This is a genomic window from Coriobacterium glomerans PW2 (genome assembly GCF_000195315.1).
GTDB classification, from domain to species: Bacteria; Actinomycetota; Coriobacteriia; order Coriobacteriales; family Coriobacteriaceae; genus Coriobacterium; species Coriobacterium glomerans.
Genome location: NC_015389.1, coordinates 115,344 through 173,014, shown reverse-complemented (window position 1 = coordinate 173,014; position 57,671 = coordinate 115,344). Strand labels below are relative to the sequence as shown.

Sequence of the window (57,671 nt, the reverse complement as noted above, 5' to 3'; positions counted from 1 at the left end):
GGATGACGGCTTCGAGAGGTGACGAGGCGACCGGCGGGCCGACGGCGTGCGAGCCGATCGGCCCTCTTCTCTTGGAGAGAGCGAGCCGTAGCGAGCGGTTCTCCCCTTCCTGCGCATTCGCGCAGGACAAGATTGATTCGTCCTCGCAAACCGGAGGAACGACGGTTTGTGAGGACGAATCCATATCTTGCAAGCACGGTGAGCGAGCGGCGCGAGGACGTCCCCGGCGGGGACTCCGAGCAGAGGGAGCGAGAGGGAGCGGGGACGGACATCCCCGGCGGGGATTCCGCCCCTGCGACCGGGCGCAGGTTCCGCGCAGCGGGACCGGAGCGTCGCGCTGCGAGGCGTGATGGCCATGGCGGCCATGGCGGGGGCGGGCGCTCCCGAGGGCTGATCGCCGGCCCGACGGGCCGGCGATCAGAGTCCAGCGGTTTCCAATGCTTTCCATAGCCGGAGGGTTCCGCTGCCTAGCCCGCAGGCTGTGGAAAGGGTTGAAAACCGCGATCTCACAAGTTCGGCGCATTCTCCATAGAAAATTCTTTCACCCCTATTTCACCCCATTTTGTTTCTTCGGCTTTTGAATAAGAAAAAGCAGGCCAATGAAACATATCATTTGACCTGCGTTTTTTCTGGTGCCCCCGGGCAGATTCGAACTGTCGACACCCGCTTTAGGAGAGCGGTGCTCTATCCCCTGAGCTACGGAGGCGATGACGCGCTACCCGTGTCAGCGCGCGTCAAATTGTAGCATACCCACTGGTCGATTCGTCGCACCGGGCGCGCTCTGGCATGGCGTCTGCAAGCCCTACCCGATGTGATCGGCACAGGGCTCAAACCCGTATAGCAGAATCACTATCTGCGACCTCAGATGATCCGGCAAGCCCTCCGGGGCGCTCATCGGGCACAGCGATCTCCTTGATGATGGTCTCATCGCCTTGCGCGAGCACCGTTCGTCCGCTTCCGCAGTACGGGCAGGTGCGACCGTGTTCGACGGTCGGATAGGTCCGCTCGCAGTCCTCGCAGTAGGTGATCGCCGGAACCTCTTCGACAACCAGATCGGCGCCCCGCATGAGCTCGCTTCTGTCGCACGCCCAACGCCAGCAGCTCTCGAGGTAACTCGGGATGATGCCCGAGACCTCGCCGAGCTCGAGCGTCACGGCCGAGACGCGCGCGATGTCGCGATCGGTCGCCACGCCCTCGACGGTGCGGATCATATGGAAGACGATGCCGAGTTCGTGCACGACCGGTCCCTACTTCGCCTTGGCACCGAAGCGAATCTTGATCTCGCGCTTGATCGCGTACTTCAGAAGCGTCGGCAGCTTCTTCTCGTACTTGACCATGCGGCTCGCCTCGGGGTGCTCGCGGTGCAGATGGATGGCATCGAAATCGCACTTCGTCGTGCACAGGCCGCAGCCGATGCACTTGTTCTCGTCGACAACGGACGCGCCGCAGCCCAAGCAGCGGGCGGTCTCGATGCGCACCTGCTCCTCGCTCAGGGTCCGCACGTACTCGCGAAACGGCTCGCTGCGTTCGCGCTCTCCATCGATCGCGGGCGCCTGACGCGTCGAGCGATCGTACTCCCCCACGTCGGCGCGCGCCTTGTCCAGCTCGCGATAGACGCGCGGATTGCGGCCGATCGTGAGCGTGGCGTGCTGCACGAAGCGATGGATCGAGATGGCCGCTTCGTGCCCCGCGGCGATGGCGTCGATCGCGAACTTCGGTCCCGTGTGAACGTCACCGCCGACAAAGATGTCCGGCTCATCGGTTTGATAGGTCTTCGGATCGCAAAGCGGCCCCTGGCCGCGTCCGAGCTTGACGGCGCTGTCCGCGAGCAGATCGCCCCATTCGATGGCCTGGCCGATGGAGAGCACGACCCGGTCGCATTCGAGTTCTTTGGTCTCGGCCTCGTCATAGACCGGCGCGAAGCGTCCCTCATCGTCGAAGACGCGCGTGCAGCGCTTGAAGCGAACACCGCGAACGCGGTCGCCATCCGTCAGAATCTCCGCGGGCCCCCAGCCGCAGGCGATCTCGACGCCGTCAGCGCGCGCGCAGGCGACCTCCTCATCGCTGGCCGGCATCTCCTCGGCGCTCTCCAGACACAGCATCGAGACGGACGCCGATCCCAGCCGCGCCGCGGAGCGGGCGACATCGATCGCGACGTTGCCGCCGCCGACCACGACCGTTCGACCCGAGAGCGCGTCGAGCTCCCCCGACGACACGGACCGCAGGAACGCGACGGCGGTCGAGACGCCCTCGGCGTCCTCACCGGCGATACCCGCCGAGCGACCGGCTTGGCAACCGATCGCCAGATAGAACGCCTTGAAGCCCTGTGCGCGCAGATCGGCGAGACTGACATCGCGCCCGACCTCGACGCCGCAGCGGATCTCGGCGCCCATCTCGCGGATGACGTCGACCTCGGCGGCGATGACATCTTTCTCGAGCTTGTAGGAGGGGACGCCGTAGGTGAGCATGCCTCCGGGCCGCTCGCTGCGCTCGAACACGACCGGGTGGTAGCCCTTCTCCGCCAGATAGTAGGCGCACGACAGCCCGGCCGGTCCGGCGCCCACGATGGCGACGCGCTCCTCGAAGCCCTCGCCGGTCGTAGGCGCGACCGTCGGCGGGATGAAGCGCGCGCAGGCATCGAGATCCTGCTGGGCGATGAACTTCTTGACCTCGTCGATCGCGATCGCCGCATCGACGCCGCCGCGCGTGCAGGCGTCCTCGCAGGCGCGGTTGCAGATGCGACCGCACACGGCCGGCAGCGGATTCTCGCGCTTGATGAGCGCGAGCGCCTCGCGGTATCTGCCCTGCGCGGCAAGCTTGAGATAGCCCTGCACGGCGATATGGGCCGGGCAGGCCGTCTTGCACGGCGCGGTTCCCGTGTCATAGGTCTCGATCCGGTTCCTGTTGCGGTAGTCGGGCGACCACCTCTCCGGGCCCCATTTCACCGCATCGGGCAGCTCTTGCTTGGGGTAGTCCGGTGCGGCGCCGGTCGACGCGAGACACAGCTTCTGGCCGAGCTTCACCGCACCGGCCGGACACACCTCGACGCAGCGCCCGCACGCGACGCAGTCTCTCGCGTCCACGCGGGCCACATAGGCCGATCGCGACAGGTTGGGCGTGTTGAACAGCTGCGAGGTGCGCAGCGCGTAGCAGACGTTGACGTTGCAGTTGCAGATCGCGAAGATCTTGTTCTCGCCGTCGATGTTGGTGATCTGATGCACGAAGCCGTTGTCCTCAGCGCGCTTCAAGATCGCCATGACCTCGTCGCGGTCTATGTAGCGGCCGCGGTCGGTCTCGACGATGTAGTCGGCCATGTCGCCGACCGCTATGCACCAGTCGCGCGGATCGTCGCCGCAACCCTCGCCGAGCTTGTTTCTGCTCATGCGGCAGCTGCAGGGGCTGGCGGCGTACTTGCCCTCGTACTTGTCGAGCCAGTGCTCGATGTGCTCGACCGACACGGAGCGATTCTCCGTCTCGATGGCGCGCTCCACGGGGATGACGTGCATGCCGATGCCCGCGCCGCCGGGCGGCACCATCGGCGTGGCGCGCGACAGCGGCCCCTTCGACGATTGCTCGAAGAACTTCGCGACGATGGGATGCTCGTCGATCTGGCTTAGCCGCATGTTGAGAAACTCCGCTGAGCCGGGCACGAGCATGGGCAGCACCCACTGCTTCGTACGGGTGGGATTCTCCCAGTTGTACTCGAGCAGCCCGATGTAGGACATCTCATCGAGCAGCCTCTCGAGGGGCTCTTCGTCGAGGCCGGTCTCGCGCACGGCTTCGGAAAGGGTGTAGGGATGGCGCATCTTCATCTGGAGCAGGACGTCGGCCATCTCATCGGTGGCGACGCTCGCGAACGACCAGTACTCGTAGGGCAGCAGGTTGCCGCGTCCGATCAGGCGGTTCGTGCAGTGCCGGCACAGCGCCACGATCCGCTCCCGGGGATGGGCGGGGATGGGCGGGACGAACTCGGCGCCGATGTCGGGCTCAAGATAGGACATGCCGGGTGCGTTGATATCCATACGATCCTCTCTCATGCGCGTTTGATCAACCGAACCCTCCGCGGGCGTTGCGGGCGGTTCCGATTCAGAAGGATGCCGCCAGGTCAGCTCGCTTGCGTCTCGCCGGACGAGGCCCTCCATGCTCTGAGGTGCTCACGCAGCCAGGCGCACCATTGGTCGATGCCCTCGCCGGTCTTCGCGCTCACCGGAATGACGGTCGCCCGCGGGTTGCGCATGCGGATGTTATCGATCGCGCGCTCCATGTCGAAGTCGAACATCGGCAGCGTGTCGATCTTGTTGATGAGCACGACGTCGCAGATGTTGAACATGAGCGGATACTTGAGCGGCTTGTCGTCACCCTCCGGCACCGACAGGATCATGGCGTTGCCGCTCGCCCCGGTGTCGAACTCGGCCGGGCACACGAGGTTGCCGACGTTCTCGAGGAACGCCAGATCGACCGGTTTCGCATGCGGCTCGTCCTCGTCCATGCCCTGGAGACCCTCCGCCGTCATGTACGCGTCCAGGTGGCACATGCCCCCCGTGTGGAGCTGGATGGCTCTGACGCCCGCGCGCGCGATCGCCTGAGCGTCGATGTCCGAATCGATATCCGCCTCCATCACCGCGATGGAGAGCTCATCTCTCAGGGCTCCGATGGTCCGCAGCAACGTCGTGGTCTTGCCGGAGCCCGGACTCGACATCAGGTTGAGCAGATAGGTCCCCCGCTGCCTGAGGCCGGCCCGAACCTCATCGGCTTTGCGGTCGTTATCCTCGAAGATGCTCTGCTTCACCTCAAGTATGCGCACATCGGACATATGGAACCTCCCGTTGGAACCGCTCGTCGAATGATGCGAGCGTTTTATCAAATTACATATTGACGAAATGTCAATAATAATCAAGACTGTAATCGCTCAGTTACGAAAATCGACAGGGAGACGGTCATGACAGGCGACAGATCAACTGCGCGTCCTCGCGAGCGCCACACGCGCGAGGATCGACGCGAGGAGATTCTGCACGCGGTCAGGCGAACGTGCTCGGAGCGGGGAATCAGCCGTCTGTCCGTCTCAGGCGTCGCCAAGCGCGTCGGCTGCACCCGTTCGCTGTTCTATCACTACTTTCCCACCAAAGAGGCGGCGCTCGAAGCGGCCCTCGAGGCGGCGATAGATGATTTCATCGAACAGGTGCGCATCTGGGATCACGACCGCGAACGCGGCGACATCGAGGGCGCTCTGAATGACGTCTCCGGACTGCTCAAATCCATGGTGCTCGGCGCCCGCGATCTGCCTCGGTCGATCTCGCTGACCGACGACGTGACCCTCTACACCGACTTCGTCGACCGCATCGCCGATCGCGTCGCGAGCTACATCTGCAGCTCGACGGTGGTCGATTTCTCCCGTTATCACGAGATTCGAATCGACCATATCCATGAGACGCTCTACGTGCTCATCGTCGGGCTCATCATGTACATACGCACGCATCCGGACGCATCCGAGGAGCTCATCAGAGATATCATCGCGAGCACCCTGCACATCGAGCGCTTCACCGCGAAGTACACCGGCAGTGCTCTCTCACACGGTGATGCAGGGGAACGGAGCGCTGAAGATAGGTCACTTGTTGGAATGCCTGTCGCCCATCCAAGAGACGGCGGGCTCGAGAAGGGAGTATGCGATGTTGTTCCAAGTCTACGGTGAACACGCCGCCTATCAGTGGATAGGCATGATCTCCGTGTTCATCGGCCTGATCGTCGCCAACGAGATCGCACGTCGATCGAAGGCCGGCGGCATCTTCTTCTTCATGATCGTCCCCGGGATTCTGACCGTCTACTTCATCGCCATCTACGCCGGTGTCGCGATGGGCGCGCCGTGGGCGCTCGCCAATCCCACCTACGTTCACATGAACAGCTGGTTCCACTACGCGAAGCTCTATGCATCGCTGGCCGGCTGTCTGGGCTTCATGGTTCTGAAGTACCACTGGGGCTCTCTGGGCAAGTCGACGTGGTTCAAGGCCTATCCATTCGCGATCGTGGCATTCAACATCCTGATCGCCGTCGTGTCCGATCTGCAGAGCGCCGTCATGGCATGGAATTCGACCTACGTCTCCACCGAGGGCATCACCCTGATGGGTGGCTGGTTCAACATTTTCAACGCTATGGCCGGCATCATCAACATCTTCTGCATGACGGGCTGGTGGGGCATCTTCTCCTCGAAGAAGCAGCAGGACATGCTGTGGCCCGACATGACCTGGGTCTACATCATCGCCTATGACATCTGGAACTTCTGCTACACCTACAACTGCCTGCCGACGCACGCCTGGTACTGCGGCATCGCGCTGCTGTTCGCGCCCACGGTGGCGGCGTTTTTCTGGAACAAGGGCGGCTGGATCCAGAACCGCGCCTTCACGCTGTGCACGTGGTGCATGTTCGCACAGGTGATTCCCTGGTTCATGGATTACAGCGTGTTCACGACCGACTCGGTGAACAGCGTCACCGTCAACACGGTGGTGTCGCTCGTGTCGCTCGGGGTGAACATCGCGGCGCTCGTCTACGTCGTCTACCGCGCGAAGAAGCTCGGGGTCAACCCGTATAAGCATCCCGTGTTCGAGGGAACGAACGACTACGAGAAGGCCATGGCGCGTCGAGAGGCGTAGAAAAGGTCTGAACTGTGTGCGCGACTGGAGCTGAATGCCCTCGACGCCACCTTGACTTCAGCGCTCCCGTCACATCGGACTGTGGCGGGAGTCTTTTTATTGTGTCGAACGCGGATGATAGCTCGCTGAACCGTAGCCCATCTCGCTGAGCCGCCGTTCATCCATGCCGAAATAGTGACCCACCTCGTGGACCACGGTCTGCCGCACTCGCTCGGCCAGAGCGCCGTAGCTGTCAGTCGCTCGCATGTGAGCGCCCTGAAATATCGTGATGGTGTCTGAGGGGTGCATCTGATAGGAGGTCGTGCGCCTGTTCAGGGGCACGCCGCTGTAGATGCCCAGCACATCGTAACCGCTGCCGACCGTGCCCTCCGCACTCGCGCTCCGCTGCTCTGCCGAGGGCTCATCCTCCACCAGAAACGCCAGATTCTCGATATCATCTCGAAATCGCTCGGGTAGGGTGGCGATTGCCGCATCGACCAGGAGCTCGAACACTCGACCGTCGACCTCATACATGCTCGAACCCCTCTCCGCACGGATTATGCGCTCGCCGACAGAGGACCGCCGGATCGGCGGTGGCTTCATCTATGCAGGATAGCAGAGCGCGCGCGGGATGCTGTTCGGTATACTGTGAGGCGGACAGCGGACCGATCGCAAGCAGGCGGTCCGGAAGGCAATTCGACACATGGAGATGTATATGTCTTTGAATCGCAAGATTTTGAAACTTCTGAGCTTCGCCCAGATCATCGTATCGATCGTGGCGATCGTGTTCGCGGTGATCTCATTCTCACGCGGCGGGGAATCCGCCGAGGCCGCGAGCAGCGTGTTCGGCATGCAGCTCGCGGCATCCGTCTGGGCGATGGTGCGTGACGCCTCACTGATATTGCTCGCCATCGTCACCATCGCGGCATCGGCGGCGGGAATTCGAGGAGCCAATCGTCCGAGTTCACTGGGATCTCATCGGCCGCTCTCGCTGATCGGCTTGATCTTGGGCCTCGTTTGCTGCGCTATCGCCTTCGGTCTCGAAACGATTCCCGCTCTGATCATCGCGGTGCTTTTGGCCCTCTATCATATCGCGTCGTTGATCGTGGGCGGTCGCGTGCGCAGGGAGCTCGACCGCTAGCTCACGGAACGCCGGTTTATCCCCAGGGATCCGGCTCAAACAGCGGCTCTGGTTCGGGACGGCGATCGGAATAGGGATCGTAGCCGTCGTCGTCCTCGTTCTCGGCTCGCACAAGCGGGTCCCGCGCCTCAGATCGCGGATCACAGGACGTCCTTTTCGCTTTTCTTTTCACCGCGTCGAGAGATTCGTCATCATGTACAGGGTTCGCACCCTGCGGTGCGGCAGCAACTGCGATCAAATCAGAGCCTCTTCTCTTGCGGTCTTCAAACAAGCTGTTCGGCTGAACCATGGCGTTCAGACAGATGCTCGCATTCGGCGCACCCCGAAGCCAAGGGAACCGAATCTTATCGATCGTCAGGATCGGGGAACAGCCATCTATCAAGTTTGTCGTAGTAGGTGATGTCCATGATCTTCCAGCTGTTATCAAAGATGCGCATATTCGAAAACACCCAGTAGATGGCAAAGGTCATCAGATACGTCAAGATCACATCCGCGATGGCATGCTGGTGCAGAAACAGCGTCGCTGCTGAAATGATGACTCCGAGCAGAATCGAGATCCATGTCCACGCCGTGCTTTTCCCACTGTGGTGATACGCGATGATGATCGGGATGAGCACGAGCTGCGCGCCCCAGAAATTGTGATATGACGGAAACGCGCCCCAGATATTCGCCACGTTATTGCAGGTCATCATTACAATTCCGTAAAAGAGATCAGACTTTGGCAACGTCGACCACGTGCCGTTGACAAAATCGGCAGGCGTGTAGGTCGTCGGCCACAGGGCATAGATAATGCCGCCCATGAGATACATCGCGACCGAGGTAACCACATACAGCGTGATCCCGCGTCGACCGCCCGCCTTCCAGACCACAAAAGGTATGATCACAAAGAATGCGACCGGCCAGATATAGTAATACGGATACAGCGCTGTGATCCAAGGGATGTGCGCGTCAATGGGCGGGAAGATCAAGTTGGTCGTATGCTCCTTTCCCCACCACATCCCACACATCGTGCCGACGATGAAATAAGATATGCACTCGAGCAAGAAGATGATGACGCAGACTGCCACCAATCTTCTGTGGTTCCTCACCAAAGAAGCCATGTCAATCCCTCCGATACGTGGTCTTCCAGACAAAGCATACATGACATACTCCGCCATCGCGCACCAGAGCACAAGTTGAAATCGCCCGATGTAAGGTTTGACCCTCTGGAAGCAACGCGCATCGAAGCAGCTTCTGCATCGCGATGCAAAAACGGGACGGCAGATGATCTGCCGTCCCGAAACGCATCTTGGATCCACGAGCTTCCACGCGATCAGAGCGCGATCAGGGCGCGCGCGCTCTTTGACATCCCTAATCCTCGGGCATCTCATAGGATGCCGTGGCATCCTGCACGACTGAGAAGTTACCACTCGTGTCCACATCAACGGTGACCTGATCGCCCTCATGCACCGCGCCATCGATGATGGCCCGAGCGATAGCATCGACCACATCGCTTTGAATGAGGCGCTTGAGCGGTCGCGCACCGTATACCGGATCGAGACCGCCGACAGCAAGCATCTGCTTTGCCGCTGGGGTCACAGCCAGCGTCATTCGCTCGTTGGCCAGTCGGGATCGGACGTCATCGAGCTGGATATCGACGATTTTCTCGATCTGCGCCATACCCAGCGGATGGAACACGACGACCTCATCGATCCGGTTCAAGAACTCCGGACGAAATGTCGCGCGCATGGCCGCATCGACTTCACGACGCATCCCCTCGTCGTCGCGACCGGACAGCTCCGCGATCGCGGTGCTCGCCACATTCGAGGTCATGATGACGATCGTGTTCTTGAAGCTCACCTGTCTGCCCTGGCCATCGGTCAGCCGTCCGTCATCGAGCACCTGAAGCAACACGTTGAACACATCCGGATGGGCCTTTTCCATCTCGTCGAGAAGAATAACCGAATATGGACGACGGCGTATCGCCTCGGTCAGCTGGCCCCCCTCGTCGTAGCCTACGTAACCAGGCGGGGCACCGATGAGCCGCTGAACCGAGAACTTCTCCATATATTCGGACATGTCGATGCGCACGAGCGCGCGCTCGTCATCGAACAGGCATTCGGCGAGCGCCTTGGCGAGCTCGGTCTTGCCCACGCCGGTGGGCCCCAGAAAGAAGAAACTGCCGATGGGACGATTCGGATCGGATAGCCCCGCGCGACTGCGGCGAACGGCGGAAGCTACCGCACTCACGGCCTCATCTTGGCCGATGACGCGTCGATGCAGCTCGCTCTCCAGGGTTTTGAGCTTCTCAAGCTCGCCTTGCATCATCTTCGAGACGGGAACGCCTGTCCAAGACGATACGACCTCGGCGATCTCATCGGGGGTCACCTGCTCATTCAACCCGCCGCCCTCGGTCTCCCGCTTGGCCTTCAGCTCGTCCTCAGCAGCCTGCCGCTGCTGTTCGAGACCGGGAATGAGTGAATAGCGCAACTCGCCCGCTCGCTCCAGGTCGCCCTCGCGCGTCGCTCGCTCCAGCTCGCCACGCGCATCATCGATCTGCTGCTTGAGCTTCTGAACGTCGTCGATGGCGTTCTTCTGGTTCAACCATCCAGCCTTTTGCACGTTCAGCTTCTCCTGAATTTCGGCGATCTCCTCGCGAAGACTCCCGAGACGATCTTTGGAGGCATCGTCCGCCTCTTTCATGAGAGCCTGTTCCTCAATCTGCATCTGCGTCAGCTGCCGCTCGGTCGCATCGATCTCAACGGGCATGGAATCAAGTTCCATGCGCAGACGGCTCGCGGCCTCATCAACCAGATCGATCGCCTTGTCAGGCAAAAAGCGATCAGCGATATAACGGTCAGAGAGGTCCGCAGCAGAGACGAGCGCGCCATCGGTGATGTGGACCCCATGAAAGATTTCGTACTTCTCCTTGATGCCCCGCAAAATCGAGATGGTGTCCTCTACAGAGGGTTCCGAGACGAGCACCGTCTGGAACCGGCGCGCGAGCGCCGCGTCCTTCTCGATGTACTTTCGATACTCATCCAGCGTGGTCGCGCCGATGGCGTGCAGATCGCCGCGAGCCAGCGCCGGCTTCAGGATATTTCCGGCATCCATCGAGCCCTCGGTCGCGCCGGCGCCCACGATGGTGTGCAACTCATCGATGAACAGGATGACCTTGCCATCTGACTTCTCGACCTCTTTGAGAACGGCTTTCAAGCGATCTTCGAACTCTCCGCGGTATTTGGCGCCGGCGATGAGCGCGCTCATGTCGAGCTCGATGATGTCGCGATCCTTCAGCGTGCTCGGCACGTCACCGGCGACGATGCGCTGGGCGATGCCCTCGACGATAGCGGTCTTGCCCACTCCAGGCTCGCCGATGAGCACCGGATTGTTTTTCGTGCGCCGTGACAGAACCTGGATGGTGCGACGGATCTCATCGGTGCGTCCGATGACCGGGTCGAGTTCGCCGGCCCGCGCCAGATCGCACACGTTGCGCCCGTACTGCTCAAGAGCCTCGAATTCCAACTTATCGTTCTCTGAGGTGACACGCTCATCACCGCGCAGTTCCTGGTAGACCTCCTCGATCCGCTCGCGCGTCACCCCTGATGCTGCCAGAATTCTTCCCGCCTCTCCTCTGTCCTCGGCGAGCGCCATGAGCAGATGCTCGGTGATGACGAAGTTGTCACCCATCTTGGAAGCGAACTTCTCAGCTCGCTCGAGGGTCCGCACGAGCTGGGCGGACAGGCCCTGCTGCTGTGCAGTGCCCGACACCTTAGGTGCCGCATCGATCGCCTGCTGGGTGGCCGAGGCAAGCTGAGCCGGCTCTGCGCCGATGCGCTCGATGATGACCGAGATGTTACGTTCACCTCCCATGAGCAGGGCGGCGAGCAGATGGATGGATTCAACGGAACCTGCTTGGGCATCTGCTGCGATTCCCATGGCAGTCTGCAGCGCCTCGCGGGACGTCATTGCCAGCTTGTCGATTCTCATATGCGTTCCCCTCTCTGATTGGCGGCACCTCATGTATGGACGAATACCATCGGGTCTCTTCACATCATCAATCTTGCTACCAGTCTTTCCGATTTCGTGCGTGTCTATCACAAAATCTAAGTCTCCATATATTAGATTTTATCATGTGCGGGGCTCGAGAAACAAAGGTATCGCATCGTTGGTGCAAGCGCAGGAGCCGTATCCCTGTTCAGGGATTCCGCCTTATCGAGGGGGCTTCGCTCGGATTTGCCGGATGGCTCGGGGCGGCCGGCGCGCATGCGCGTGCGCCTTGCGACACAAGATAGGCGAAATGTACCATATGAAGATGACATATAGTCATAGCATGGTAAACGATACGCTTATGCAGCGAAAACCGTCACGAGCAACCGGCCGTCCCGAACCCCCACGCCGCTTCGAATCAGCTTGCCCCCAACAACCCTCTGAGCGTCTGCTCGGGGCTCATGTCCTTATAGGGCGCGAGCGCGGTGATGCGCTTCTGCATCTTGAGTTCGTGGAGCTCTTCCTTCTTCTCGCGCAGCTGCTCCCTGAGGCGATCGTTCTCTCGCTCGCGACTCTCCGCGCGCTCCTTCATATCGAGAATGCGTACAACGCCGGCAAGGTTGATACCCTCATCGGTGAGCTGGCTGATGAGCTCCAGTCGCTCGATATCGGCTCGTGAGTACAGTCGCGTGTTGCCTCCTGAGCGCTTGGGGTTCACGAGCCCTTTGGACTCGTACACTCGCAGGGTCTGCGGGTGCATTCCGGTGAGCTCGGCGGCAACGCTGATCATGTAAAGCGGTTTGTCTCGCTCTTGCTGGCCCATTGCTTCCCTTCCCTGCTAGTGAGTTATCCGGTTCGTTGAAAACCATCCGAGAGCATCCCTTCGGATGCTCGCGCAGCGTTCACATCTTGGCGCGATAGCGCATCACGCGGTCGCGGTAGCGACGCGTGTCGGCATCCCTCAGTTTCTCGAGAGCCTCTTTTTCCTCGCCCGTGAGCTTCGTGGGAATCTTGACGCTGATGGTGACCAGCAGAGACCCTGTGCGACCCCGTCGTTTGACATCAGGGGCGCCCATTTCTTTGAACCGAAACTTCTTGCCGGACTGCGTGCCCGCGGGCACCTTGAGGCGAACGGTGGCACCTCCGGGCGTCGGCACATCGACTTGGCATCCGAGCGCGGCCTCGTACATGGAAATCGGCACCGTCATGGTCACATCGGCACCCTTGCGCTTGAACAGCGGGTGCTCCTCGACATGAGTCGTGACCACCAAGTCGCCGCGCTCGCCTCCAGCGGTCCCGTACTCGCCGCGCCGCTTGTAGCGCAGCTTTCCGCCGTCGACCGCTCCCGCTGGGACCGAAACCGTTATGGTCTGCTGCTCTCCGGTTGAGGGTATGCGGTAGGTGACCTTGTGCGTGACCCCCCGGAAGGCATCCTCGGCCGTGATGTCGACAGTGAGTGACAGGTCGCTGCCCTTCCGCGGGCGAGTACGGGCCCCGTTGCCTCCGACCCCGGGACCCGACGTCCACTCGCCGTTAAATCCACCTTCTCCGTTGAAGATGCTATCGAAGATATCCCCCCAGCCCTGAGGACCGGATCCCGGGGTGTAGGAGTATGAGCCCTGCGGGCCGCCCGCTGATGGCATGCCGCCGAATGCAAGCATCTGATCGTACTCGCGGCGCTTCTTCTCGTCGGAGAGAGTCTCGTACGCTTCGCTTATCTCCTTGAACTTCTCCTCGTCACCGCCGGCATCGGGATGATACTTCTGCGCGAGCTTGCGAAACGAGCTCTTGATCTGCTTTTGGGAGGCGTCTTTCTGGACACCAAGGATATCGTAGAAATTCTTTGCCTCGGGCATCGCATGCCTCCTTTCATAGATCGCGGGCCGCCGCGCAGCTGACTATCAGATCCGCGTGCCTCGAACCTGCTGTCTCGATCACTTCTTCTTGGGCTCTGAACTCTCGGAATCGTCTTTCAACTCATCCTTCTCAGATTTCTCCGACTCGGGTGCCGGCCGCTTCTCGCCGCCGTAGGTCACCGTGACCATTGCAGGTCTCAGACTGCGCCCCCCGATCCTATATCCTTTCTGGTACACATCTTTGACGGTCTCATCAAAGAGGTCCTTATCCTCCACGCGGCCGACGGCCTGATGCTCGAGGGGATCGAACGCCTCGCCCTTGGGGTCGATCGCCTCGACGCCCTCATGGGCGAGGACGTCGAGCATCTTGGTATGCACGGCATCCACGCCGTCAGTGAGCTGCTTGCCGGTTTCAGAATTCTCCTGAGCGCGCGCGTGCTCGATAGCGCGCTCCATGTCATCGAGTACCGGCAGCAGTGCGCAGATCAGCTTCTCGGTCGCGCGCTCTCTCTCGCTGAGCCGCTCGGCAGCGGTGCGCCGTCGATAGTTCTCCCAGTCCGCCTGCAGACGAGCCATGCGCTCCTTGGCTTCCCGCGCCTGATCCTCTGCTTCCTTTTGGGCGGTTTTGCAGGCGTCGATCTCCTTGTGCGCGTCCGCGAGCTCGGAGCGGGCTCGTTCGTACTTGAATTTGAAGTCGTTCTCGGCGGCATCCTCCCCTGCCTGGATGGCAGCTTCGACCATCTCTTCCTCGGTCATGGAATCTGCCTCGGCCCGAGCGGGGGCCTCACCGGTAGTCGGATCGGTCTCCGGCTTGTCCGCCTGGCCGCCCGCGGCCTCTACGGGGATCTTCACTTCCCTCTCCTCAGCGCCATCGGGGGCTGACGCCGCCCCCGCTTGAACATCTCGGATGGCCATGGCTACTTGTCATCCTTCTTCTCATCGTTATCGTCTACTACTTCGTAGTCCGCATCGACGACATCGTCTTCCGGGGTATCGGCACTGCTGGTGTCGGCATCCTGCTGAGCACTCGAGTACACGATCTCGGCGAGCTTGTGGCCCACCTCGTTCAATTTGTCGCCGGCGGCCTTGATCGCATCGATGTCCTGTCCGTCAAGCGCCTTCTTCGCATCATCGATCGCGCTTTGCGCCTCGGCCTTGACGTCAGCGGCTACCTTGTCGCCCAGATCGGTGAGCGTCTGCTCAGTGGAATACGCCAGTGAATCGGTCTGGTTCCTGACCTCGACCTCCTCCTTCTGGCGCTTGTCCTCCTCGGCGTGAACCTCGGCATCTTTGACCATGCGGTCGACTTCGTCATCGGACAGCGCCGTCGAGCCCGAGATGGTGATCTGCTGCTCCTTGCCGGTGCCCTTGTCCTTTGCAGAAACCTTCACGATGCCGTTGGCGTCGATATCGAAGGTGACCTCGATCTGCGGCATGCCGCGACGGGCCGCCGGGATACCGGTCAGCTGAAACTTGCCGAGTGACTTGTTGTCGCGCGCCAATTCACGCTCGCCCTGCAGCACATTGATCTCAACCGAGGTCTGGTTGTCGGCAGCCGTCGAGTAGATCTCGGTCTTGGACGTCGGAATGGTGGTGTTGCGATCGATCATCTTGGTCATGATGCCACCCATCGTCTCCACACCCAGAGAAAGCGGTGTGACGTCGAGCAGCAGAATGCCCTCGACATCGCCCGTGAGCACGCCGCCCTGGACCGCGGCGCCGTCGGCGACGACCTCATCGGGGTTCACAGACATATTCGGCTGCTTGCCGGTCATGGTCTTCACCAGGTCCTGCACCGCGGGCATGCGCGTCGACCCGCCGACCAGGATGACCTCGGTGAGATCGGAGAGCTTGAGGCTCGCGTCGCGCAGAGCACTTGAAACCGGTTTCTTGCAGCGCTCGAGCAGATCATGTGTGATCTTTTCGAAGTCGGTGCGGGTGAGCGTGTAGTCAAGATGCTTGGGGCCCGACGCATCCGCGGTGATGAACGGGAGATTGATCGTGGCCTGCTGTGCTGAGGACAGTTCCTTCTTGGCGTTCTCCGCCGCCTCTTTGAGCCGCTGGAGCGCCATCGGATCCTGTCTCAGATCGATCCCGTTATCCGACTTGAACTTGTCGGCGAGCCAGTCGATGACGCGCTGATCCCAGTCATCGCCGCCAAGGTGGTTGTCACCGTTGGTGGACAGGACCTCGAACACGCCGTCCGCGAGATCCAAGATGGAGACATCGAATGTTCCGCCACCGAGATCAAATACCAAAATTCGTTGGTCGGAACCCTTCTTATCCAGACCGTATGCAAGCGCCGCAGCCGTTGGCTCATTCACGATGCGCTTGACATTCAGGCCCGCGATCTTGCCGGCATCCTTTGTTGCCTGACGCTGCGAATCGTTGAAATAGGCCGGTACGGTGATGACGGCATCAGTGACGCTTTCTCCGAGATATTTCTCGGCATCGGCCTTCATCTTCTGCAAGATCATCGCGCTGATCTGCTCGGGGGTGTAGTCTTTGCCTTCGATGTCCACGACGGCGCGACCACCTTGCCCCTCCTTTACCTGATAAGGAACGGTTTTTATCTCCGACCCCACCTCGGAGTACTTCCTGCCCATGAAACGCTTGATTGAGAATACCGTGTTTTTCGGATTGGTGACCGCCTGGTTCTTGGCCGCCTTCCCAACGACTCGGTCGCCATCAGCGCGGAAACCGATAACCGACGGTGTGGTCCGATCGCCCTCGGCGTTGACGATGATCGTGGGAGAAGCGCCCTCGAGGACCGCCATCGCAGAATTCGTCGTACCAAGGTCGATGCCGAGAATCTTGTTGCCCATTGATAATCCCTTCTTCCGTTGCCGAATGCAATCGGTCTTGCAGAGGCATAGTATCGCGTCCGATGACTACTATATCCTCTTATGCGCCTTCATATACAAAATCTAAGTCATTCCATATAAGATTTCTTACTTTCAACGCAAGTAGGTTGAATTCGCGCGCCACCTCGCGCATCTCTGCCGCATGCGGTCATGCTTCTGATTATTGTCTCCGATGTCACAAGGCCATATCCAACGCGATCAAGCGACGCGGTTCGCTCGATCCATCTTCACAACCGTCGCGATCGTCGAGGATTCAGATCTAAGATCTTCCCATGTGGGCATCCCCGTCGAAAACGTTCTCCCGGGAGTCGCGCGCCGGCGCCTTTCATGTTTGCCAAAGTTGACTCGATGACGATGTGAAGAGGTGCGCAGAAAAATGTTGCAAACCAAGTTGCTCGTGGTATGTTTGTCCCGAAAAGCACCCGATGCGCAATCGTCGGTTGCATCGGATCCAGTAGAGAGGAACTACCATGTCACATCCAGTTATCGATGCCGATGAGTGCATCGCTTGCGGCGTCTGCGTCGATTCGTGCCCCCAGGGCATTCTCGAGGTGGCTGAGATCGCACAGGTAACCGATGCGGATTCCTGCACCGCATGCGGTTCCTGCTTGGACTCCTGCCCGGTCGGGGCGATCACCGAGATCATCGAGGACTAGCGAAAGCATTACCGGACCGACATGAATCCAAAGGGGGCGCTTATCACGGGCCCCCTTTTTTCGTGTCGCCCGGGCGCAGGCGATTTTCTAGTATGGTGCACCGAGCGGAGAGAGCTGCTTCAAATAGGCCCACATCCGCTGTTTCGCTCTGGGGGTGGCAAGAGCCCTTTCGAATCCATCGAGCGCGATCACCCGACGACCGAGCACGCGAACGACGAGACCGGGCTCGAGCCCCTCGTGTCGAGAACCGTTATTTCGCTCGAGCGAATCAGGATAGGCTTCGAGCATCGCTTCTGCTGCCACTTCATCGAGCAGGATGATATCCTCCGGATCAATTGCTTCCACAGCCTCGCGAAACAGCCGATGGTCCAACGTGGCTGAGGGATGCGCCGGATCGACTGCAGAAAGAGCGCAAAAGTTCTCGGGCGCGTATCCGAGTCTCAGCAGCGCTGATCGCAGCGCGGTGCCGTCCGGGCCTCCGAGCAGTCTGGAACCTGCGCGCTCCTGCTCGTTGAGCTCACCTTTCACCAGCAGTATCGTGGTGAAGACGTTTCCCGCTACCTGCACGCCGCGCCGCTCGAGATCATGGAACTCGGCCTCTGCGGCGGCAACGAGCGCATTTCTTCTCTTGTTCTCAGAAACACCCAAGGTGATCTCCTCACCATCGATCGCTATCATTGTAGCGTCCCCTCGATGAATCAGATGCACGCGGCCGGGGCTGTTTGAGCGCACGATATCCCAGCGGATCCGCGCTGGTGCATCTCCATATTTTCCCCTCATTTCTGCTCAAGCGCCCGAATCCCGTGATAAGTGAAAACACCTGTTCATAGCTATGGTTTCTTCGTATGAACTCGGTATGACATCATGGGGGCCCGTGCCGAAACGACGAAGGCGAGATGGGTATATAGCGAAGAGGTTTAGCCTATAGAATCGGTCTGGGCGCGTTCTCGCCTCGCCGATGTGAAACTCATCTCGTTCGATGGACAAAGGAGATCTCATGAGCAAAACGATTCCTGAGCTGACTCTCGATAACTTCGATCTCGTCATGCAGTCAAAGCTTCCGGTTCTGGTCGACTTCTGGGCTCCCTGGTGCGGTCCTTGCCGGACCCTGTCGCCTATCGTGGAGCAGGTCGCAGAGGAGATGTCCGAACGGATAACTGTCGCGAAGTGCAACGTTGATGAGAATCAGGATCTCGCGATGAAATATGGCGTCATGTCTATTCCCACGCTCGTTCTCTTCAGGGACGGCGCGGAGGTATCGCGGACCGTCGGCGCGATGCCGAAGCCCAAACTCGTCGCTGAGATCGAGAAGAACCTCTAGCCGCCGGCATCATGGTCATCACGAGGGCGGGCTTGAACAGCCCGCTTTTTCATGCGTGGATGCCAGCGAATGCGCTCGTTGCACTGCGAGAAGCGCATCCGAGCGCGATAGCGCTACCATGTGAGCACATCAACTCTCATGGGCTCGCTCATGCAGGCGAGCCGGATCGTCCAAAGGATGCGCAATGACCTTCTCTCACGTGATCTTCGATCTCGACGGAACCCTGCTCGACACTCTCGAGGACCTTGCGGGAGCGGCGAACCATGTCTGTCGCATCCATGGATGGCCAACGTTTCCGGTCGACGCGTATCGCCATATGGTCGGCAACGGCGTGCGCAGGCTCGCAGAGCGCTTCATGCCACCCGAAGTCGCAGGAAACCGGAACGTGCTGGAAGAGGTGCTCGAGGAGTTTCGCGCCTGGTATGCGGATCACGGTGATGAGCGCACGCGCCCCTATCCGGGAGTCCTTGAGATGCTCGATGACATCGCCGCCGAAGGCGTCGATCTGGCCGTTTTGACCAACAAGGATCACGCGGCGGCGGTTCCGCTTGTCGAGCGATATTTCGGGTCCCGCTTCGCGCTGGTGCAAGGGCAGAGGGAAGGGATCTCCCCCAAACCGGCCCCGGACGCGACGCTCGGTGTTCTTCGAGCGCTCGGCGCCGCGCCCTCCGATGCGCTCTATATCGGCGACAGCGATGTCGACGTCGCCACCGGCCATAACGCCGGACTCATCGTCGCTGGAGCGGCATGGGGATTTCGCGGCCGTGTGGAACTCGAGACCAGCGGAGCCGATCTCATCGTCGAGCAGCCTCGAGAGGTTGCGGCCATCGCCCTCGGCTGAGCTCTGGGCGATAGCCGCCCTAGAGCAACTGGCCGAAGCGACGAATATAGAGAATCTTGACCGTGTTCGCGAGCAGAAGGTAACCCGCAACGATCAGAAGCAACCATCCAAAAAAGGACAGAGGCAACGGTGCCAGACCCAGAAATGGGGCGAGCGGCGTGAAGGGCAGCGCGGTCACGATAGCGATGCCTGAGAACGTGAGCACCATGAGCGGTGCGGAGGCGCGACTCTGAATGAACGGGATCTTGGGCGTGCGCAGCGTGTGCACGATCAGCGACTGGGTCCACATCGATTCTATGAACCACCCGCTCTGAAAGACTGCGGCGAACAGGGACGCGAGACCCGCTGCGGCCGCGGTGCCCGCTGATGCCGCCAGCGCAGCCCAGCTCGAACCGATCACCGCAGGACATATCACACCGAATAGCAAAGCGTAGGTCACGATGTCGAAGATGGAGCTGGTCGGGCCGAACCAGACCATGAACTTGACGATGGAGCGCGCCTCCCAGGTACGCGGACGAGCTACGAACTCCGAATCGACATGGTCCCAGGGAACCGCCGCGCATGAGATCTCGTAGATGAGCGAGAGCAAAACGAGCTGCAATGCCGTCATGGGAAGAAAGGGCAGAAACGCGCTCGCGACCAAAACGGAGAAGACGTTACCGAAGTTCGAGCTCGCCGTCATCTTGATATACTTGATCATGTTGCCGTATGTGCGCCGACCTTCCAATATGCCGTGGTCCAAGACCATGAGATCCTTCTCGAGCAAAATGATGTCAGCGGATTCCTTCGCGATATCGACTGCCGTGTCCACCGAGACGCCGCAGTCGCTCGCTCTCATCGAGGCAGCGTCGTTGATGCCATCGCCCATATAGCCCACCGTGTGACCGCAGCACTCGCGTAGCACGCGGACGACGCGCGCCTTCTGAAGCGGCGAGAGCTTCGCGAACAGCTGCGTCTTCTCGGCGCGCTCTGCCAGCTCCTCGTCGGAGAGGGCGTCGATCTCGCTTCCGAGGATGAGATCGTCCGGTGACAGGCCCACTTTATTGCACACGGCCGCGGCGACGCGATCGTTGTCGCCGGTGAGCACCTTGACGCCGACACCATGGCTGTGAAGCGCAGCGATCGCCGCTGCCGCGGTGCTTTTCGGAGGATCAAGAAACGCGAGGTAGCCCATGAGCACCATCTCGCACTCGTCGTCTGTCGAGAACTCGCCCACGGGTCTGGGCTCCTTCTTGCTCGCCAGCGCGATGACGCGCAAGCCATCGGCGTTGAGTGCGGCGACCCTGGCGCGTATATCGGCGCGCAGCTTCGAGGTGAGGGGGCGGTTCTGCCCGTGTATGCGAGCGCTTGAGCAAACTGACAGGATCTCCTCAGCTGCACCCTTCGTGACCAGCGTCGTCTTGCCCTCCCGATCAGCCACCACCACGCTCATGCGACGTCGGTCGAAATCAAACGGGATCTCATCGACCTTGTGATAGCGATCTCGCAGGCACGCGATGGGGTTCTCGGGAACCGCTTCCACTGTGCCCTCCTCATCGCTGATCACCGGGCAATAAGCCAGCTCATCGGTGCGCTCGATGACGGCCCGGTCGATGAGGTTCTTGAGGCCGGTCTGATAGTAGCTGTTGAGGAAGGCGAGCCCCAGCACCGAGTCGTCATCATGTCCAAGCACATCGAGATGCCGCTCGAGCACGACGTGATCCTCGGTGAGCGTCCCGGTCTTGTCGGTGCACAGGATGTCCATCGCTCCGAGGTTCTGAATGGCCGAGAGGTTCTTGATTATGACTTTCTGCTTGGACATCGATGTCGCGCCCTTGGCCAGACAGGTGGTCACGATCACCGGTAGCATCTGAGGTGTGATGCCCACCGCGATCGACACGGAGAACAGCAGGGCATCCATCCAGTTCTGTTTCGTGATGACGTTGATCACGAACACGATCGGCACCATCACGAGCATGAAGCGCACGAGCACGCGCGAGACGTCGGCCACTCCCCGGTCGAAACTCGTCTGCGGAGGTTTGGCGTCGAGCACACGTGCCATCTGACCGAGACTCGTCTGGTTCCCGGTGGCCAGCACCACCGCCGTCGCGCTGCCGCTTTGAACCGAGGTGCCCGTGAATACGATGTTGTCGCAGTCCGATATGGTCAGCGAGGTTCGATGGCCGCGAACGGGTGGGAGCTCAGCAGAGGTCTTCTCAACCCCCGAGCTCTCTCCGGTGAGTGAGGACTGGCTCACAAACAGATCCTTCGCCTCCATGACACGTGAATCGGCCGGAATCATATCCCCGGCGGAGAGTCTGATGATGTCGGCCGGGACCAGATCGCTGAAGGGTACCTCCTGCTCCTTCCCCTCGCGAAGAACGGTGCAGGTCGTAGTGATCATCTTCTGCAGGCTCGCTGCAGCGTTTCCGCTTTTCGTCTCTTGGGTGAAGCGCAGCGTGCCGGATATGATGACCATGATCGCGATGATGATCACCGTCGAGGGATCCCTATCGGTCGGTGCGGCGGCGATCACGTTCGTGTACAGCGAGACCAGAGCCAACACGGCTAGGATCGCGGTGAAGGGATTGACGAATGCGTCGAGCAGACGCTTCGCCAAATTGTCCTCTTTGGCGTGTGTGACGGAATTTTTGCCGTAGAGATCTCGAGCTACCTCGACGTCACCGGATGACAGACCCTGAGCGCTCGTGCCCATGCGGGCCAGGGTGTCGACGACGCTGTGACGGGCCGCGAAAACGACGCGCTCATCAAGCTCCCCGACAGGAGCGACCCGTGAGGCGGCTCTCTGCGCGTGAGCGCTATGCACGCGACCGCGACTATCCCTACCTGCTGCGGCGCGACGGGTCCGGGAGAGCTCTTTTAAAATGTCACTCGTCTTGAGCATCATCATGACGCACCTCCCATCCAGCTATCAAGCCATGGGCAAGCATCGATACGGCTGGATCACAGACGTCTCGACATGGACTTCCGTCCATGTCTCACCTCCTTCAATCTGCTTTCAGTCGCATCGTTGCGACCAATCGTGTTGTACCCGTTGCGCAAGGTGTCAACGCAGCCCGCGCGTCTTCGGCCCAGGCCTGCGGATCGGCCCGAAGCGAACTTCGCGCCGAGACGATACGAATGCAATGAACCTTGGCTATTCTACCGTATCGAAGATCGAGAGGAGACAGAGAACGCTCTCATCGCGAGATTCAACCACCATGCATAAGGGAGCATCTGCCTCTCGCCCCCGTCAGCGCGATCTGTCGCATGTCTTTCGGGCGCGGCGACCCAATCGATGCAAATCCCTGCTAAGCTGTTGGCGATATGCACGAGTGGAACCCGGAGGACCGAACCCGGCGAAAGGAGATGCCTATGGAGGCGTACAAGCGCGAATTCATTGAGCTGATGATCGAATGCGATGCGCTCAGATTCGGCGATTTTTTGCTGAAAAGCGGACGGAGATCGCCCTTTTTTCTGAATACGGGAGCCTATGTGACAGGAGGGCAGCTCAAACGTCTGGGTCAGTATTACGCCAAGGCCATCCGCGAACGCTTCGGTCTTGAGTTCGACGTTCTGTTCGGACCAGCATACAAGGGAATTCCACTCGCTGTCACAACCGCGACAGCCCTGCATGACCTCTATGGAATCGAGGTGCGTTGGTGCGCCAACCGAAAGGAGACAAAAGATCATGGTGCCGACGCTGGTGAACTGTTGGGATCGGCGCTCAGAGACAAGGATCGCGTGATCATAGTTGAAGATGTGACCACCTCGGGTCGCTCTATCGAGGAGACCCAGCCCATCATCGCCGCCGCCGCCGATGTGGAGATCCGCGGACTCATCGTATCGCTCGATCGCATGGAGGTCGGACGGGAAGGTGGGATCAGCGCGCAGCGCGAGATCGAGAAGCGCTACGGCTTTCCCGTCACCTCTATCGTCGATATGAACGAGGTCATAGCGTACCTATCGAATCGCGAGGTCTGCGGCCGCATCATCATCGACGAGGAGCGTCGCCGGGCGCTCGAGGCATACTATCTCGAATACGGCTGTGCCAAGCGCTAAGGTGGCGATATGCTATGACACATGAGATCCGACATCGAAGTTCGCGCAGCGCCATGCGCGTGCGGCACCGCTCGCCGAGGCGCTCGCACCGTTTGAGCGGACAGCTCAACCCACCCAGGAGAGGCGTTTTTGTTGTTCGCTTGATCGCAGCGCTCGCAGTCTGCGCGGTCGGGCTGATCCTGTTCACGTTGCTCAGCGCACCCTCGGCGCGCAAGCTCATCACCGAGGACCTGAGCGCGCGACTTGACAAGCTTGAAAGCGCGGACTCCGATATCATGGATAGGATCGAAAGCGCCTCGGCGGAGAGATTCAAAACGATCGGAGTGGATTCCACCGAGTTCGCGAAAGCATATCTTGCGGACTTCGACTACCGCATCGGTGATATCGATATCGATGGAGATAACGCGACAGCCAAGGTGACTGTGACCACGAGACGCCTGAGCAGCGTGCTGTCCGCCTTCAGCACCGATTACCAAAGGGAGGTCAGGTCGCTCGACCAGGCTCCCGATCCCGAACAATCCGCGACCTTGGCCGGCAAAAGCCTGCTTCAGGCCGCAAAAGACACCGAGCCGGAAGATCATGTGCTCACCATCGCGTACCACCACGACGCGGGAGGCGGCTGGCAGATGCAGGACAGCAGCTGGCGCAACGAGTTGTCGTCCGCACTCGGAGCACAGGGAAAGAGCGCGTAGAAGATGGCCATCTCAATTGTGTTCCAATCTCTGAGCGCTACAATCAGACTCGGTCTTTTGCGTCTATAGAATCGCACGACATGCAACTTGGGATGACTATGGAGCGAACAAGAGGTATCGACAGCAGAGCCAAGACGGTGAGCGGCACGCGCGCAGGTGCGTCCGTCATCAAACCCGACTCCACCTCCGCAGCGCATCGATCGCGCTATATTCCCGCACTCGATGGCATCCGGACGCTTGCGGTCCTCGCGGTCATTCTCTACCATTTGAATCTGCCTTGGGCGCAAGGCGGCATGCTCGGTGTCACCGTGTTTTTCGTTCTGTCAGGCTATCTGATCACACGTTTGCTCCTAAGTGAATACGCAGGCACCGGCCAGATCGATCTTCCAAGGTTCTGGCTGCGCCGCATTCGACGTCTGGTTCCCGCGATTGCAACCGTCATCGTGGTGACCATCGCGCTGTGCACGGCGTTCAACCATGTCATGCTCACGAAGATGCGCCCCGATATCCTCCCCTCTCTTCTGTTTTTCAACAACTGGTGGCAGATAGCTCATAACATCTCGTACTTCAACGCGCTGGGAGATCCCTCCCCTCTCACGCATTTCTGGTCGCTCGCCATCGAGGAGCAGTTCTATCTCGTCTGGCCTCCCTTGCTGCTCATCATGCTCAGATTGGGTGTGAGCCGCCGGATCATCAGACGGATGGTGCTGTGTCTCTCACTCGTCTCCGCTGTGGCCATGATCGCTCTGTACAATCCCTCGGTGGATCCGAGCCGCGTCTACTATGGCACGGACACGCGCGCCTTCTCGTTGCTGCTCGGCGCCTGGCTCGCATTCCTTCCCGAGACGGAGATGCGCTTCACCGGTCTCTTGCGCGCGCTCCACCTGATTCGGAAGCGCGGGGACGGACGCTCCGCGCACGAAGCACCCCGAGTCCGGACTCAGGCGACGCGAAGAGACGGGATGCTCGATCTCATGGGACTGGCGAGCCTGGCAGGGCTCGCGTTCATGCTCGCGTATACCAACGGCTATACAGCATTTCAATATCGAGGGGGTACGTTGCTGTGCTCCGTTCTCGCGGTTGCGCTCATAGCGGCGTGCGCACAGCCGAAGAGCTTGCTGGGCGCCTGTCTCTCGCTGTCGCCCCTTGTTTGGATCGGCAAGCGATCCTACGGGATCTATCTGTGGCACTTTCCCCTGCTTGTGCTCATGAATCCCTCGTCGAGCATCGAGGCGGCGCCCTGGTGGCTCATGGTCGCCCAGGTTTGTGTCGTCATCGCGGCGGCTCAGATCTCATATCGTCTCATCGAGACGCCCTTCCGCATCGGGGCGTTCGGCTCACTCGTTCGCGAGCTTCGCTGCGGCGCGCTCTCGCTTCCCGAATGGGGGCACGCGCATGCACCGATGCTCGCCGCAGCGGGACTCACGCTGCTCGTCGCTGTCGGCGGAGTGGCGTTCGTGCCGAACACCTCGGCACTGAGCGATGAGGGCGCGGCCGCGCTCGATGCGCCCGCCGAGGCGGATGGGGCTCCCCCGCCGGAAGCCGCGAACAATCCTTCAGGCGGTGCGGCCGAGGACGCCGATGGATTTCCGGTGGGTGCCTACGACGTCCTCATGATCGGCGACTCCGTGTCGCTGCGCTGCGTGCCCCAGTTCCAACAGCGCTTTCCGCATGGGCATATCGACGCTGCGAAGAACCGCCGCTTCGAAGTCGGGACCACCCAGTACGAGTCCTACGTCGCCCAGAAGCTCGCGGGAAAGATCGCGGTGTTCGCGCTCGGGACGAACGGCCTCGTGAGCGACGAGCAGATCGACGCGCTCATGTCAGATGTCGGGAAGGATCGCGTCGTCGTATTCGTCAACACGCGCAGTCGGCAGCCGTGGGTCGCTCCGACAAACGAGGCGATCTCCAAAGCCAGGGAGCGCTATCCCAACGTGCGCGTCATCGACTGGTTCGGATACAGCGCCGGCAAGGGGGATCTGTTCGATGGCGACGGCACCCATCTGTCGGAAGCCGGTGCCAAGGCATACGTCGATCTGGTCTATGACCAGATCAAGGGCGATCTACCGGCACATGAGGAGGATCTTGCCAGCGATCCGAGCTACGCCGCTGCAAAAGATGCCCTGGATGCATTCGGGACCGAATTGGCTGAACCCTGATTTCCGCCACTGGTTCAGAAACCACTCAGACGGCTTGTGCGAGCTTCTCGGCGCGGTCCGCTGCGCTCAGAGCATTGATCACCGTCGCGAGCTGATCGCCGAGCAGCACCCCGTTGTACGTCGAGCTGAATCCGATGCGGTGGTCGGTCACGCGATCCTGCGGTTGGTTGTAGGTTCGAATCTTCTCGGATCGGTTTCCTCGACCGATCTGGCTTTGGCGCTCGGCACCGAGTTCGGCCTGCTGCTGCTCCAGCTCGCGCTCATAGAGGCGAGCGCGCAGCATCTGCATGCACACCTCGCGATTCTGGATCTGAGAGCGCTGCTCCTGGGACTGAACGACGGTGTTTGTCGGCAGATGGGTGATGCGCACCGCGGAGTACGTCGTGTTCACGCACTGTCCACCCGGACCCGAGGCGCAGTACGTGTCGATGCGCAGGTCACCCTGATCGATCTTGATATCGATCTCGTCGGCCTCCGGCAGCACGGCGACGGTCGCCGTGGAAGTCTGAATGCGCCCCTGACTCTCCGTCTTCGGAATGCGCTGGACTCTGTGGACCCCGCTCTCGTATTTCATGAGAGAGTAAACCTTGTCGCCGCTCACCTTGAACTCGATGCTCTTGAATCCGCCCGCTTCGCTCGGGCTCGCCGAGAGAAGCTCCATCTTCCATCGATGCGCCTCGAAAAAGCGCTCGTACATCTTGAAGAGATCACCGGCGAAGATAGCCGCCTCATCTCCACCGGCAGCGGATCTGATCTCCATGATGGTGTTCTTCTCGTCGTTTGGATCACCGGGAATCAGCATGACCTTGATCTCGTTTTCAAGACCGGGAATCTTGGCCTCGTTTTCTGAAATGTCCGCGAGCAGCATCGCCTTTGATTGGGCATCTGTTTCTTCATGCAGCATCTCCTTGGCTGCTTCGATGTCATCGTATGCGGTTACGTAGGCACGCGCCATCGCGACAAGATCAGCTTGGTTGGCATGTTCCTTCGCCAATCGCGTGTACTCCTTCTGGTCTCCCATCACCGCGGGGTCCGAAAGCTTCTTTTCGAGATCTTCATAGGCTTTGATCAGCTTTTTCAACTTGTCAAGCATGGTGCATCCTTTGCTGGCGTCGCTGCGGGGACGCTCTCCGCGCGAGCGGATCGACGATATGAGACAGAATCGGTGAAACGACCCGAGGCCGTTGCGCGTCGGCCCGGTTAAAGCATGTCGAATCTGCGAATCATCTGCATGTTCTCCTTTTGATCATCCCTATGATACCTCCGCAGCAGACCTGCGCCAACAGATGCAGACCGTCGTGCGGCGGTCTCTGAGGCCGCGTCCGCAAAACGACCACGGATGGGTGATGAGCAGATCAGAACAGTCCCACGGTGAACGATCGTTCATCGGTATGCCCCGCAGGGAGCTCGATGATGTCGCGTTTGTGTTCAAAAACATCGTCCTCGCACGTGAGCGTCGCATGCCCGGTCCAGGGTTCAAGCGCGACGAAGGGCGCCTCGCCGGCAGCCGACCAGATTCCGATATGGCGAAAGTCGGGAAACTCGATGCTGATGCCGTGCCCGCTCCTGGCGCTCCTCAGCCGAAGGACGCGATCGGGGACATCGGTCAGCATGATGGCATCGGAGGCGAACAGCTCGTGCGTGAGAGGGAGGGCATCCGCATCGTCGAGCACGGCGCGCTCTCGCTCGCAGCTGAGCAGTCCGCCCTCGGCGATGACGGGAGATCGTGCGCTCCACGCTCGACTGAACTCGAGCTTGAAATCCTCGAAGCGCTCGCCTGCGGCACTCGGGACGGGCACGTTGAAGGCCGGGTGCCCTCCGACCGAGAACGGCAACGTCACCGATCCGGTATTGGTGACCGAGAAAGTCTGCGTGAGGCTCGCGGGACCGGTGAGCGCGTAGCTCGTCCGCAGGCGAAAAGCGTATGGAAACAGCTTTCTGGTCTCGGAGGTATCGCAAAGCTCGAATGTGACGGAGCGACCGTCATCGCTTGTCCCCGCGAGATGATGCTCGAGATCGCGAGCGAATCCGTGCCTGCCCAGAGACACCGGACCGCTCCTCGAGAGCGCGTGGTCTGCGCGCAGGGAGCCCACGATCGGAAAGAGGATGGGGGCGCGCTTGCCCCACCAGCGCCGATCTCCCTGCCAGAGATACTCGCGCCCATCAAGTTCGAGACTCATGAGCTGGGCACCCAGGGCGCTGATCGTCGCTGTGAGTCTTCCTCTGGTGATGGTGATCGACGATGGCATACGTGGCTTCCTCTCGCTTCGCGCTGCGGCGCGCATCGAGCGGCGCGCACCGCTATACTACCCTATCCGGCTCGCATCGGCGATCGCCGCGATACGCATCAGAGCTCAACGGGGATCTGTATGCAGCAGAAGTCCTCGTCATGAAACTCATTATATGAGGTCGTGTCGAGTAGACAGAAGTCAAAGGCGTTGCCGACCGCCTTCAGGCCGCGTTTGTCGAGCTCTTCGACAGCCTGTTTTATGCCAAATGCATCGAAGGGCATCCCCCAGCGGCACATGCACAGATAGGTTCCCTCGGGACACATCTTGACGTTCGTCAGAACAGAAGGATCGATATCGGAAGGGACCACGACGAAGGTGCCCGCACCGGCGAGGGGAGTCTCAAGATGCAGCGATTCCTGCAACAGCATGGTTCCCCACCCCCGAACCGGACCTATCCCAGCGGCCTCCTTCATCTTGGACACAGCGAGCATCAGATTCACGTGGAGCTCTCCGCGATCGACCTCATCGGTCTCAAAGGGAACAAAAACCACGTATCGTTCGGGAAAATGCATAAGCTTCGGAGAATCGATCTGGTTGCGCCACCGTTCGACCTCGCTGTAAAAGGAGAGCCTCTCAGCGACGCAGGATCTCTGAGCCGTGAGCCGTGCGATCTGGTCATCGATGACATCGAGCCTCTCATGGAGGTGATCCGAGATGGCGCGGGTGTCGCAGACTCCCATTATGCGTTTGATCTCCTTCAGCTCAAGACCGAGATCCCTGAAGATGCAGATGAGTCTCAGGCGGGGAATCTGAGTCGGAGCGTAGAATCGGTAGCCGCGCCCATTTACCCGCGCGGGTCTGAACAGGCCTATCTTGTCGTAGAAGATCAACGTCTGCCGCGTGATATCGAACAGTCTCGCCATCTCGCTGATCTCATATAATCCGTGCATGGCAGCCCCCCTCCATCTACAATGCTGCGCGCGCGAATCAGACGATGCCGAGTGATTTTTCAAGAGCTTGAATGAGACCCGCCTCAAACGCACGCGGATTCTACGACCAGCGATGAAAACCCGAGCACTCGATATCGAACACCTGCAGAGCTTTGCAGACGATATGGTGCACCATATCGTCCACGCTGGTAGGCTCGTTATAAAATGTCAACAGGGGCGGCATCAAAACCACACCCGGAATACGGGCGAGCTTGGCCATGTTGTCGACATGGATCGCGCTCAGCGGAGATTCCCTGACCATGAGAACGAGCGGACGCTGTTCCTTGAGCGTGACATCGGCTGCCCGCAGCAGCAGATTCTCCGAGAAACCGTTGGCGACCCCGGACAGCGTCTTCATCGAGCAAGGCGCCACGATCATGCCATCCGTTCTGAATGTGCCGCTCGCGATCGAGGCGCCGATGTTCCGGTTGTCGAAGACGCGATCGGCGTGTCCTGAGAACTCCTCGACGCTCATACCGAGCTCCTGGTTGATCGTGAGCTCTGCATTCGAGGAGAGAACGAGGCAGCTCTCGACTTCGGTCTCAGCGAGGCACCTCAGACACTCCAAGGCGAGCGCCGCCCCGCTTGCACCCGATACCCCTACAACTACGCGCGCGCCGCTGCTCATCATGGGCCCCTATCCGATAAGCGGTAGGATCACATCGGCGAACAGATGACTGATCGGCATGATGAGAATCATGGCGGGCAGCATGTTCGCGATCGGAAAATTCTTGATACCGCAGATGCGCATACCCGTACAGAGCATGAGTATGCCGCCGCAGGCGCGAAAATCAGATACCATGATCTCATTGGTGTACGGCATGATGACGCCCGCGAGCATGAACAGGACCATCATGACCACCAGCTGCGGCACGCCGATGAGCGGTGTCATGAATCCGAGGTCGGCCGCAAAGATCGCGGCCGTGAAGAAATCGAGTATGGCCTTCGAGATCAAGATGGACTGGTCGCCGCTGAGACCCGATTGCAGCGCGCCGAAGATGCCTGTTCCCGATGCGCAGAACAACACGACGGCCGCGATGTAGCGGTTCATCCACTGATCCTCGGACATATCGCCCGCGGGCTCGGACTTCACCAGCACGGAAACGGGGCCCTGAAGCCTCCGGGCGACAGCTGAGATGCCCCCCTCGAGATGGATCAGGTGCCCGATGGCCGTGCCCACGATAACCGTGAGCATGATCGCCGGGAGGGTCTGCAGCTTGACGATGTAGGAGATCCCCATCGTCATGGAGCATGCGCCGAATATGAGGTTCAGCGTGCTCCGCAGATCCTTGGGAAGCCAAGGGCCGAGCAAAGCTCCTGCCAGACCGCCCAGCACGACTGCGGAGACGTTGATGATGATGCCGATCGGAAAGAACTGCATAGCAGAGATCCTCTCTTGAGATGTGTGTAGCGCAACACGGAAACGGCGACTATCCCAGCCGGGGCTCAGACAGAGCAACCCGGCCGAGCTGTCGCCGTCACCGATATCAAATGCAGGTCTGCCCCTCAATTGGGACGGCATGCATCAATCCGTGAAGCCGGGAACCCATTTGGCGGGATCGACATCCATGAATTGAGAGCGACGGAAGCGCTCCTTCTGATCGTAGGGCACCGTGCAATCGAATATCGTCTTGCAAGAGATGCCATGATCGCGAATGCTCGAATCGCAGGAGGGGTCTGCGGAAGGATCGAGCGGATGACAGCGGACCCCGGGGATGGTGATGATGTCGGCATCTCCCTGAAAGCGCGTGTTCATAGCCCAGATCACGTCGTTCATATCGAAGGGATCCACATCCTCGTCGACCAGAAACACATGCTTGAGCTCAGGAAACGCTGTGAAGGCGATGATAGCGGCCTGTCTCTGGCGCCCCTCGTCAGATGGCATGGATTTTTTGAACTGGATGACCGCCATGTACTTGCCGCCACCTGAAGAGGCGGCGTACACGTTTAGCACGCGCCCGGGCATAGCTTTGCCGACCATCGACAGGATCGAGGCCTCGGTGGGGATGCCCGCCATGGAGACGTGCTCCTCGGAAGGACCGATGACTGTCTGCATGATGGGGTCCCGGCGTGTCGTGACCGCTTTGACCCGGATGACCGGCACCCGCTTGGGTGCGACACCGGTGTAGCCGGGGAACTCCGGCATGGCCTTCCCCGTTCCGGTGTTCTGGTCTTCCTCTACGTAGGTGTTCGGAAGGAGCTCCCCTTCGATGACGTATTCGGCGTTCGCGATGCAGCGCTCATCGATGGTGAGGCAGCGAGCCAGTTTGACCGGCTCGTTTCTGATCGCTCCGGCAACCCCGAGCTCATTGTAGCCAAACGGCGTGGTCGGCGGCTCGAAGCATGCACCGATCTCGATCGCGGGGTCGACACCGATTGAGATGGATATCGGCAGCGGCTTGCCGAGCGCCTCTGCTCTCTCGCGCATCACCCCCAGGTGCCGCGCACCGGGCACGAAGTACATCGAGATCGTGTCTGGCCCCTGAAGACAGAGGCGGTGGATGGTCACATCGCTCTCGCCGGTCTGGCTATCGTGCGCATAGCACATGCCCATCGTGATATAGGGACCGGCATCCTCGGACGTATTGGTGGGAGCGGGCACCAGTTTTCGGACATCGAACCCGAGCTCATCAGCTCGATGCACTATTTGCTGGCAGAGCGCCTGATCCGCCTCGACCTCGACCGGTGCGACCGGATGTGCGACGGCCTCGTTCAGCAGGAATCCCAGGCGCTTCGGCTCGCAACCCAAAAGATACCCGACGCGCCTGCGGCTCGCGAGCAGACCGATGATGACCCGCGCATCCGGGTGGCCCAAGATGTTGTTGAAGATCATCGCGGGGCCTTCTCGTGTGGGACGCTGCACCGTCCCGCCTGCGCCGATATGACGGTACACTCCCGAAAGCTCTGCCAAAGGATCAACCTCGACATCGGTTTCGATGATCTGCCCGTCGATCTCGCCGAGCATCTCGATGGCACTTCTCAGATCGGTGATACTGTCTGCCATGATTCCTCCGCTTCCCATTTCTCCTGACGCCCGCGACTGATACCCGGGCGCATCTTTGATACATCTCGCATGCTCCGCTATGTTGCCGCAATACGGTCAACCGCCGGCGTCGAAAGATTCGGCGAGCGGGGCGCATCTCGACCTGACGCGGCCGATCCGGCCTCAGGTTCCGGCAAGGGAGCGAAGAGCGCCCCAGATAGAGGGGTCGCGCAACGCAAGCGCAAGCCAGGGTGTCAGGTGCTCCGGATCCCCATCGAGATAGCCTTCGATCTCGTCGAAGGGCACGAATCTGACCTCGGAGACCTCTTCGGTGTTCACCTGAGGGGAGCAACCGCCGGACAGCTCCTGCGCATCCTCCTCGCTGATCAGTCCGCCGAAAACGGCGCACCATTCGCATTCGCAGCGACCGTCTCCGTGGTTCTGTCTGTATACGACATGGCCGAGCTGTACAAGGGAGACGGCATCGCGCGAAAGTCCGATCTCCTCTTGCAGCCTGCGCTGCACAGCGCTCTCAAGGGTCTCCGATGGACGCGTATGACCGGCGCAGCTGTCAGAGAGCACGCTTGGCCACAGCTGCTTTGCAGGCGAGCGGCGGCACAACATGACGTGAGGGCCCCGCGCACCGGTTTGAACGATAACGGTTGCGAAGGCCCTGTGAAGCATGCCGGAGCCCGCATGCGCTCGCGAGCGCGAGACGATTCCGGTCGCGATGCCGTCGCGCGTCACGGTTACGACGTCTTCCTCATCGTCCCACGCCGAACGTCGCAGCCGGTCGATATAATCAGCAATCTCATGTATGAGATCCTGTGTTGCGGCCAGCAGCCTGTCTATATCCTCGCCGGTTGCGTTGTCGATGTGCAGCCCGCAAGACGCGACCACGGGCACGCGAAAGCGGGTGGCGAGCGACGAGGCGATATCATGCGCCGGGATCTCATCGCGATGACAGGGAACGGCCAAAATGCTGACGGTCGCGCTTCGATCGGCCTCCGGTCGCGGGATAGCCTGCGCCGTCGCACCGATGTGGGCGTGACCGGAGGAGCAGGCGACCACTGCGATCCCCGCCGGTGTCACCGTGATCGCCGCATCAAGCGCGAACCGGCCGTTGCCGACAGCAAGCACCTTCGTATGCATGACAACCTCCTCGCCCTCTCATCTCGGTTGCCATGTTGTCCCATATACCAACTATACAGTCAAGCGAACTCAGACCCGATCGGGGGCTACGCGACACGAGGCGAGCAACAGGAATAGAGGTCAGGAGCCGCGTATCAAGCGGGATGATCGCGCTGCTTCGGACCACCTTTGATCATGGTCCTTTATATTTTGGTACCTTGACATTGATTGACTCCGTAGTAGAATCCTCTATGTTATTTGAACGCGACTTCTATGGGGAGCAAGAGAAATCATGAGCGCACGGGACGCAGAGCCACCGGAGGAGGCGCGCAGCGAGTCGACCCATGGCCGCAGTCAGACGAGAACCTCGAGCGATCCGGTGCTCGACCGCGCAAACCGTATCCTGCACGGACTCGGTTACTGCGGTCACTTTCTTCATTTCCACGCCGGCGGCAGATCAGGCCGAGCGCCGATGCTGTGCCTGCTCGCCAAATACGGCGGAAAGATGGCTCAGCAGGAGATCGGGAGACACTTCGACATCCAGCCCGGATCGCTCTCGGAGATCTTGGCGAAGCTAGAGGCTGACGGCCTTATCGAGCGGACAAGGGACCGGCAGGATCGCCGTCAGCTCTCCATACAGCTCACGCAATCCGGTTTTAAACAGGCCGAGCAGGAACGCTGCGCTCGAGAGCGCTTCAAGCGCGAGGCGTTCTCCTACCTGAGTGAACACGAGCAGGTGCAACTCGGCGCGATGCTCGAAGCCATCCGAGCCGCATGGGAGGAGCTCGATGATTAAAACGCTTATGGGCAGCATCAGAGAGTACAGGCGGGCATCCATCGCAACACCGATCATCGTCACGGGCGAGGTGGTGATGGAGGTGGCGATACCCTTCACCACCGCCCAGCTCATCAACACCATTCAGGCGGGCGCAACCCTGCAGCAGCTGCTCGGCTACGCCGCGGTGCTGATTCTGATGGCCCTGGCCTCGCTCGCCTTCGGCATCGGTGCGGGAATCACCTGCTCGGACGCGTCATGTGGCTTCGCCAAGAACCTCAGGCACGACCTGTTCCAAAGCGTGCAGCGCTTCTCGTTCGCCAACATCGACCAGTTCGCTTCGTCCTCGCTCGTGACGCGCATGACGACCGATGTCACAAACGTTCAGATGGCGTATATGATGATCATCCGCACGGCGGTCCGCTGCCCGCTGACGATGATCTGCGGCATCGTCATGGGCTTCGTCATGGGCGGGCCGCTCGCCATCGTGTTCGTCGCCATCGTACCGCTGCTGGGTTTCGGGTTGGTCATGGTCATCCGCAAGGCCATCCCGATCTTCCGCAGCGTGTTTCACAAGTATGACGCGCTCAATGAGTCGGTCGAGGAGAACGTCACCGGGATGCGCGACGTGAAGTCCTATGTTCGACAGGATTTCGAGCGAAAGAAATTCGGTGCCGCAGCCGAGGACGTGTGCCGCGACTTCACCCGCGTGGAGAAGATCCTCGCGCTCAACGCGCCGATGATGTATCTTGCGGTATTCGTGGTGTTCACCGTCATCGTCCAGTTCGGATCCTGGCTCATCGTCTCCACCCATGGGGCCGCCCTGAATGTCGGGCAGTTCTCCGCCCTGACTGTATACGGCTTCATGATCCTGATGAGTCTCATGATGCTCTCGATGGTCTTCGCGCTGATCGCGATCGCACAGGAGGGGGCGCATCGCATCGTCGAGGTCATCGAGAGCGAACCCACTATCGAGAATCCGGAGAAACCGATCCGCGAGCTGCGCGACGGATCTATCGATTTTGATGACGTGACGTTCATGTACTCGGAAAAGGCCGAGCACAGAGCCCTCGCTGAGATCGACCTGCACATCAAAGCCGGTGAGACCCTGGGGATCATGGGGGGCACGGGTTCGGCGAAGACCTCGCTCATCCAGCTCATTCCTCGCCTGTATGATACGACCGAGGGAACCGTGCGCGTCGGCGGCGTGGACGTCCGCGACTACGATCTCGAGTTTCTGCGCAACCAGGTCGCGGTCGTGCTTCAGAAGAACGTCTTGTTCTCTGGAACCATCAAGGAGAACCTCCGCTGGGGCAAGGAGGACGCCACCGACGACGAGATCTTTGAGGTCTGCAAGCTCGCGCAGGCAGACGAATTCATCCAGGGCTTCCCGGACAAGTACGACACCTATATAGAGCAGGGCGGCACGAATGTCTCCGGGGGCCAGAAGCAACGGCTGTGCATCGCCCGCGCTCTGCTCAAGCATCCGCGCGTGCTGATATTCGACGACTCGACCTCGGCTGTGGACACAAGGACCGATGCGCTGATCCGACAGGGTCTCTCAAACTATCTGCCCGATGCCACAAAGATCATCATCGCGCAGCGCACCGCCTCGGTCGAGCACGCCGATCGAATCCTGGTGCTCGACAACGGGCACATAGCCGGTCTCGGCACCCATGATGAGCTGATGGCGGACTGCGAGATATACCGAGACACCTATCTCTCGCAGAACCGCACCGGCGAGGTCGAGGGGCTTGCAGAGGATGCTTTGGTGGAGTTTGAGCAGAATCTGGAGACGCAAACCGAGAAGCAAGCGAAGACCCTGAAAGGGGGCGAGGTCGATGCGCACTGAGACCGTGAGAACGGATGGCAGCGCCCAGGATCCAAGAGAGCTGTGCGAGAGCCGCCCCGATGTTGCCGGCCATCAGGCACCGCGTCTGCCCGAGCGGGGCAACCGGGCGGACACGCTGCTTCGACTCATCCGCATGCTGTTCACCTTCAATCCGAGACTTCTTCCTATTGTGATCGCATGCATCATCATATCGGCGATCATCGGCGCGCTGCCTCCCGTATTCATGCAGCAAGCCCTGGCCATCGTCTCAAGGGTCTGGAGAGACGGTCAGTGGTCCGATGTCTCCGGAGAGATAAGCGGCCTCGTATTGGTCCTTATCGCGCTCTACGCCGTTTCGCTCATCTGCGCGTTCACCTTCACACGGCTCATGGCCATCATCACGCAGGGCTCGCTCAAGAAGTTCCGCGAGATGCTGTTCGACCATATGCAGAGTCTTCCGATCGGCTATTTCGACACGCATCAGCGCGGCGACATCATGAGTCACTACACCAATGATATCGACACGCTGCGTCAGATGATCTCTCAGTCCATGCCCAACATTCTGCTCACGCTCGTGACGCTGTGCTCCGTTTTGTGCGTCATGCTCTACTACAGCTTCTGGATGGCTGCGATCGTCGTGATCGCCACCGCGTTCATGGCCTACATAACAAAGGTCCTCGGCGGCCGCTCCGCACGCAACTTCGTCGAGCAGCAGCACGAACTCGCTGTCGTGGAGGGACATGTCGAAGAGATCATGAACGGCCAGCGCGTCGTCAAGGTGTTCTGTCATGAGGACGCGGCGCAGGCGGACTTCGACGCGCGCAACGAGCGCCTGTTTCGAGCATCGCGCGCGGCGAACATGTACACCAACACGCTCATGCCGATCCTCATCAACCTCGGCAACCTCTCCTACGTCATCGTCGCGCTCGCCGGCGGGCTGTTCATCTCGCTCAGCGTTCCCAACGTCTCCATCTCCGGTCTGGCGTTCTCCATCGCGGTCACGGTGCCCTTCCTGAATATGACGCGCCAGTTCGCCGGCCAGATCGGTCAGATCTCACAGCAGATCAACGCCGTGGTCATGGGCATCGCCGGTGCGGAGCGCATCTTCGAGCTTCTGGACGAGGAACCCGAGCACGACAGCGGATACGTGACGCTGGTCAACGTGAGGGAGCACGAGAACGGTGAACTCGAGGAGAGCGACGCTCGCACCGGCAGCTGGGCTTGGAAGCATCCCCATGCGGACGGCACGACGAGTCTCGTACCCCTGCGCGGAGATGTGCGCCTGTGCGATGTGGACTTCGGTTACGCGCCCGGCAACACCGTCTTGCACGATGTGACCGCTTGGGCCAAGCCGGGCCAGAAGATCGCATTCGTTGGTGCGACCGGAGCCGGAAAGACCACGATAACCAATCTGATCAACCGGTTCTACGACATCACCGAGGGCAAGATCCGCTACGATGGCATCAACATCACGAAGATCAAGAAAGACGATCTGCGAACGTCGCTCGGCATGGTGCTGCAGGATGTGAACCTGTTCACCGGCACCGTCATGGACAACATCCGCTACGGCCGGCTCGACGCGACCGACGAGGAGTGCATCGCCGCCTCGAAGCTCGCCGGTGCCGACGGCTACGTGCGCAGGATGCCCGAGGGCTACAACAGCATGCTGACGGACAACGGTGCGAACCTCTCACAGGGCCAGCGGCAGCTGCTCTCCATCGCGCGGGCAGCGGTCGCCGACCCGCCGGTCATGATCCTCGATGAGGCGACCTCGAGCATCGATACGCGTACCGAGGTGATCGTGCAGCAGGGCATGGACGCCCTCATGAAGGGACGCACCACGTTCGTGATCGCCCACCGCCTGTCAACCGTGCGCAACGCCGACGCGATCATCGTGCTCGACCACGGTCGGATCATCGAACGCGGCAGCCACGATGAGCTGATTCAGAAACGAGGAACCTACTACCAGCTCTACACCGGAGCATTCGAACTGGAGTAGACCGAAAGAGCTCGGAGAGCGTGCTAATTCAAGCCCGTTGCGCACAGCTTGCTCGACTCGGTCGCGAGCAAGCTGTGCGCCCGCGACATGGTGGTTCGCTGCGCCCGATGGGTGACCATCGAGCGATGCATGGAGCGCGTTCAGATCTTCGGACTATGAATCCAGCTCGATCTCCAAGTGGTACAGATCGGCGCGATAGTAGGTCATGACGCACTCACGAGGCCTGTTCTCGGCATCGAAGGAGATGCGTCTGATGTAGAGCAACGGTGCACCGAAAGCAAGCTGCAGCAGCGGAGCCGTCTCTCGATCGGCCGCAATGGAATAGATCTGCTGGACGGCGCGCCGCCAATGCACATCGAGTTCGCTGCTGAAATACGCGCGCAGAGATTCCCGTGAGAAGTCATGTTCGATCGCATGGGGCACGAATGATCTCTCGTAGTAGTTCATCTCAAGATAGAACGGCTGCTCGCCGGAATAGCGAACACGGCGCAGACGATAGAGTTCCGTGCCCGGATCGGTGTCGAGAGCCGCAGCGATCTCCTTTCCCGCGGGCATGATGGTCGCATCGATGAGACGCTTCTCTGATGTCGACTTGTCGACGACGTTTTTCTTAAGGTAGCTTTTCACGTGCTGAAGTGCCGAGCTCGGATGATTCGACACCACCTCGGAACCATGGCCGCGCCTCTTGTTGATCAGCCCGTTCGCCGCAAGCATCTCCATCGCCTTACGCGCTGTGGCGCGCGAGATTCCATAGCGCCTCATCAGCTCGCTTTCCGATGGAATGAGCTCGCCGACCGCGTACGCGCCGCTGAGGATGTCTTGGAAAAGAATATCGTACAACTGATAATACAGCTGTTCCTTTCCACTGAAATCGAGGGAGGCCATCGATACCCCTTTCGCTTGCCAGATCGTGATATCTAGCTTAGCTCTTCCATCACGGCCTCAAGCGCCGGAATAGAAGAAAGCCCTCCTATCGATCTGACCGCTATCGAAGCCGCCATCGAAGCGCGGACGAGATTGCTCTCAAGTGACATGCCGCTTAAGAGCCCATGGGCAAAAGCCCCGTGGAACACATCGCCTGCTCCGGTCGTATCCACCGCGACAGCGGGATGCGCCGGAAGATGGTGCGGATCGCCTGCTCGATCCCTGTATATGAGCCCGCGATCGCCAAGCGTGATCACGGCGACTCCTGAGTTGATCTGCTCGATCTGCGTGAGTAGCGCATCGATCTCGAAGAGATCATTCGGATCGATAAGACGGGCTCCTCGATACTGCTTGGCGAAGTCCTCGGAGCAGACGAGGTAATCGACATGTTGCGCGACCTCGTAGGTATCCTGTCGGAAGGTTCCTGCGTCAACCACCGATATGGCACTCGGATGCGCTCTCAGATATGAAAGAGCGGCCTTGGCCTCATGCCCGTCGGCGAGGATCACATCAGGTGCCTCGGTGGGGATCGGAAAATCGCAAACTTCAGCATATGACATACATGACTCGGCCACACAGGCCCTCTGCGCCCGCATTCCGCAACCATACTCGGAATCTTTTTCAACAACATTGAAGATCGCGCGGTCACCGCTTTGATCATCCACGGCAATAATGCTGTAGGAAGTCGGAGCGCATTCGGTTCGCAAGAGATAGCGCGTGCCCACACCGCACCTGACGAGATCAGCCTCGATCAGCTGTCCATAACGATCGCGGCCGACGCGCGCGACGAGCTCTGTCGGTGCCCCCCATAGCGCGCACAGGCAGGCAGCGTTGAGCGCAGGAGCTCCCGAGCACCCGTGAGGACGCCTCACGCGGTACTTACCATTCGACTTGAGGGGGCCGCTGTAGGGCAGCGTCACATCGAAGACGGCCTGACCGATGCAGAAGATACCCTCCATCTCATATCCCCTCCAAAAAGCTGTCGATATCGCAAAGCAACGCCGGATAATCGATGCGGTCCACATACGTGGCATCGATCTCGATGAGCCGGCCCAGCTTGAAACGATCATATCCCTTGCTCGCGCATCGATCTAGAAAGGTCTCAAGGTCAACGAGGTCATCTGCCTGAGTGCGATCCGAAAGAACATCCCCTGCATGATAGCGAGTCACGAGATGGCCAAGATGACGTGAACCCGACAGGTCGCGTTTCCGGGAACGCGCATAGATCACATGTGGATCCCCGACGAGCCGCACGGTCAGTACGCGGCAACCGTGCCGCGCGCACGTTTTGACAAGCCGCCCCTTTTGCTTATCGGAGAACGGATAGTCGCTGATCACCTTTCCCTCATGGCTCAGAAGCTCATCGAGTCTGCTGAAGTACAGCTGCCACACCCGGAACTCAAGGGCCGCCTTCTGCTCAGCGCCGTCGAATCCACACGCGTCCCAGACCTCCTCCTTTATATCATCCGGTGCGATCGCCGAGAACGTATGCGGATGCCGTTCGACCAACTTGGACAGCAAATAGCTCTTACCTGTCGCAGGATAACCGGCCAGCAGTATGAGCGCGCTAGACATTGCCCCTCAGCATGTCCTTCGATAACTGCAGCATCGCTTGCGACCGTTTCATCCAATACGCGATCGCCTCATCATCTCCGGCTCTGGCTGCCGCAGCGCGCTTGACGTTGTAGAGCTTCACGAGAGAGGTTGAAACCTTGCCCAGCTGCTTCTCTTTGGCCATGCTGCGCTCGAACAATTCGATGGCGCGATCTGTGTCACCGATTTGCATATAGAGATCAGCAACCTCGTTGAGCTGCGAGATCGACGGATCATCTCCAAGTGAGGTCGCAGATTCGAGCACTTTTGCTGAAAGCTCGCTTGCCGCACCGACCTCACCTGAGTCGTCGCCTCGACCCCGCTCGACAGGTTTCGTTTCCTCGTTCCGCCTTCTCTTCAAACTGAACAGCCCCATGAAACACCTCCTGTGGACTTGCAATCCCTCCAAAGGATCCCCTACATGCCGAAAAGACCCATGATCGCTCGAATGAGCATAAAGAAGAATCCGGTGAAGGCGGTGTCCACATCAGTCACGGTCATATTGACGAAACCCGCATCCAAAAGCATCGGCGCCAGCAGAGCGGGCACGATCATGATGAAGATCCCATGCAGGATGCAGCCTATGACCACCCCGCGGCGACCGCCCATCGCGTTCGCAAAGATTCCCGCCGTGCCACCGGCGAAGAAGTTCGACATGACACCGGGCAGGATCATCGGCAGGCCGAGAAACGGTGTCAGGAACATGCCGATGATCGAGCCCAAGGTTGTGAAGATGAATCCCAAGATCACCGAATTGGGCGCGAACGCGAACAGGACGGGACAGTCGAGCGCTGGTTTGGCCTCGGGCACGAGCTTCATCGAGATCCCTTGAAAGGCCGGGACTATCTCGGCGAGAAGGAGGCGAACACCGGCGAGCAGCACATACAGTCCAACTACGAACTGCATCGCCTGCAGAAACGCAAAGACCATGTAGTTCGTGCTGCCCGCGTAGCGCGCGGCTGCTGCGGGACCGGCCACTGCAGCGATGATCAGATAGAGCGGTATCATGACGCAGCCTACTGCCATATAGGTATCCTGCAGAAACGCCAGACCCTGTGGAAGCTCGAGATCCTCAGCAGACCTGCTTTTGCTGCCGATCCTGCTCGTGAGATATGAGACGCCCGCAGTGAAGATGTAACCGAGCGTGCAGAAGTGACCGAGCGCGATGTCGTCATCACCGGTGATCCTGCGGACGAATGGCTGTGCTATCGCCGGCATGAACGTGGCGAAGGCACCGCCGACAACAGAGGCGGACACAATCAGCGTGACCCCTCGCAACCCCAGGTACCACGCAAATACGATCGCCAGCGTCGCCTCCCAAAGCAGCGCCTGCCCGGTCAGAAATATGTACTTGAACGGCGTCACGCGCGCAAGAATGATGTTCACGATAAAGATGCCGGCGAGCGCGAGAGCGATCTCGGAACCCAAGCCGAGCTCGTTCATCGCTTGCCCGTTTATGCCCTCGATGGACGCGACAAGACCCTGCAGACCGAATGCCTTGTTGAACATCTCCCCGAAGTACGCCAAGGAGCTCTGCATGACCGATGAACCAGCGGCCAGCACAAGAAATCCGAGTATCGTCTTGAACGTGCCGGATACGATATCGTTCAATGATTTTCGCTGCAGCACAAGACCCAGACATGCTATCAATCCGATTATGACGGCGGCCTGTGTCAGGACATTTTGAATGATGAACTCGAGCAATGCCATGAGTACACACCTCTTTCAGGTAGTAGAGCTCAAAAGGATGAAAATCAGCGCTTCTTAGAGTTCTCCCATCTCTTTGAGTACGGCAACCAGCTTCTCTTCGATCTCATGTTTATCGACGAGCCGCTTCAAGTACACGCACGGCAGGCCCGTGTCATAGCGCTCGATCTGCGTCTTGAAGTTCTCCGCCGCCACGATCATGTCGAAGTTTCTCGCTGTGCCCGCAACGCTTGAGACCCCGTCGTGATCTAGTTTGCACGAAACATCGAGTTTCTTGAGAACGGATTCGATAGCCATCTGACACGCGAAACTGCTTCCCAGACCATTTCCGCAGACTGTGAGGATCCTGACCATGAGCATTCCTTTCCCTGGTTGGGGCGGGTGCCCCGTTTCAGAGACGCATGTCTCCCTTTCAACTTTGAGATGCCGGATCGGCGTCGATGAACGCCCGGTAGATCGCCTCTGCATCCTCAAGCGCGACGATACCGTCGATCTGCCTTTTATCCATGAATATGCCGGCTAGCACTTTCATCGCGTCGATGTGGGATCGCGAATCCCGCGCAGCGAGAGCCACAAGCAATCGCACATCGAAACCGTCTGCAGAGAATCGGATGGGATCTCGGAGGACGGTAACGGCGAGCTGTTCTTTGATCACGCCGTCTTCAGGGCGACCATGAATGAGTGCAACCTCTTCGGTGAGCACGTAATAGGGGCCGACTTGTTCGGTCGCGCGGATAATCGCCTCAGCATATCGCGCTTCGACGCAGCCGCTTTCGAGAAGCGGATGAATCGCCAGGCGAATGGCATCCTGCCAGCGGTCGGGTTTCTCGGCCACACGGACATTCTCAACTCTGAGCATGTCACTCAGCCGCATGTGACTCACCGCTTTGCGCAGAGGAGATGTTCTTGAACAATTCGATCCTATGCTCGACGACCGCCGCGACCGCGTCCAGCGCCGGCAGGACGTCTTCTCGATTGGATGTATTCTCTTTGTTTGCCTCATAGGCAGCCAACGAAGCGCGATTCCAGTGCACGAGAAGATCGGTACCGACATTGAATTTGCGTATTCCGAGATCGATCACTCGCCTGACATCCTCATCTCTGACACCGGTCCCGCCATGGATGACAAGAGGGAACCCGTGAACAGCGTCACGGATGCGCTCAAGCTGATCGAAATTGATACTCGTCTTCGATCGGTACTGACCATGATTCGTACCGATGGCAACTGCGAGCGCATCGATGCCGGTCAGCTCTATGAACTCAGATGCCTGATCCGGGTCGGTGTAGCAAACCTGTTGCTTTGATATGCAGATACCATCCTCTGTCCCTCCGACGGTGCCCAGCTCCCCTTCGACTGACGCTCCCCCGCCACGAGCATAGGCGACCACACGCTTCGTTCCCAAGATATTCTCCTTGAAAGGCAATGCGGACCCGTCGAACATGACAGAGCTGAATCCCGCATCAACCGCCTTGCGGATTTCAGCGAAATCCTTGGCGTGATCCAGATGAAGCACGACGTCGACCCCATATTCTTCGGCCATGGACCGGCAGACGGCGACCAGATTGCGCTGACCGATGTAGCTAGCCGTCCCTTCACTCGTCTGGATGATCACGGGGGTCTTCTGATTTGCGGCAGCCCGGATGATCGCAGGCAGCATCTCGATATTGTGCGTGTTGAACGACCCGATTGCCATGTTCAACCGGGTCGCCTCAGCCAGCACCTCTCGCAGGGTTACGTACATCTTCTCCTCCATACTCATGGGGCAAGGGCCCCGTTTCCAGTCGCCCGCACATGCAAAACGACGCACATAAAACAATCGATTGTTATAATATCAGAATATACGTATATTTAATGCGCGCAGCAGAAACTTGCTCGATTTCCCGGCTGCCGGCGGAATTCTACCGTTCATAGAAAGATGCTCACAATGCACCGAGAAAAAACGATAGCAGCTCACGGTCGTTCGGCTGCACCGGCCTTACCGGGGCGAACGACGATCACTCGAGCGCCGGCCCTCTCTTGTGCTCATGCACCACCTCAGAAGCGCCAATGCGAAGCCGAGCGCGACGAGCGCAGCGGTCAGCGTATACGTCCAGCGATACCCGTAGAAGAACAAGTCGGGTCGATCAGCCAGATAGCTCGTCACGCGCCTGCCTGCCCGAGCACTCATCTGCCCGTAGAGAACAGCCATTCCACCGGATATGCCCAGGGCCATGCCGGTGTTTTGAGCAAGGCTCGCAACGCTGCCGACGAAACCCAGAGCATCGGGAGGCGCGCTGCCCATCAGCAACGAGTTGTTCGGCGATTGAAACATGGAGGTGCCCAGAGACATGAGCGCGATGAACCCGACGATCTGCGAAAGCGGGCTGCCCTGCGTGAGGGCTCCCACGCTGAAGATCCCGATTGCATAGATCGCGAGACCCGCTGTCGTGGGACCGTGGGCGCCGATACGGTCTGAAGCCGCGCCGGACAGCGGACCGACCACGGCATTCACAAGCGGGATCACCGCGAACAGCAGTCCTGCCGTGCTCGGATCAAAGCCGCGGGCATCCTGCAGATAGAACGGCAGCACGATCTCGGTCGCGCCGATCGCGACGAAGCTGATGAGCGTGAGCATCGCATTGAGATCGAACTGGGCGCTGCGAAATATCGAGAGCTGAGCCAAGGGTTGCGGCGCTCGGCGCTCCCAGACGATGAAACCGGCGAGCAGTCCCGCGCCCGCTCCGAGCGCGAGACCGAGCCGCCAAGAAAGCCCATCGCCGATGAGCGTCACGCAGCTGAGCGTGATCGCCACTCCCGGGACCAGCATGAGCGCCCCGAGCATATCGAAGCGCTCGCGGCGCTCGGCGCGGACCCGCGGCAGCGTCTTGAAGCCGACCGCGAGCGAGATCGCACCGACCGGCACGTTGATCAGAAAGATGTCCTCCCATCGCAGAGTAGAAACGATGAGCCCCCCGAGCACCGGTCCGCACATCATACCGAGTGCCACGAAGCTCGCAAGCACACCGAGCGCGCGCCCCCGCTCGCGAGCAGGAAAGGACTCGGTGATGATGCCCATGCCCGTCGCCATGCCCGCCGCCGCACCGATCCCCTGCAGCGTGCGCGAGGCCATGAGCGCGACGAAGGTTCCCGAAAGACCGCACAGCAGCGATCCGGCGGCAAATACGGCAACGCCCGCTTGGAATACACGGACCTTGCCCGCGAGATCACCGAGACGGCCGAATACGAGCAGGGTCGCACAGGTTGCCACCAGATAGATCGAGGCGACCCATTGTATGGAATCGAGACCGACTCCGAGCGCCTTCTGCATCACCGGCAGGGCCACGTTGACGATGCTCGAATCCAGCGTGCTCATGAATGTCATCACGAGCACGGTGATGAGGATCGCCCATTTGTTCCTGCCGTGCGTATCGCCCTCCACTGCGGCTCTCGCGCTCGGCTCGACATCGGAGCCCTCAGGGGGGAGATTCGTTTTCGCCTCGGTTCTCACATCGCCTCCAGTCACGAAAAAAGGGCGGAATCCCGGCCTCATAGCAGCTGCTGAGCTGGGAACCCGCCCTCGCTTTTGGGGTTCTTATGTCTGGTTCAGAGTTATACCATGCAAAGGCCCTCTCCGTCAAAGTGAGCGCCGTTCGTGGCGTATGCGGATAGATACCGGTCGATGCGACGCCGCTGCATCGTCTTTATCAACCTCTTCTCGGGGGCGATGGGTTTCTTATACCTCAAACGCGCGCTTTTTGTACAGAATAAAATGAATAACACCCTATTTTATGGTAAAAATACGCGCATCTGTGCACGATGGGTCAGTCATCTTGCTGCGCCGACGGACTGAGCGGTCGGATACGAGCGGCGGACGGTGTCGGTCTCGCCGTCCCACGACTAGCCGGCTCGGCGCGCGCGGCCGACAAGCAGAAGCCCGACCGGGACCGCAGCAGACAGCGCCGCAGCCGCGACACCTGCCGCCCGCAGGCCGTCCGCGGTGGCCGCACCGGTCCCGGGCAGCCGCGGAGCGCGGCCGAAGGCGACGGCCACCGAGATGGAGTCCGGTGTCGTAGGGGTGTAGGGTTTGTCGTCCACGATGATGCCCCCGTCCTCATCGATCGCAATCGAGGTCGCTTTTGCCGAATCTTGGTAACCAGCCGGAGCCGAGCTGTTGAGCAGGTAGAACGTCCCCATCGGCAAACCGTAGAGGCGAACCTCGCCGTCGACGCCCGACATCTGGGGCCAAGTCGCCTCGGTTTTCTTCTCGGGGTCCACGAACAGCCCCGTAACCCATAGGTCTCGACGTGAGACATCTCTATCGCGGCTGATCACGTAGCCCGCGCCGGGAAGCAGGGTGCCCGCGTCGGCCTCCTGGCTCCGCACCTCGAGCGCTATCGAGATCGTCGAGGTCCATTTTGCATAGAGCGTGACCGTGGCATCCTGCACGTCGGTGAGATTTGTGACGCTCTGGCCATCGGCGAAGCCGGGCCCCGTGCCGTCCTTCTCAGAGGTCCAGCCCGCAAACGCGCGATGGGCCCAACTGAAGCCGTTCATGGTGAGGCGGCTGGGCACGTCATACACCATGGTCGTACTCGGGGTCGCTCCCGCCGTCGCGCCATTTCCGTCGAAGGCGACGGTGTAGCTCACAGCAGGCAGCTCACACGAGCGCTCCGCGGCCTCGACCGTGTTGTAGGGCAGCCGGCGGTCGACGTCAGTCGGATAGGCGAATGGTCCAGACGAGATGAGATGCGCACTCAAGCGGTCGGCTGATGGCGAGAGACCGGATCCGGATGGAATATCAAGAGCGCTGCGCTGAGGAGGTGCCGTCTCGTCGATGCTGATCTCACGGGATGCAAGACGAACACCACCGGAATCGACAATCTCTACGACAGCCGATCTGCTCGTGCAAACAATTGCAGTCGCTCCGTCAGAGGTCCCCGTGGTCCGTGCAGCGCTCACAGATTGCAGCGGATCCATGATGACGAGCGTACCGTCGGAGATCCGGTACGTCCTACCCCCGTTGGAAAATTCCTCCGTTCCGAGCCATGAGGAGTTGACGAAGATCCTTGTGATTGCAGATCCCTCCAAAGCGTTATCCGTAATGGTGAGAAGACTCTTGTCGCAAAGCAGATAGAGCGACGTGAAAGCGGTTCCGGAGAAGACATTGCCGTCCGAGACCTCCGGGTCGGGATGCGTGCCCAGCACGAGACCTACGGGCTTGTCCCCATGCATCGGTTGATTGATCACAAGATCACGCGCGTTCGCCGTCTTCGTGCTCTCGGTGCCCAGATCAAAACAACCGTTGAACGCCAGCGCACCGATGGTGGACACCGAGGTGTTCCCATCGAGACCGGTTGACTTGATATGCGGACAGCGCCAAAACGTGTAACCACCCAGACTTGTCAGCGTCTTGTTCCGTGCAAGCCCAGTCATCTGCAGGTCGGTGCAATCAGCAAACGCGGTCCCCAAGATGGTCGTGATCGACGCGTTGTCCTCGAGCCCGGTTGACGTCAGGGCAGTACATCCGTCATAGCATTCCCAGCTTAGAATCGTGATGCTGGTATTTCCGGCGAGACCTGTTGATTTGAGGTACTTGCAGCCATAGAACGCATCCATGCCAACCTCGTTCACCTCATATTCCAATCCATCATTTTTATTTATGATATGGCTGGGCAGTTCAAGCTCTCCTCTGGACGATGTGTCGATTGCCGCCTGAAGGCGCACGCCGCTTCCTATCTCTGCCGTGCGATGATTCGGATCAGTGCTCGTGATTCCAAATGTGCAGGTTGTTGGCGTGCCATCTACTAGGATTAATCCTGTGAACCTGTCGCCCGCCTTTGAGACATGAAGTACCGAGGCTGGTTTGACGACAGAAAGAGTCTCAGAAACCTTTTCTTGGTCTCAACGCGTATTGTCCTGAACGTCATCCCCGTGCGAGGGCTTGACCGAAGAGCCGTTGATCTCGCCTGCCGATTTTCCGTCACCGGCATCATCCGCCCATGAGACGATCGGGGTCGCGAGCAGAAACCATAGAACGAGGCAAACAGCTGATATCGCTCGCAAAAGAGGCCGTACTCCTCGGAGGCGGCTCATGAGATACCTCCATGCCGGCATGCTGCAAGCGATTGATAGGCATCTTTTGCGCTGGGAGCGTGAGAGCTGAACACGATTCGCGCGCAGCAAAAGCCGGTCTCGGGTGAGACATCCCGAGGTTCATATGGTGTTATTTCTACGTTGAGAGAGAATGTGGAGCTGCGTGCCCACGCGACAAATGCATCAAGTGGTTCAGAGGTTGTTTCTATAGAGCCTTTTCTAGGAGCCCCCCCCCCTGTTATGTGTTCATGCAAGGAGCAGAGCAGGCATGCTGCGTCAGTCTCCGGTGTCTTTCTATTGATTCTGATCCCCATATTTCATCTTTTCTTTCTTGTTTTGAAATTCAGGACCGTAAAGGCCTTCAGGGGATGCATCGATGGATATTCTGTTCGAAGACAAGCTATATCATATGTTGAATTATCTAACTCTTTACATCTCTTAAATCTTGAGTACTGAACGAAGGATCGATCTCAAAGACTGCCGTACGCCTGATCGAGAGCATAACTCAGATCAGAGACTATGTCCGATGGGTCCTCCAGTCCAACATAGAGCCGAACATGCGTCAAATCCAGTCCACGCTTCAGCACTGTCTCGCTGTTGGTCTTTCTGTATGCAGGCAGGACTAAGCTCTCGAACCCACCCCAGCTTACACCGACCGATATAAGCTGTAGCGAGTTTATGAACTGCTCAAACCTATCAAGATCCGGGTTAGCAAAATCAATGGCGAGGAGACTGCCATATCCGTCAAGATACTTCACTGCCAACTTCCTTTGCCACGCATCTCCGCAAAGTGGGTGATGAATCTTTTTGATTCTGGGATCATTCTCAAGAAATTTGATGACAACTTTAACGCTGCACTCCAACGTCCTCATTCTGCATGGTAGGGTTCGAAGACTTCTCAGAGCAAGGTAGGACGTCAAAGGGCTTGCCGTTGAGCCCAGCAGCAGAAAACCAAACTCCTCGATTTGGCGAATGAGCTTTTTTGAAGAGATCACCGCTCCGCAAACAATATCAGAGTGACCGCCGATGTATTTTGAGCAGGACTGAATGGATATATCGACAGCATGGTTAAGGGGTTTCTGAAACAGTGGGGTCGCCCACGTGTTGTCGATCACTGTCATGATATGTCGCACTCTCGCGATTTTTGCAATCTTCTCTATATCGACGAGTTCAAACTTCTGTGACGACGGACTTTCAATGTAGATGATCTTCGTGGAGGCCTTTATTGCACTAGCAATCACGTCGGTCTTGCATGAGCTGATCGAGCTCCATGTCACACCATAGCGCTCCATATACTTCAAAAGTGAAGAAGTTGCACTGTATATCGTGTTCACAAACAGTACGTCATCACCTTGACGCAGAAATGTAAGCAGCGTAGCGCTTATCGCACCCATACCGGATGCGAAGACCTTGCATCTCTCCCCGCCCTCAAGCTCGGCGATTTTCCCTTCTAACAGTGAGGTGGTCGGGTTGGTCCCTCGCGTGTAGACATAGGAATCGAACTCATCGTTGCATGATTTCGCATATTCATCAAAACTTCCGAAGCGGAAGGACGATGTAAGGACAATTTCTGGGGACATAGGGCGATATAGTTCGCGGGCCTTGGCGACCGAATTGCATACGGTATCCAAACGACTCATGACAATCCCCGACTGCCGAGCGCTTGAATAGCTGTCTGCAGTACACTCTCACCGTCCATCAATCCGTACATTCTCATGTCGATCGGTATCACCTTGCAATGGACTTCTGCCTGTATCTTAGCCAGCATATATTTTACCTGTGGACCCAGCAGGATGATGTCTGCTGCGTCTTTGATCTGAGTGAGCGCGTTCACGGAGTAGGCAGCTATCTTGCACTTAATTTGTTGATCTTCTGCTGACTTCTTCATTTTTTGGACAAGAATACTTGTTGAAGCGCCTTGGGAGCACATGAGAACAATACTGACCATTTTGGTCCCCTCTCTAATTGGATTCGAGTTCAGATTCCTCATTTGCAAAACGTAGGTCTAGGGCCTTTGTGAAGGGAAGGTAAACAAGAACGGTTATCACAACGATGACCATCTGAAGCAGCGCCCCATTCCAGCCGGCAACCAGAAACCCACTGAAGAGAAATGGAGTTGCCCAAGGAGCTTGGACATTTGTGAACATCGGCATGATACCGATCGATTGGGCACCCATAACAACCAAGCAGGCCAGCACTGGTGTCAGAATCATCGGCATCAGCATAAGAGGTTCAAACACCGTCGGAGTCGCAAACGTCACCGGCTCGGAAATATTGAATAAAGAAGGGATGAAAGCAACTTTTGAGACGACCTTCATTCGCATCGATCGAGCCGCGATCAACATCGAAATCGTCATGCCGATCATCATTCCCGCTCCACCGATAGTGAGGAACTGGTCAAGCATCTGCACCGACCCAAACATACCCGTGGTGGCTGTTAAGTTTCCCGCATCCGCAAGCAATTGATTGCTTGCAGCATTCGCGTAAAGAAAGGGATAGATCAATGAATTGACCACTGTCGGATGGATGCCGGCCCACCATAGCAGACCGTTCAAAAAGGCAACAAGAACAATTGCCCACGGCTGCCCGATTACCGTCTGCAGAGGAGCTTGGATGAGCGTGAATATAAGCTCTGGAAACGATCCTGCCAAGATCATGCTGATCCCGTTTATGATCAGAAGCAGGGTGACTGTGATCACGCCTGGGATCAGTGCAGCGAATGCGCTGATCACCATTGGTGGAACGCTTTCTGGTAGTCTAATCGTGGCGTTTTTTGAAACGCAAAAACGAAATATCTGCACGGCTATCGTTGCGCATAGGATAGCAGTGATGATTCCTTTTGTTCCTAGCCAATCAAACTGCATGATGTCAGCAACCTTTTCGCCGCTCTCCATTACAAGCGACTTTGGCGTGACGACAACATAGGAAACGATCCCCAGAATGCCGACGGTCAGCTTATCGAGTTCGTAGCTTTCCGCAAGCTTATATGCCATGGTTCCAGCAAGCAGAATGCCCATCATATTAAATGTGGCTCGATATGCGGGCGAGATGAAAGTCGACCAATTGGTTCCGAACAATCCTGTCATGAATTGCGCATATCCTGGGACTGGAAAGTCGGTGATGAGCATAAAAACGGACCCGATAATCGTGAGAGGCATTAAGGTAAAGAAGGCACCTCTGAATGATATGAAGAATCTTGAATTGGTCGCTACTGCCAACTTTGGTGTAAGGCTTTGTTCAATCAATCGAGTAAGCATTCTGGCACCTCCGAAAGGTTTGGCTGATCATGTGTGTACGAATGTCATTCGAGTGGTGGTCTCAATGCGGAAATTCATTATCTGACTCAACCGCTTGAGTGTTGAGACTCTTTATAGAGCTGAGATTGATTCCTGTAAATGATTTGGCTCAAAACTGTGAATTTGTTACTGCCTGTTATCCGATAACATGTAATATAATTACCGAAAAGCGAATCTCTGTCATAAATTTGCTCATCTAGATTTTCGTTTAGCCGGCGATTTCTAATCTTCAAATGAGGTATCCATGGAGCTGCCCGAGCGGTTGATGTCGATCTGTTCCCTAACTGACGCCGAGAAGACAGTGGCCGCATTCATTGTGAAGAACAGTGACACTGTCTGCAGCATGCCAATTCAGGATCTGGCTCGCCGAACACATGCTTCAACAACAACTGTGCTCAGACTATGCAAGAAAATAGGATTTCATGGATTCAAGGAACTAAAAGCTCGTTTGGCGCTTGATTACCGCTCGCGCCTTGTCAGAAAATCTGATGTCAATATCAATCTGCCTTTTGATGAATTCGACTCGGAGATCGAAATTGCATCTAAAATTGCCGGTCTAACAAACGACACAGTTGCCTCTTGCCTACAGCGATTTGATAAAGAGGCTATTCGCACGGCTGTGAGTCGGCTCTCCTCCGCAAGTAGCATCGTTGCCATAGGCGTTAGCGATAGCTTTATTCGGCTGATCGATTTCCAAAACAAAATGCTGAAAATAAATGTATATGTCAAGATAACATACCAGCAACCTGACCAAGCCTATTTATGTACCCATGCACATGAAGAGGATGTAGCTCTACTCGTATCTTATAGTGGTAGAACTGCAGAGATTTTGAACGAGATCCGCATTCTAAGGAACGGGGGCGTCCCGATCGTCGCTATAACATCTGATCCCCTAAGCCCTTTGGGATTGGAAGCTGACACTCTGATCGAGCTTCCATCAGATGAAAACACCCAGATCGCCAATTACTCTCTTTCCTCCCAAGTTGCGATTGAATATGCCTTGAATGTCATCTTTTCTTGCATCTATGCGGCAAGATACCGCGAGAGCAAAAGCCACCTACTTGAATCGCGTAAGCTTTACCTCCATCAATGAATGGGCGCTTTTCAAGAATTTGGTATTCATAGATGAAAAGCCTCGAAACGCCCGGTGGTCAGCCTCCGTCGGGCTCGGCAGCCGGGTTGACCGGGTCGGCTAGCCGACCCTACGCGCACAGTTGAAATCCAATATTATCTGAACGGAATGATCACCGGGTACCAAACACCGGGGTCATCTGGAACCGCGCGGTTCGGTCGGGATGTGCGGTCGCGCACCACCTGCGTTTCGGAAAGATCGCCTCGGGCGGTCGCGACCCCGGAGGCCTGACCGACCTCACCGCCTGCAATGACTTCATGCTAGAGGAGGATGCGGTCGCGTGACAGCTGACGCGGGCGCTGGCCGATCGGTTAGCGGCGGCCGGTCGAGCGTGCTCGCTCATGGCCTCCGTGCCGGAGGACCGAGCGTACTTGGGTTGCGCCCGAGCAGGCCGAGTACCTAGACCGCTAACTCGAGACGTAGCGCACGAGCCATCCGCGCGCGGTGCAGATCGAGGCCGCGCCTCGATGCGGCCACCTCTGCGGTCGACCGCCCGAGGCGGGCTTGCGACAAGGGACGCCTCGCCCGCAAACTTGCCCGGACTCGGCCGCGCCGAGATGCTCGTCGCAGGCGTGCTCGGATACCCGCCGGTCAACGGGGGCGGCGCGCGGCTCCTGTCCCGGGTGATCGCCGACGCCTACGAGAGACAGTCGGTGATCCTCCCTGAAGTCCGTGATTCGGGAATGCACAACCTCGTTCTTCGCATCGGTCTCGATTCATCGGATGTCTGATCACCTAACTGTAATTATAATTGGCAGATTTACACCTTATCACAGACTCGTTGAGCGAAAAAATCGACTGTGGGCTTTCGTCGGCACGAAACGGATTCCACTAGATCCGTCCGCGAGGATGATGGAGATGCCGCTTCACCAGACGACGCGCACTTTCCCGCTGCGGTACCGAGCGTCCCTACATCACGCCCGGCATCAAAGCGAGTCGAAACTTGATGCGCGCCTCATCGAGGCGATAGCGCTCGATCAGACGCGGGCCGCAGCTCGCCGAGCCTATGCCCGCCTGCGCCCGGTCTATGCACACCACCGTCGATGGACTGCGCTCAAGCTCATGGTCATGACGCTTGCGCGTGAGTTCCTCCTGCGTGTAGGGCAGCGCTTGGAAGGAGAACGGATCGGCGCCCTCCGGCATGGCGATATCCAGAGACACCCCAGCTCCCTCCACGCGCGCGAAGTCGCAGTCGACGTGGCTGCCGGTCTCCTGAGGTCGGATATAGGGCTCGAGCAGCTCGTCGACGCGAGCGCGCCACAGACCGTACGAGCTTGACCGGCGCTTGTCCGTGTAGCTCTCATTGGGTCCGTAGCCGCAATAGCTCACGTATTTCATCGAGCGCGGCAGAAACAGCCGCACGCCGAAGCGCGGCAGCGATGGAAAGCGCCAGCGAGGAAGGCGCGGCACAACCGGATCGCGCGTGAGATCCAACGTCATGTCGATGCGCCCGGACGAGTGGAAGCTCCATATCGCGTGCACCTCCGCCATCGGCTGCCTGAAGGCTGCCGCCAGCACGATCACGCAATCGACATCGACTCCATCGACTGAACAGGAGACGCTGCAGAAACGACACCGCTCGCGCACCCGATCATATCCCGCTTCCTCCCATTCCTTGCGAACGCCGGCGTCGTTGTCGGTCGGGGCACGCCAGATGTTCAGTTCGGCAGGCGCATCGAGCAGCTCGCGATCGGCGATGCCCATGCGCGCGAGCATGCCCGTTCGCCTGTCGATGGCGTAGCGCCAGCTGCGCCCGGCGTCGTCGGCACCGAAGACGACCACCTCCCGCGCGGACTGCCTGACATCCACCCGAGCGCCGCCCGTTGCCGCAAGCACCTTGGCGGCGCGAGCGCAGCGCTCGTCCTCCGTCCTGATCTGAATCTCATCGAAGCCCAGCTCAAATCCGACAGGACGCACGGCATCGGCGCGACGCAGCAGATAGCGCACGATGAGCGTGGCATGGCCCGATCGCGGGATCGCCGAGATGATCTGCGGCAGCGCGAGGGTTGCCTCTCCATGAGGAGCGATACGGGGGAGCTTCTCCAGGGCGATCTTCTCGACCGGTTCCCCGTCGACCCGTAGCTCCGCCACGACGCTGAGCACATCAGCGAGATCGACGAAATCAAGCAGATTGCGCAGGCGCAGCCTGCCGACCGCCTGATCGAAAACGACGACTCGAGCGGGTCGAAAGACGTTCTTGAACTCTGCCAGACCGGTATGCGGCCGGCGGTCCGGCCAGACGAGACCATCGCACGAGAAGCTTCCGTCATCGGGAACCTCGCCGGAGTCGCCGCCGTAGGTCCAGATGCGTCGACCCTCTGCGGTGATACCGCGATCGATCGCATGGTCGCACCACTCCCAGACGAAACCGCCGACGAATCCCTCGTGCCTCTCTATGATCTTGAAGTAGTCCTCGAGATCGCCCGGACCGTTGCCCATCGCGTGACTGAACTCGCACAGGATCAAAGGCAGCTGATGGCTCTTCGCCCATCGATCTCCCTGCGACGCGCAGGGAGCGCCGCCCGGAGTCGGATCGGGTGCGCCTGCGGTGCGCTTTTCGGCGACGAGGCGCAGCCCCTCGCACTCGAAGTACGCTTCAGCCTCATCGTAGGGCATGTACATACGGCTATAGAGATCCAGATTACTGAAATCGAACGTACGCCTGTCATAGGCATGATGCGCGCCCTCATAGTGGGTGAGCCGATCCGGGTCGAAAGCATGCGTCCATGCGAGCGCGCGCTCGAACACCTGACCGTAGCCGCACTCATTGCCCATGGACCAGAACACCACACAGGGACGGTTCTTGTCTCGCTCGACGCAGCGTCGCACCCGGTCGAGTGTGGCCTCCACCCAAGCGGGGTTATCTGAAATGAGGGCATCCCAATGGTAGCGCGCCTCGGCCCACGATGCGCTCTCCCCCCTGTAGACATCGATGGTGCCATGGCTCTCATTGTCCGCCTCATCCATCACGAGAAAGCCCATCTCATCGAAGAGAGCGTAGAAGTGAGGCGCATTCGGATAATGGCTGGTGCGCACGGCGTTGACATTATGCTGGCGCATAAGGGCCAAGTCGCGGATGAACTGCTGCTGTGAGATGCAAAAACCCGTCTGCGGATCGCTATCGTGACGGTTGACTCCGTGCACTTTGATGGCTCTGCCATTGAGCCGCACCACACCGTCGTTCACCGATATCGCGCGCACGCCCACGCGCTCGCATATCACCTCGTGTTCGCTCATGAGCTCGAGATGATACAGATACGGTTCCTCTGGGTTCCACAGGTGCGCATCGAGCAGTTTGAACTCGAGACGGCTCTGCGCTTGAAATGCTCTCGATCCCGCATCACGCGCCGCTGGATCACTCTGCCCGGAGCATTCGAGCTCAACGCAATCGGACTTTGCCACAAGCAGTCCGTCCGCATCGAGCAGCCGACCGTGCACATCGATCGGCTCCCCCTCGGTGAAGCACAGCTCGACCGAGACCGCAGCGGAGCCGGTGCGGTCGATCGATGTGTGCACGAAGAAGTCCTCGATCGCGTGCATGGGACGTCGCACCAGGTAGACATCTCGGAAGATGCCACTCATGCGGAACTTGTCCTGATCCTCCAGATAGGATCCATCACACCACTGCAAAACGAGCACCGCGATGCGATTCGAACCTGCATGGAGCAGATCGGTCACATCGAACTCGCTTGTCGCATGCGCCACTTGGCTGTAGCCCGCAAAGGATCCGTTCAACCAGATGTAGAAGCACGAATCAACTCCCTCGAAGGCGAGCACGGTCCGGGGCGCATCCTCATCGGACTGCCATGTGAAATCCCGGATGTAGACCCCGCACGCCACGTCAGCGGGCACATTCGGCGGATCGACGGGGAACGGATAAGACGACGAGGAATACTGGTGCCGACCGTATCCGAACATCTGCCAGCACGAGGGCACGGGAATGCTCGCAAGGGATGAGAGATCGAATCCCTCATCGAAAAAAGCCGGTTCGCCGGCGAATCGCGCCGAAGCGATCTCCTCGTCGACATCGTAGATGCTGTCGTGATAGCGAAAGGCCCACTTCCCCGTCAACAGCTGAATGCGGTCCGAGGCGGCCCGTCGCTCGCCGATCAGATCCATCGGGCGCGAAGCGGGCATGAAATAGGCATGCGTGGGCAGACAGCCCTCATGCGAAACACTCAGATCGTGATAATATGGTGGAATGAACATCTCAGCCGTCCCTTTGCGCGTCGAGACCCATAAGCGCACTGAAGCGCCCTGAAAATACTATGAGAAGCATCCCGATCACCGCGGTGATGCCGCCCACGAATAAAAAGTAGGGAATCTCTGATCCCGGTTGATAGAAATTCACCGCAAGCGTCGTCAGGCCCGCCCCGGCCGATTGCGAAAGACCGTATACGGTAATCATCTGAGAGACGAATGCCCGCGGTGCCACGCGGGAAGCCGTTGAGAAACCGGTTGCATTCGTTATCGCCTCGCCGGCGGTCACGATGACGAAGAACATGACGAGCCACAGCGGGCTGACCTTGACCCCTGGCGCGAACATCGCGAACGGCAGGCACATGAACACCGGACCGATCCCCCAGATCACCGTCCCGATGCCGAATTTCGCGTGCGGTTTGGGTTGCCGATCCCCGAGTCTGGTCCAAAGCAGGGCCGCTATGCTTCCGAACACCACCGCGCACACCGCTGAGACCGACTGGAACGCCGCCGGAGTGAACTCCATGCCGAACAGGCTGCGATCGACTGTGGTCTCAGCATAGATGGCGAGGATGGTGGTACCTTGATTCCACACGAGCTGCGTAAAGCAGTTTGCAACGAACATGGGCAGCAGCGACAGAACG

The 57,671-nt window shown here is 59.1% G+C and carries 49 protein-coding genes and 1 tRNA gene (2 of these 50 cut by a window edge); 15 read left to right on the top strand and 35 right to left on the bottom strand.

Going from position 1 to position 57,671, the window contains the following annotated elements; translation table 11 throughout:
• On the top strand, positions 1-22 hold the final stretch of the coding sequence (locus CORGL_RS00775) for a hypothetical protein (protein WP_156789747.1). Its footprint begins 314 nt before the window's first position; only the last 22 of its 336 coding nucleotides appear in the window; its start codon lies off the left edge, out of view; it ends in the stop codon at positions 20-22.
• A gap of 608 nt (positions 23-630) precedes the next feature.
• On the opposite strand, the gene CORGL_RS00770 is transcribed toward CORGL_RS00775, so the two are convergent.
• The 4 genes from CORGL_RS00770 to hypB all read right to left on the bottom strand — a co-directional run bounded on the left by CORGL_RS00770 (position 631) and on the right by hypB (position 4,813).
• A tRNA-Arg gene (locus CORGL_RS00770) sits at positions 631-706 on the bottom strand.
• Between the two features lie 121 nt (positions 707-827).
• Positions 828-1,238: a hydrogenase maturation nickel metallochaperone HypA/HybF gene (locus CORGL_RS00765; protein ID WP_013708019.1), complete on the bottom strand. Its 411-nt coding sequence runs from the start codon at positions 1,236-1,238 to the stop codon at positions 828-830.
• Between the two features lie 9 nt (positions 1,239-1,247).
• Positions 1,248-4,022, bottom strand: a complete 2,775-nt coding sequence (locus CORGL_RS00760) for an FAD-dependent oxidoreductase (RefSeq protein WP_013708018.1) — start codon at positions 4,020-4,022, stop codon at positions 1,248-1,250.
• An 83-nt stretch (positions 4,023-4,105) separates the two neighbouring features.
• Positions 4,106-4,813, bottom strand: a complete 708-nt coding sequence (gene hypB, locus CORGL_RS00755; RefSeq protein WP_013708017.1) for a hydrogenase nickel incorporation protein HypB — start codon at positions 4,811-4,813, stop codon at positions 4,106-4,108.
• A 126-nt stretch (positions 4,814-4,939) separates the two neighbouring features.
• Between hypB and CORGL_RS00750 the strand changes: the two genes are divergently transcribed.
• Entirely contained in the window at positions 4,940-5,689 is a 750-nt protein-coding gene (locus tag CORGL_RS00750) for a TetR/AcrR family transcriptional regulator (protein WP_013708016.1), read from the top strand.
• Positions 5,667-6,644 carry a DUF5692 family protein gene (locus CORGL_RS00745; RefSeq protein ID WP_013708015.1) on the top strand — a complete coding sequence of 326 codons (978 nt, stop codon included), beginning with the start codon at positions 5,667-5,669 and terminating at the stop codon, positions 6,642-6,644. The genes CORGL_RS00750 and CORGL_RS00745 overlap by 23 nt, the downstream gene beginning before the upstream one ends.
• 96 nt (positions 6,645-6,740) lie before the next feature.
• On the opposite strand, the gene CORGL_RS00740 is transcribed toward CORGL_RS00745, so the two are convergent.
• Positions 6,741-7,157, bottom strand: a complete 417-nt coding sequence (locus CORGL_RS00740) for a metallopeptidase family protein (protein WP_013708014.1) — start codon at positions 7,155-7,157, stop codon at positions 6,741-6,743.
• 169 nt (positions 7,158-7,326) lie between these two features.
• Here CORGL_RS00740 and CORGL_RS00735 point away from each other — a divergent pair, with 169 nt between their 5' ends.
• Positions 7,327-7,764 carry a hypothetical protein gene (locus CORGL_RS00735; protein ID WP_041738456.1) on the top strand — a complete coding sequence of 146 codons (438 nt, stop codon included), beginning with the start codon at positions 7,327-7,329 and terminating at the stop codon, positions 7,762-7,764.
• Positions 7,765-8,108: 344 nt separating this feature from the next.
• On the opposite strand, the gene CORGL_RS00725 is transcribed toward CORGL_RS00735, so the two are convergent.
• The 6 genes from CORGL_RS00725 to dnaK all read right to left on the bottom strand — a co-directional run bounded on the left by CORGL_RS00725 (position 8,109) and on the right by dnaK (position 16,414).
• Positions 8,109-8,831 carry a hypothetical protein gene (locus CORGL_RS00725; protein WP_156789745.1) on the bottom strand — a complete coding sequence of 241 codons (723 nt, stop codon included), beginning with the start codon at positions 8,829-8,831 and terminating at the stop codon, positions 8,109-8,111.
• Positions 8,832-9,114: 283 nt separating this feature from the next.
• Positions 9,115-11,733 carry an ATP-dependent chaperone ClpB gene (clpB, locus tag CORGL_RS00720; protein ID WP_013708010.1) on the bottom strand — a complete coding sequence of 873 codons (2,619 nt, stop codon included), beginning with the start codon at positions 11,731-11,733 and terminating at the stop codon, positions 9,115-9,117.
• Between the two features lie 418 nt (positions 11,734-12,151).
• Positions 12,152-12,556: a heat shock protein transcriptional repressor HspR gene (locus CORGL_RS00715; RefSeq protein WP_013708009.1), complete on the bottom strand. Its 405-nt coding sequence runs from the start codon at positions 12,554-12,556 to the stop codon at positions 12,152-12,154.
• A 79-nt stretch (positions 12,557-12,635) separates the two neighbouring features.
• Positions 12,636-13,589 carry a DnaJ C-terminal domain-containing protein gene (locus CORGL_RS00710; RefSeq protein WP_013708008.1) on the bottom strand — a complete coding sequence of 318 codons (954 nt, stop codon included), beginning with the start codon at positions 13,587-13,589 and terminating at the stop codon, positions 12,636-12,638.
• A 78-nt stretch (positions 13,590-13,667) separates the two neighbouring features.
• On the bottom strand, positions 13,668-14,504 hold the full coding sequence (grpE, locus tag CORGL_RS00705) for a nucleotide exchange factor GrpE (RefSeq protein ID WP_013708007.1): 837 nt from the start codon (positions 14,502-14,504) through the stop codon (positions 13,668-13,670).
• Between the two features lie 2 nt (positions 14,505-14,506).
• Positions 14,507-16,414 carry a molecular chaperone DnaK gene (dnaK, locus tag CORGL_RS00700; RefSeq protein ID WP_013708006.1) on the bottom strand — a complete coding sequence of 636 codons (1,908 nt, stop codon included), beginning with the start codon at positions 16,412-16,414 and terminating at the stop codon, positions 14,507-14,509.
• A 509-nt stretch (positions 16,415-16,923) separates the two neighbouring features.
• Between dnaK and CORGL_RS00695 the strand changes: the two genes are divergently transcribed.
• Positions 16,924-17,109 carry a DUF362 domain-containing protein gene (locus tag CORGL_RS00695; protein WP_013708005.1) on the top strand — a complete coding sequence of 62 codons (186 nt, stop codon included), beginning with the start codon at positions 16,924-16,926 and terminating at the stop codon, positions 17,107-17,109.
• An 87-nt stretch (positions 17,110-17,196) separates the two neighbouring features.
• Here CORGL_RS00695 and CORGL_RS00690 read toward each other — a convergent pair whose 3' ends face one another.
• Positions 17,197-17,787, bottom strand: a complete 591-nt coding sequence (locus CORGL_RS00690) for a hypothetical protein (RefSeq protein WP_013708004.1) — start codon at positions 17,785-17,787, stop codon at positions 17,197-17,199.
• A gap of 319 nt (positions 17,788-18,106) precedes the next feature.
• Between CORGL_RS00690 and trxA the strand changes: the two genes are divergently transcribed.
• Both trxA and CORGL_RS00680 read left to right on the top strand, forming a co-directional pair.
• Positions 18,107-18,430: a thioredoxin gene (trxA, locus tag CORGL_RS00685; protein WP_013708003.1), complete on the top strand. Its 324-nt coding sequence runs from the start codon at positions 18,107-18,109 to the stop codon at positions 18,428-18,430.
• A 184-nt stretch (positions 18,431-18,614) separates the two neighbouring features.
• The gene (locus CORGL_RS00680; protein WP_013708002.1) at positions 18,615-19,271 is read left to right on the top strand and encodes an HAD family hydrolase; all 657 of its coding nucleotides are present in this window, start codon (positions 18,615-18,617) and stop codon (positions 19,269-19,271) included.
• A gap of 19 nt (positions 19,272-19,290) precedes the next feature.
• Here the strand turns inward: CORGL_RS00680 and mgtA are convergent, their stop codons facing one another.
• The gene (gene mgtA, locus CORGL_RS00675) at positions 19,291-22,161 is read right to left on the bottom strand and encodes a magnesium-translocating P-type ATPase (protein WP_013708001.1); all 2,871 of its coding nucleotides are present in this window, start codon (positions 22,159-22,161) and stop codon (positions 19,291-19,293) included.
• Positions 22,162-22,625: 464 nt separating this feature from the next.
• Between mgtA and pyrE the strand changes: the two genes are divergently transcribed.
• The 3 genes from pyrE to CORGL_RS00660 all read left to right on the top strand — a co-directional run bounded on the left by pyrE (position 22,626) and on the right by CORGL_RS00660 (position 26,163).
• Positions 22,626-23,312, top strand: a complete 687-nt coding sequence (pyrE, locus tag CORGL_RS00670) for an orotate phosphoribosyltransferase (RefSeq protein ID WP_013708000.1) — start codon at positions 22,626-22,628, stop codon at positions 23,310-23,312.
• Positions 23,313-23,452: 140 nt separating this feature from the next.
• Positions 23,453-24,004 carry a hypothetical protein gene (locus CORGL_RS00665; protein WP_041738453.1) on the top strand — a complete coding sequence of 184 codons (552 nt, stop codon included), beginning with the start codon at positions 23,453-23,455 and terminating at the stop codon, positions 24,002-24,004.
• Between the two features lie 98 nt (positions 24,005-24,102).
• Positions 24,103-26,163, top strand: a complete 2,061-nt coding sequence (locus CORGL_RS00660) for an acyltransferase family protein (protein WP_013707998.1) — start codon at positions 24,103-24,105, stop codon at positions 26,161-26,163.
• Positions 26,164-26,188: 25 nt separating this feature from the next.
• On the opposite strand, the gene prfA is transcribed toward CORGL_RS00660, so the two are convergent.
• The 7 genes from prfA to CORGL_RS09285 all read right to left on the bottom strand — a co-directional run bounded on the left by prfA (position 26,189) and on the right by CORGL_RS09285 (position 33,518).
• On the bottom strand, positions 26,189-27,256 hold the full coding sequence (gene prfA / locus CORGL_RS00655) for a peptide chain release factor 1 (protein WP_013707997.1): 1,068 nt from the start codon (positions 27,254-27,256) through the stop codon (positions 26,189-26,191).
• Positions 27,257-27,518: 262 nt separating this feature from the next.
• Complete coding sequence (locus CORGL_RS00650; protein ID WP_013707996.1) at positions 27,519-28,412, bottom strand: aldose 1-epimerase family protein; 894 nt, start codon at positions 28,410-28,412, stop codon at positions 27,519-27,521.
• Positions 28,413-28,510: 98 nt separating this feature from the next.
• Positions 28,511-29,344: a MerR family transcriptional regulator gene (locus CORGL_RS00645; protein ID WP_013707995.1), complete on the bottom strand. Its 834-nt coding sequence runs from the start codon at positions 29,342-29,344 to the stop codon at positions 28,511-28,513.
• 100 nt (positions 29,345-29,444) lie between these two features.
• The gene (locus CORGL_RS00640) at positions 29,445-30,014 is read right to left on the bottom strand and encodes a UbiX family flavin prenyltransferase (RefSeq protein ID WP_013707994.1); all 570 of its coding nucleotides are present in this window, start codon (positions 30,012-30,014) and stop codon (positions 29,445-29,447) included.
• Positions 30,015-30,020: 6 nt separating this feature from the next.
• Positions 30,021-30,764, bottom strand: a complete 744-nt coding sequence (locus tag CORGL_RS00635) for a DUF554 domain-containing protein (RefSeq protein WP_013707993.1) — start codon at positions 30,762-30,764, stop codon at positions 30,021-30,023.
• Between the two features lie 144 nt (positions 30,765-30,908).
• Positions 30,909-32,387, bottom strand: a complete 1,479-nt coding sequence (locus tag CORGL_RS00630; protein ID WP_013707992.1) for a UbiD family decarboxylase — start codon at positions 32,385-32,387, stop codon at positions 30,909-30,911.
• A gap of 162 nt (positions 32,388-32,549) precedes the next feature.
• Positions 32,550-33,518 carry an isopentenyl-diphosphate Delta-isomerase gene (locus CORGL_RS09285; RefSeq protein WP_013707991.1) on the bottom strand — a complete coding sequence of 323 codons (969 nt, stop codon included), beginning with the start codon at positions 33,516-33,518 and terminating at the stop codon, positions 32,550-32,552.
• 271 nt (positions 33,519-33,789) lie between these two features.
• On the opposite strand from CORGL_RS09285, the gene CORGL_RS00620 reads away from it, so the two are divergent.
• Genes CORGL_RS00620 through CORGL_RS00610 form a run of 3 tightly spaced genes read left to right on the top strand, consistent with a single transcriptional unit; the run spans position 33,790 to position 38,102 of the window.
• Positions 33,790-34,293: a MarR family winged helix-turn-helix transcriptional regulator gene (locus tag CORGL_RS00620; RefSeq protein WP_013707990.1), complete on the top strand. Its 504-nt coding sequence runs from the start codon at positions 33,790-33,792 to the stop codon at positions 34,291-34,293.
• Positions 34,286-36,124, top strand: coding sequence for an ABC transporter ATP-binding protein (locus CORGL_RS00615; protein ID WP_013707989.1), 1,839 nt, complete (start codon positions 34,286-34,288; stop codon positions 36,122-36,124). Before CORGL_RS00620 ends, CORGL_RS00615 begins: the two co-directional genes overlap by 8 nt.
• Positions 36,114-38,102, top strand: a complete 1,989-nt coding sequence (locus CORGL_RS00610; protein WP_013707988.1) for an ABC transporter ATP-binding protein — start codon at positions 36,114-36,116, stop codon at positions 38,100-38,102. Before CORGL_RS00615 ends, CORGL_RS00610 begins: the two co-directional genes overlap by 11 nt.
• Before the next feature lie 153 nt (positions 38,103-38,255).
• Here CORGL_RS00610 and CORGL_RS00605 read toward each other — a convergent pair whose 3' ends face one another.
• The 13 genes from CORGL_RS00605 to CORGL_RS00545 all read right to left on the bottom strand — a co-directional run bounded on the left by CORGL_RS00605 (position 38,256) and on the right by CORGL_RS00545 (position 51,656).
• A complete protein-coding gene (locus CORGL_RS00605; protein WP_013707987.1) occupies positions 38,256-38,987 on the bottom strand; it encodes a GntR family transcriptional regulator in 732 nt (243 codons plus the stop codon).
• Positions 38,988-39,019: 32 nt separating this feature from the next.
• The gene (locus CORGL_RS00600) at positions 39,020-39,985 is read right to left on the bottom strand and encodes a carbohydrate kinase family protein (protein ID WP_013707986.1); all 966 of its coding nucleotides are present in this window, start codon (positions 39,983-39,985) and stop codon (positions 39,020-39,022) included.
• Between the two features lies 1 nt (position 39,986).
• Positions 39,987-40,601 carry a P-loop nucleotide/nucleoside kinase family protein gene (locus CORGL_RS00595; RefSeq protein WP_013707985.1) on the bottom strand — a complete coding sequence of 205 codons (615 nt, stop codon included), beginning with the start codon at positions 40,599-40,601 and terminating at the stop codon, positions 39,987-39,989.
• The gene (locus tag CORGL_RS09280) at positions 40,594-40,995 is read right to left on the bottom strand and encodes a tetratricopeptide repeat protein (protein WP_013707984.1); all 402 of its coding nucleotides are present in this window, start codon (positions 40,993-40,995) and stop codon (positions 40,594-40,596) included. Before CORGL_RS09280 ends, CORGL_RS00595 begins: the two co-directional genes overlap by 8 nt.
• Before the next feature lie 41 nt (positions 40,996-41,036).
• Positions 41,037-42,329 (bottom strand): PTS ascorbate transporter subunit IIC, encoded by a 1,293-nt coding sequence (locus CORGL_RS00585; protein ID WP_013707983.1) that lies wholly within the window; start codon positions 42,327-42,329, stop codon positions 41,037-41,039.
• 54 nt (positions 42,330-42,383) lie between these two features.
• Positions 42,384-42,680: a PTS sugar transporter subunit IIB gene (locus tag CORGL_RS00580; RefSeq protein WP_013707982.1), complete on the bottom strand. Its 297-nt coding sequence runs from the start codon at positions 42,678-42,680 to the stop codon at positions 42,384-42,386.
• Positions 42,681-42,738: 58 nt separating this feature from the next.
• Positions 42,739-43,185 (bottom strand): PTS sugar transporter subunit IIA, encoded by a 447-nt coding sequence (locus CORGL_RS00575; RefSeq protein WP_245526915.1) that lies wholly within the window; start codon positions 43,183-43,185, stop codon positions 42,739-42,741.
• 1 nt (position 43,186) lies between these two features.
• Positions 43,187-44,068, bottom strand: coding sequence for a class II fructose-bisphosphate aldolase (locus CORGL_RS00570; protein WP_013707980.1), 882 nt, complete (start codon positions 44,066-44,068; stop codon positions 43,187-43,189).
• Positions 44,069-44,302: 234 nt separating this feature from the next.
• A complete protein-coding gene (locus tag CORGL_RS00565; RefSeq protein WP_245526914.1) occupies positions 44,303-45,829 on the bottom strand; it encodes an MFS transporter in 1,527 nt (508 codons plus the stop codon).
• Positions 45,830-46,203: 374 nt separating this feature from the next.
• Complete coding sequence (locus CORGL_RS00560; RefSeq protein WP_280985029.1) at positions 46,204-47,937, bottom strand: leucine-rich repeat protein; 1,734 nt, start codon at positions 47,935-47,937, stop codon at positions 46,204-46,206.
• Between the two features lie 932 nt (positions 47,938-48,869).
• Positions 48,870-49,979 carry a trans-sulfuration enzyme family protein gene (locus CORGL_RS00555; RefSeq protein WP_245526913.1) on the bottom strand — a complete coding sequence of 370 codons (1,110 nt, stop codon included), beginning with the start codon at positions 49,977-49,979 and terminating at the stop codon, positions 48,870-48,872.
• A 56-nt stretch (positions 49,980-50,035) separates the two neighbouring features.
• A complete protein-coding gene (locus CORGL_RS00550; protein WP_013707975.1) occupies positions 50,036-50,347 on the bottom strand; it encodes a PTS sugar transporter subunit IIB in 312 nt (103 codons plus the stop codon).
• 13 nt (positions 50,348-50,360) lie between these two features.
• Positions 50,361-51,656 (bottom strand): PTS sugar transporter subunit IIC, encoded by a 1,296-nt coding sequence (locus tag CORGL_RS00545; protein ID WP_013707974.1) that lies wholly within the window; start codon positions 51,654-51,656, stop codon positions 50,361-50,363.
• Positions 51,657-51,939: 283 nt separating this feature from the next.
• Here CORGL_RS00545 and CORGL_RS00540 point away from each other — a divergent pair, with 283 nt between their 5' ends.
• Both CORGL_RS00540 and CORGL_RS00535 read left to right on the top strand, forming a co-directional pair.
• Positions 51,940-52,788 (top strand): MurR/RpiR family transcriptional regulator, encoded by an 849-nt coding sequence (locus CORGL_RS00540; protein ID WP_013707973.1) that lies wholly within the window; start codon positions 51,940-51,942, stop codon positions 52,786-52,788.
• A gap of 506 nt (positions 52,789-53,294) precedes the next feature.
• Positions 53,295-53,558: a hypothetical protein gene (locus tag CORGL_RS00535; RefSeq protein ID WP_156789739.1), complete on the top strand. Its 264-nt coding sequence runs from the start codon at positions 53,295-53,297 to the stop codon at positions 53,556-53,558.
• Between the two features lie 178 nt (positions 53,559-53,736).
• Here the strand turns inward: CORGL_RS00535 and CORGL_RS00530 are convergent, their stop codons facing one another.
• Both CORGL_RS00530 and CORGL_RS00525 read right to left on the bottom strand, forming a co-directional pair.
• Positions 53,737-57,036: a glycoside hydrolase family 2 gene (locus tag CORGL_RS00530; protein ID WP_013707972.1), complete on the bottom strand. Its 3,300-nt coding sequence runs from the start codon at positions 57,034-57,036 to the stop codon at positions 53,737-53,739.
• 1 nt (position 57,037) lies between these two features.
• Positions 57,038-57,671, bottom strand: the final stretch of a protein-coding gene (locus CORGL_RS00525; protein ID WP_013707971.1) for a peptide MFS transporter. Its footprint extends 875 nt past the window's final position; the window shows 634 of its 1,509 coding nt (coding positions 876-1,509); the start codon falls outside the window, past its right edge — the gene reads right to left on this strand; its stop codon occupies positions 57,038-57,040.

Bases quoted from the DNA above. Each gene is read 5' to 3' on its own strand.
- CORGL_RS00750 (WP_013708016.1), top strand. From the start codon at position 4,940: ATGACAGGCGACAGATCAACTGCGCGTCCTCGCGAGCGCCACACGCGC.
- trxA (WP_013708003.1), top strand. From the start codon at position 18,107: ATGAGCAAAACGATTCCTGAGCTGACTCTCGATAACTTCGATCTCGTC.
- CORGL_RS00575 (WP_245526915.1), bottom strand. From the start codon at position 43,185: ATGCTCAGAGTTGAGAATGTCCGTGTGGCCGAGAAACCCGACCGCTGG.
- CORGL_RS00540 (WP_013707973.1), top strand. From the start codon at position 51,940: ATGGAGCTGCCCGAGCGGTTGATGTCGATCTGTTCCCTAACTGACGCC.
- dnaK (WP_013708006.1), bottom strand. From the start codon at position 16,414: ATGGGCAACAAGATTCTCGGCATCGACCTTGGTACGACGAATTCTGCG.
- CORGL_RS09280 (WP_013707984.1), bottom strand. From the start codon at position 40,995: ATGGGGCTGTTCAGTTTGAAGAGAAGGCGGAACGAGGAAACGAAACCT.
- CORGL_RS00630 (WP_013707992.1), bottom strand. From the start codon at position 32,387: ATGGCAGACAGTATCACCGATCTGAGAAGTGCCATCGAGATGCTCGGC.
- grpE (WP_013708007.1), bottom strand. From the start codon at position 14,504: ATGGCCATCCGAGATGTTCAAGCGGGGGCGGCGTCAGCCCCCGATGGC.
- CORGL_RS00760 (WP_013708018.1), bottom strand. From the start codon at position 4,022: ATGGATATCAACGCACCCGGCATGTCCTATCTTGAGCCCGACATCGGC.
- prfA (WP_013707997.1), bottom strand. From the start codon at position 27,256: ATGCTTGACAAGTTGAAAAAGCTGATCAAAGCCTATGAAGATCTCGAA.
- CORGL_RS00595 (WP_013707985.1), bottom strand. From the start codon at position 40,601: ATGTCTAGCGCGCTCATACTGCTGGCCGGTTATCCTGCGACAGGTAAG.
- CORGL_RS00585 (WP_013707983.1), bottom strand. From the start codon at position 42,329: ATGGCATTGCTCGAGTTCATCATTCAAAATGTCCTGACACAGGCCGCC.
- CORGL_RS00645 (WP_013707995.1), bottom strand. From the start codon at position 29,344: ATGCACGGATTATATGAGATCAGCGAGATGGCGAGACTGTTCGATATC.
- CORGL_RS00660 (WP_013707998.1), top strand. From the start codon at position 24,103: ATGGAGCGAACAAGAGGTATCGACAGCAGAGCCAAGACGGTGAGCGGC.
- CORGL_RS00570 (WP_013707980.1), bottom strand. From the start codon at position 44,068: ATGTACGTAACCCTGCGAGAGGTGCTGGCTGAGGCGACCCGGTTGAAC.
- CORGL_RS00745 (WP_013708015.1), top strand. From the start codon at position 5,667: ATGTTGTTCCAAGTCTACGGTGAACACGCCGCCTATCAGTGGATAGGC.
- CORGL_RS00610 (WP_013707988.1), top strand. From the start codon at position 36,114: ATGCGCACTGAGACCGTGAGAACGGATGGCAGCGCCCAGGATCCAAGA.
- hypB (WP_013708017.1), bottom strand. From the start codon at position 4,813: ATGTCCGATGTGCGCATACTTGAGGTGAAGCAGAGCATCTTCGAGGAT.
- CORGL_RS00605 (WP_013707987.1), bottom strand. From the start codon at position 38,987: ATGGCCTCCCTCGATTTCAGTGGAAAGGAACAGCTGTATTATCAGTTG.
- CORGL_RS00710 (WP_013708008.1), bottom strand. From the start codon at position 13,589: ATGCCCGAGGCAAAGAATTTCTACGATATCCTTGGTGTCCAGAAAGAC.
- CORGL_RS00680 (WP_013708002.1), top strand. From the start codon at position 18,615: ATGACCTTCTCTCACGTGATCTTCGATCTCGACGGAACCCTGCTCGAC.
- CORGL_RS00640 (WP_013707994.1), bottom strand. From the start codon at position 30,014: ATGATGAGCAGCGGCGCGCGCGTAGTTGTAGGGGTATCGGGTGCAAGC.
- CORGL_RS00550 (WP_013707975.1), bottom strand. From the start codon at position 50,347: ATGGTCAGTATTGTTCTCATGTGCTCCCAAGGCGCTTCAACAAGTATT.
- CORGL_RS00615 (WP_013707989.1), top strand. From the start codon at position 34,286: ATGATTAAAACGCTTATGGGCAGCATCAGAGAGTACAGGCGGGCATCC.
- pyrE (WP_013708000.1), top strand. From the start codon at position 22,626: ATGGAGGCGTACAAGCGCGAATTCATTGAGCTGATGATCGAATGCGAT.
- CORGL_RS00620 (WP_013707990.1), top strand. From the start codon at position 33,790: ATGAGCGCACGGGACGCAGAGCCACCGGAGGAGGCGCGCAGCGAGTCG.
- CORGL_RS00715 (WP_013708009.1), bottom strand. From the start codon at position 12,556: ATGGGCCAGCAAGAGCGAGACAAACCGCTTTACATGATCAGCGTTGCC.
- clpB (WP_013708010.1), bottom strand. From the start codon at position 11,733: ATGAGAATCGACAAGCTGGCAATGACGTCCCGCGAGGCGCTGCAGACT.
- CORGL_RS00545 (WP_013707974.1), bottom strand. From the start codon at position 51,656: ATGCTTACTCGATTGATTGAACAAAGCCTTACACCAAAGTTGGCAGTA.
- CORGL_RS00740 (WP_013708014.1), bottom strand. From the start codon at position 7,157: ATGTATGAGGTCGACGGTCGAGTGTTCGAGCTCCTGGTCGATGCGGCA.
- CORGL_RS00600 (WP_013707986.1), bottom strand. From the start codon at position 39,985: ATGGAGGGTATCTTCTGCATCGGTCAGGCCGTCTTCGATGTGACGCTG.
- CORGL_RS00650 (WP_013707996.1), bottom strand. From the start codon at position 28,412: ATGCCATCGTCGATCACCATCACCAGAGGAAGACTCACAGCGACGATC.
- CORGL_RS00580 (WP_013707982.1), bottom strand. From the start codon at position 42,680: ATGGTCAGGATCCTCACAGTCTGCGGAAATGGTCTGGGAAGCAGTTTC.
- CORGL_RS00535 (WP_156789739.1), top strand. From the start codon at position 53,295: ATGCGGCCACCTCTGCGGTCGACCGCCCGAGGCGGGCTTGCGACAAGG.
- mgtA (WP_013708001.1), bottom strand. From the start codon at position 22,161: ATGATGATGCTCAAGACGAGTGACATTTTAAAAGAGCTCTCCCGGACC.
- CORGL_RS00690 (WP_013708004.1), bottom strand. From the start codon at position 17,787: ATGATAGCGATCGATGGTGAGGAGATCACCTTGGGTGTTTCTGAGAAC.
- CORGL_RS00555 (WP_245526913.1), bottom strand. From the start codon at position 49,979: ATGTCCCCAGAAATTGTCCTTACATCGTCCTTCCGCTTCGGAAGTTTT.
- CORGL_RS00530 (WP_013707972.1), bottom strand. From the start codon at position 57,036: ATGTTCATTCCACCATATTATCACGATCTGAGTGTTTCGCATGAGGGC.
- CORGL_RS00695 (WP_013708005.1), top strand. From the start codon at position 16,924: ATGTCACATCCAGTTATCGATGCCGATGAGTGCATCGCTTGCGGCGTC.
- CORGL_RS00735 (WP_041738456.1), top strand. From the start codon at position 7,327: ATGGAGATGTATATGTCTTTGAATCGCAAGATTTTGAAACTTCTGAGC.
- CORGL_RS00635 (WP_013707993.1), bottom strand. From the start codon at position 30,764: ATGCAGTTCTTTCCGATCGGCATCATCATCAACGTCTCCGCAGTCGTG.
- CORGL_RS09285 (WP_013707991.1), bottom strand. From the start codon at position 33,518: ATGCATACGAAGGTGCTTGCTGTCGGCAACGGCCGGTTCGCGCTTGAT.